58 protein-coding genes and 1 pseudogene (1 of these 59 cut by a window edge) are annotated in these 56920 nt (G+C 68.2%); 2 read left to right on the forward strand and 57 right to left on the reverse strand.

What is annotated here, in order from left to right; genetic code table 11:
* From IPP98_16390 to IPP98_16535, 30 genes and pseudogenes are all read right to left on the reverse strand, one after another.
* On the reverse strand, positions 1 to 191 hold a 191-nt coding region (locus tag IPP98_16390), incomplete at its 3' end, for a hypothetical protein (protein ID MBL0180663.1).
* 5 nt (positions 192 to 196) lie between these two features.
* Positions 197 to 1138, reverse strand: a complete 942-nt coding sequence (locus IPP98_16395) for a hypothetical protein (protein ID MBL0180664.1) — start codon at positions 1136 to 1138, stop codon at positions 197 to 199.
* 85 nt (positions 1139 to 1223) lie between these two features.
* The gene (locus IPP98_16400; protein ID MBL0180665.1) at positions 1224 to 2279 is read right to left on the reverse strand and encodes a PAS domain-containing protein; all 1056 of its coding nucleotides are present in this window, start codon (positions 2277 to 2279) and stop codon (positions 1224 to 1226) included.
* 92 nt (positions 2280 to 2371) lie between these two features.
* Positions 2372 to 3608 (reverse strand): annotated as a pseudogene (fabF, locus tag IPP98_16405) (beta-ketoacyl-ACP synthase II).
* A gap of 1 nt (position 3609) precedes the next feature.
* Positions 3610 to 3849, reverse strand: coding sequence for an acyl carrier protein (locus tag IPP98_16410; protein ID MBL0180666.1), 240 nt, complete (start codon positions 3847 to 3849; stop codon positions 3610 to 3612).
* 37 nt (positions 3850 to 3886) lie between these two features.
* The gene (gene fabG, locus IPP98_16415) at positions 3887 to 4630 is read right to left on the reverse strand and encodes a 3-oxoacyl-[acyl-carrier-protein] reductase (GenBank protein MBL0180667.1); all 744 of its coding nucleotides are present in this window, start codon (positions 4628 to 4630) and stop codon (positions 3887 to 3889) included.
* Positions 4627 to 5511, reverse strand: a complete 885-nt coding sequence (locus IPP98_16420; GenBank protein ID MBL0180668.1) for an ACP S-malonyltransferase — start codon at positions 5509 to 5511, stop codon at positions 4627 to 4629. Before IPP98_16420 ends, fabG begins: the two co-directional genes overlap by 4 nt.
* Before the next feature lie 41 nt (positions 5512 to 5552).
* Positions 5553 to 6545: a ketoacyl-ACP synthase III gene (locus IPP98_16425; protein MBL0180669.1), complete on the reverse strand. Its 993-nt coding sequence runs from the start codon at positions 6543 to 6545 to the stop codon at positions 5553 to 5555.
* Positions 6542 to 7555: a phosphate acyltransferase PlsX gene (plsX, locus tag IPP98_16430; protein ID MBL0180670.1), complete on the reverse strand. Its 1014-nt coding sequence runs from the start codon at positions 7553 to 7555 to the stop codon at positions 6542 to 6544. Before plsX ends, IPP98_16425 begins: the two co-directional genes overlap by 4 nt.
* A gap of 3 nt (positions 7556 to 7558) precedes the next feature.
* Complete coding sequence (gene rpmF / locus IPP98_16435) at positions 7559 to 7741, reverse strand: 50S ribosomal protein L32 (GenBank protein ID MBL0180671.1); 183 nt, start codon at positions 7739 to 7741, stop codon at positions 7559 to 7561.
* 7 nt (positions 7742 to 7748) lie between these two features.
* Positions 7749 to 8216 carry a DUF177 domain-containing protein gene (locus IPP98_16440; GenBank protein ID MBL0180672.1) on the reverse strand — a complete coding sequence of 156 codons (468 nt, stop codon included), beginning with the start codon at positions 8214 to 8216 and terminating at the stop codon, positions 7749 to 7751.
* Between the two features lie 43 nt (positions 8217 to 8259).
* The gene (gene ndk, locus IPP98_16445; GenBank protein ID MBL0180673.1) at positions 8260 to 8694 is read right to left on the reverse strand and encodes a nucleoside-diphosphate kinase; all 435 of its coding nucleotides are present in this window, start codon (positions 8692 to 8694) and stop codon (positions 8260 to 8262) included.
* Between the two features lie 115 nt (positions 8695 to 8809).
* A complete protein-coding gene (gene sucD / locus IPP98_16450) occupies positions 8810 to 9682 on the reverse strand; it encodes a succinate--CoA ligase subunit alpha (GenBank protein ID MBL0180674.1) in 873 nt (290 codons plus the stop codon).
* Positions 9679 to 10818 carry an ADP-forming succinate--CoA ligase subunit beta gene (sucC, locus tag IPP98_16455; GenBank protein MBL0180675.1) on the reverse strand — a complete coding sequence of 380 codons (1140 nt, stop codon included), beginning with the start codon at positions 10816 to 10818 and terminating at the stop codon, positions 9679 to 9681. Before sucC ends, sucD begins: the two co-directional genes overlap by 4 nt.
* 97 nt (positions 10819 to 10915) lie before the next feature.
* Positions 10916 to 13303, reverse strand: coding sequence for a UPF0182 family protein (locus IPP98_16460; GenBank protein MBL0180676.1), 2388 nt, complete (start codon positions 13301 to 13303; stop codon positions 10916 to 10918).
* A gap of 4 nt (positions 13304 to 13307) precedes the next feature.
* The gene (locus tag IPP98_16465) at positions 13308 to 14678 is read right to left on the reverse strand and encodes a phosphomannomutase/phosphoglucomutase (protein ID MBL0180677.1); all 1371 of its coding nucleotides are present in this window, start codon (positions 14676 to 14678) and stop codon (positions 13308 to 13310) included.
* A gap of 11 nt (positions 14679 to 14689) precedes the next feature.
* Positions 14690 to 16195 (reverse strand): NADH-quinone oxidoreductase subunit N, encoded by a 1506-nt coding sequence (locus IPP98_16470; protein MBL0180678.1) that lies wholly within the window; start codon positions 16193 to 16195, stop codon positions 14690 to 14692.
* Positions 16192 to 17757: an NADH-quinone oxidoreductase subunit M gene (locus IPP98_16475; GenBank protein MBL0180679.1), complete on the reverse strand. Its 1566-nt coding sequence runs from the start codon at positions 17755 to 17757 to the stop codon at positions 16192 to 16194. Before IPP98_16475 ends, IPP98_16470 begins: the two co-directional genes overlap by 4 nt.
* A gap of 3 nt (positions 17758 to 17760) precedes the next feature.
* Positions 17761 to 19731: an NADH-quinone oxidoreductase subunit L gene (nuoL, locus tag IPP98_16480; GenBank protein ID MBL0180680.1), complete on the reverse strand. Its 1971-nt coding sequence runs from the start codon at positions 19729 to 19731 to the stop codon at positions 17761 to 17763.
* A gap of 3 nt (positions 19732 to 19734) precedes the next feature.
* Positions 19735 to 20031 carry an NADH-quinone oxidoreductase subunit NuoK gene (nuoK, locus tag IPP98_16485; protein ID MBL0180681.1) on the reverse strand — a complete coding sequence of 99 codons (297 nt, stop codon included), beginning with the start codon at positions 20029 to 20031 and terminating at the stop codon, positions 19735 to 19737.
* Complete coding sequence (locus IPP98_16490) at positions 20031 to 20591, reverse strand: NADH-quinone oxidoreductase subunit J (protein MBL0180682.1); 561 nt, start codon at positions 20589 to 20591, stop codon at positions 20031 to 20033. The genes nuoK and IPP98_16490 overlap by 1 nt, the downstream gene beginning before the upstream one ends.
* A 1-nt stretch (position 20592) precedes the next feature.
* Positions 20593 to 21078, reverse strand: coding sequence for an NADH-quinone oxidoreductase subunit I (locus IPP98_16495; GenBank protein ID MBL0180683.1), 486 nt, complete (start codon positions 21076 to 21078; stop codon positions 20593 to 20595).
* A gap of 20 nt (positions 21079 to 21098) precedes the next feature.
* Entirely contained in the window at positions 21099 to 22340 is a 1242-nt protein-coding gene (gene nuoH / locus IPP98_16500) for an NADH-quinone oxidoreductase subunit NuoH (protein ID MBL0180684.1), read from the reverse strand.
* The gene (locus tag IPP98_16505; protein MBL0180685.1) at positions 22337 to 23896 is read right to left on the reverse strand and encodes a (2Fe-2S)-binding protein; all 1560 of its coding nucleotides are present in this window, start codon (positions 23894 to 23896) and stop codon (positions 22337 to 22339) included. Before IPP98_16505 ends, nuoH begins: the two co-directional genes overlap by 4 nt.
* Positions 23897 to 23900: 4 nt before the next feature.
* A complete protein-coding gene (gene nuoF, locus IPP98_16510; GenBank protein ID MBL0180686.1) occupies positions 23901 to 25208 on the reverse strand; it encodes an NADH-quinone oxidoreductase subunit NuoF in 1308 nt (435 codons plus the stop codon).
* On the reverse strand, positions 25208 to 25708 hold the full coding sequence (locus IPP98_16515) for an NAD(P)H-dependent oxidoreductase subunit E (protein ID MBL0180687.1): 501 nt from the start codon (positions 25706 to 25708) through the stop codon (positions 25208 to 25210). The genes nuoF and IPP98_16515 overlap by 1 nt, the downstream gene beginning before the upstream one ends.
* Complete coding sequence (locus IPP98_16520) at positions 25705 to 26964, reverse strand: NADH-quinone oxidoreductase subunit D (GenBank protein MBL0180688.1); 1260 nt, start codon at positions 26962 to 26964, stop codon at positions 25705 to 25707. The genes IPP98_16515 and IPP98_16520 overlap by 4 nt, the downstream gene beginning before the upstream one ends.
* A 23-nt stretch (positions 26965 to 26987) precedes the next feature.
* The gene (locus tag IPP98_16525) at positions 26988 to 27647 is read right to left on the reverse strand and encodes an NADH-quinone oxidoreductase subunit C (protein ID MBL0180689.1); all 660 of its coding nucleotides are present in this window, start codon (positions 27645 to 27647) and stop codon (positions 26988 to 26990) included.
* Positions 27644 to 28264 (reverse strand): NADH-quinone oxidoreductase subunit NuoB, encoded by a 621-nt coding sequence (nuoB, locus tag IPP98_16530; GenBank protein MBL0180690.1) that lies wholly within the window; start codon positions 28262 to 28264, stop codon positions 27644 to 27646. The genes IPP98_16525 and nuoB overlap by 4 nt, the downstream gene beginning before the upstream one ends.
* Entirely contained in the window at positions 28255 to 28593 is a 339-nt protein-coding gene (locus IPP98_16535; protein ID MBL0180691.1) for an NADH-quinone oxidoreductase subunit A, read from the reverse strand. Before IPP98_16535 ends, nuoB begins: the two co-directional genes overlap by 10 nt.
* A 193-nt stretch (positions 28594 to 28786) precedes the next feature.
* Between IPP98_16535 and IPP98_16540 the strand changes: the two genes are divergently transcribed.
* Positions 28787 to 29347, forward strand: a complete 561-nt coding sequence (locus IPP98_16540) for a dCTP deaminase (protein ID MBL0180692.1) — start codon at positions 28787 to 28789, stop codon at positions 29345 to 29347.
* An 88-nt stretch (positions 29348 to 29435) separates the two neighbouring features.
* Here the strand turns inward: IPP98_16540 and IPP98_16545 are convergent, their stop codons facing one another.
* Both IPP98_16545 and IPP98_16550 read right to left on the reverse strand, forming a co-directional pair.
* Positions 29436 to 30536 (reverse strand): PilT/PilU family type 4a pilus ATPase, encoded by a 1101-nt coding sequence (locus IPP98_16545; GenBank protein MBL0180693.1) that lies wholly within the window; start codon positions 30534 to 30536, stop codon positions 29436 to 29438.
* Between the two features lie 97 nt (positions 30537 to 30633).
* Entirely contained in the window at positions 30634 to 32457 is a 1824-nt protein-coding gene (locus IPP98_16550; GenBank protein ID MBL0180694.1) for a hypothetical protein, read from the reverse strand.
* 142 nt (positions 32458 to 32599) lie between these two features.
* Here IPP98_16550 and IPP98_16555 point away from each other — a divergent pair, with 142 nt between their 5' ends.
* Positions 32600 to 34039, forward strand: a complete 1440-nt coding sequence (locus IPP98_16555) for a TIR domain-containing protein (GenBank protein MBL0180695.1) — start codon at positions 32600 to 32602, stop codon at positions 34037 to 34039.
* Between the two features lie 12 nt (positions 34040 to 34051).
* Here the strand turns inward: IPP98_16555 and IPP98_16560 are convergent, their stop codons facing one another.
* The 25 genes from IPP98_16560 to radA form a co-directional block, all read right to left on the reverse strand.
* Entirely contained in the window at positions 34052 to 36151 is a 2100-nt protein-coding gene (locus IPP98_16560; protein ID MBL0180696.1) for a M20/M25/M40 family metallo-hydrolase, read from the reverse strand.
* 2 nt (positions 36152 to 36153) lie between these two features.
* Complete coding sequence (locus IPP98_16565; GenBank protein MBL0180697.1) at positions 36154 to 37617, reverse strand: hypothetical protein; 1464 nt, start codon at positions 37615 to 37617, stop codon at positions 36154 to 36156.
* Positions 37618 to 37640: 23 nt separating this feature from the next.
* The gene (locus tag IPP98_16570) at positions 37641 to 38897 is read right to left on the reverse strand and encodes a hypothetical protein (GenBank protein ID MBL0180698.1); all 1257 of its coding nucleotides are present in this window, start codon (positions 38895 to 38897) and stop codon (positions 37641 to 37643) included.
* Entirely contained in the window at positions 38894 to 39667 is a 774-nt protein-coding gene (locus IPP98_16575; GenBank protein MBL0180699.1) for a succinate dehydrogenase/fumarate reductase iron-sulfur subunit, read from the reverse strand. Before IPP98_16575 ends, IPP98_16570 begins: the two co-directional genes overlap by 4 nt.
* 5 nt (positions 39668 to 39672) lie before the next feature.
* Entirely contained in the window at positions 39673 to 41586 is a 1914-nt protein-coding gene (locus IPP98_16580; protein ID MBL0180700.1) for a fumarate reductase/succinate dehydrogenase flavoprotein subunit, read from the reverse strand.
* Positions 41587 to 41605: 19 nt separating this feature from the next.
* Positions 41606 to 42262: a succinate dehydrogenase cytochrome b subunit gene (locus IPP98_16585; GenBank protein ID MBL0180701.1), complete on the reverse strand. Its 657-nt coding sequence runs from the start codon at positions 42260 to 42262 to the stop codon at positions 41606 to 41608.
* Positions 42263 to 42269: 7 nt separating this feature from the next.
* The gene (gene mdh / locus IPP98_16590; protein MBL0180702.1) at positions 42270 to 43193 is read right to left on the reverse strand and encodes a malate dehydrogenase; all 924 of its coding nucleotides are present in this window, start codon (positions 43191 to 43193) and stop codon (positions 42270 to 42272) included.
* Between the two features lie 113 nt (positions 43194 to 43306).
* Positions 43307 to 43822 (reverse strand): hypothetical protein, encoded by a 516-nt coding sequence (locus tag IPP98_16595; GenBank protein ID MBL0180703.1) that lies wholly within the window; start codon positions 43820 to 43822, stop codon positions 43307 to 43309.
* A gap of 114 nt (positions 43823 to 43936) precedes the next feature.
* A complete protein-coding gene (locus IPP98_16600) occupies positions 43937 to 44248 on the reverse strand; it encodes a M28 family peptidase (protein ID MBL0180704.1) in 312 nt (103 codons plus the stop codon).
* A gap of 13 nt (positions 44249 to 44261) precedes the next feature.
* Positions 44262 to 45647, reverse strand: coding sequence for a M20/M25/M40 family metallo-hydrolase (locus IPP98_16605; GenBank protein MBL0180705.1), 1386 nt, complete (start codon positions 45645 to 45647; stop codon positions 44262 to 44264).
* 84 nt (positions 45648 to 45731) lie between these two features.
* Positions 45732 to 46763 (reverse strand): GTP 3',8-cyclase MoaA, encoded by a 1032-nt coding sequence (gene moaA / locus IPP98_16610; protein MBL0180706.1) that lies wholly within the window; start codon positions 46761 to 46763, stop codon positions 45732 to 45734.
* Positions 46760 to 47200, reverse strand: a complete 441-nt coding sequence (locus IPP98_16615) for a molybdenum cofactor biosynthesis protein MoaE (GenBank protein ID MBL0180707.1) — start codon at positions 47198 to 47200, stop codon at positions 46760 to 46762. The genes moaA and IPP98_16615 overlap by 4 nt, the downstream gene beginning before the upstream one ends.
* A gap of 3 nt (positions 47201 to 47203) precedes the next feature.
* The gene (locus IPP98_16620) at positions 47204 to 47449 is read right to left on the reverse strand and encodes a MoaD/ThiS family protein (GenBank protein MBL0180708.1); all 246 of its coding nucleotides are present in this window, start codon (positions 47447 to 47449) and stop codon (positions 47204 to 47206) included.
* A complete protein-coding gene (locus IPP98_16625; protein ID MBL0180709.1) occupies positions 47446 to 47781 on the reverse strand; it encodes an integration host factor subunit beta in 336 nt (111 codons plus the stop codon). Before IPP98_16625 ends, IPP98_16620 begins: the two co-directional genes overlap by 4 nt.
* Positions 47782 to 47862: 81 nt before the next feature.
* Positions 47863 to 48996 (reverse strand): glutamine-hydrolyzing carbamoyl-phosphate synthase small subunit, encoded by a 1134-nt coding sequence (gene carA / locus IPP98_16630; protein ID MBL0180710.1) that lies wholly within the window; start codon positions 48994 to 48996, stop codon positions 47863 to 47865.
* The gene (gene secG, locus IPP98_16635) at positions 48996 to 49391 is read right to left on the reverse strand and encodes a preprotein translocase subunit SecG (protein MBL0180711.1); all 396 of its coding nucleotides are present in this window, start codon (positions 49389 to 49391) and stop codon (positions 48996 to 48998) included. Before secG ends, carA begins: the two co-directional genes overlap by 1 nt.
* 64 nt (positions 49392 to 49455) lie before the next feature.
* On the reverse strand, positions 49456 to 50205 hold the full coding sequence (locus tag IPP98_16640) for a triose-phosphate isomerase (protein ID MBL0180712.1): 750 nt from the start codon (positions 50203 to 50205) through the stop codon (positions 49456 to 49458).
* Positions 50205 to 51398 (reverse strand): phosphoglycerate kinase, encoded by a 1194-nt coding sequence (locus IPP98_16645; protein MBL0180713.1) that lies wholly within the window; start codon positions 51396 to 51398, stop codon positions 50205 to 50207. The genes IPP98_16640 and IPP98_16645 overlap by 1 nt, the downstream gene beginning before the upstream one ends.
* Complete coding sequence (gap, locus tag IPP98_16650; GenBank protein MBL0180714.1) at positions 51395 to 52405, reverse strand: type I glyceraldehyde-3-phosphate dehydrogenase; 1011 nt, start codon at positions 52403 to 52405, stop codon at positions 51395 to 51397. The genes IPP98_16645 and gap overlap by 4 nt, the downstream gene beginning before the upstream one ends.
* A complete protein-coding gene (locus IPP98_16655) occupies positions 52402 to 53166 on the reverse strand; it encodes a ComF family protein (protein ID MBL0180715.1) in 765 nt (254 codons plus the stop codon). Before IPP98_16655 ends, gap begins: the two co-directional genes overlap by 4 nt.
* Complete coding sequence (locus IPP98_16660; protein MBL0180716.1) at positions 53150 to 53962, reverse strand: hypothetical protein; 813 nt, start codon at positions 53960 to 53962, stop codon at positions 53150 to 53152. Before IPP98_16660 ends, IPP98_16655 begins: the two co-directional genes overlap by 17 nt.
* The gene (locus tag IPP98_16665) at positions 53959 to 54429 is read right to left on the reverse strand and encodes a low molecular weight protein arginine phosphatase (protein ID MBL0180717.1); all 471 of its coding nucleotides are present in this window, start codon (positions 54427 to 54429) and stop codon (positions 53959 to 53961) included. The genes IPP98_16660 and IPP98_16665 overlap by 4 nt, the downstream gene beginning before the upstream one ends.
* Positions 54426 to 55073, reverse strand: a complete 648-nt coding sequence (locus tag IPP98_16670) for an L-threonylcarbamoyladenylate synthase (GenBank protein MBL0180718.1) — start codon at positions 55071 to 55073, stop codon at positions 54426 to 54428. The genes IPP98_16665 and IPP98_16670 overlap by 4 nt, the downstream gene beginning before the upstream one ends.
* Positions 55070 to 55759, reverse strand: a complete 690-nt coding sequence (ispD, locus tag IPP98_16675; protein MBL0180719.1) for a 2-C-methyl-D-erythritol 4-phosphate cytidylyltransferase — start codon at positions 55757 to 55759, stop codon at positions 55070 to 55072. The genes IPP98_16670 and ispD overlap by 4 nt, the downstream gene beginning before the upstream one ends.
* Positions 55749 to 56920, reverse strand: partial view of a DNA repair protein RadA gene (gene radA / locus IPP98_16680; GenBank protein MBL0180720.1) — the 3' portion only. Its footprint extends 184 nt past the window's final position; the window shows 1172 of its 1356 coding nt (coding positions 185-1356); its start codon lies off the right edge, out of view; its stop codon occupies positions 55749 to 55751. The genes ispD and radA overlap by 11 nt, the downstream gene beginning before the upstream one ends.

The following is a 56920-nucleotide window of genomic DNA, read 5'->3' on the forward strand; positions in this document are numbered from 1 at the left end:
TACCCTCCCAACCACCTCCGCACCTTCGTCACCAACTCTTCCGGCGTGAACGGTTTCGGCAGGAACAGCACGTCACCATACTCAGCGGCCACGGGTTCTTCGCCAGGCCCGACATCGGCAAGCACCTTCATCTGCGGATGCCGCTCGCGAATCCGGCGCGACAGCTCGCCGCCCATTCCCGGCATCACCATGTCGGTCAGCAGCTGTCGATCGTGCCACCATGGCTCGCGTCGAGCGCGAGGGCCTCCGCCCCGCTCGCGGCACTGAGCACGACATACCCGAGCTGCGTCAGCACCCGATCGACGAGCTTTCGCACCTGCGCCTCATCCTCCGCGACCAGGATCGTCGCGCCACCAGCCGCCCGCTTCTCCGCCGCAGCTGCAGTGGCCGCCGACTCGGCTTCCGCCGCCGCCCGCGGGAAGACCAGTCGGAACAGCGCCCCTTCGCCGACCGTCGACTGCACCTCGATCCGTCCGCCCGCCTGCTCCATGATGCCGTAGCAGGTCGCCAGGCCGAGGCCGGTGCCCTGCCCCGCCGGCTTCGTCGTGAAGAACGGCTCGAAGAGGTGCGCGAGCACTTCCGGCGCAATGCCCTGACCGGTATCGCGGAAGGTCAGGTGCACCTCGTCGCGAATGGCCAACGCCTGGATGGTGAGCGTGCCGCCCTCGGGCATCGCATCCCGCGCGTTGACCGCCAAGTTGGTCAGCAACTGATCGCCCTGCGTCGGGTCGATGAGGATGGGGGCCGGGTCCGGAGAGAGGCGAATGCTGAGTGCGACACTGTCGCCCACCAGCTGCCGCAAGCGGCGATTCGCGTCGAGGATCAGCGCGTTGACGTCCACCACGCGCGGCTGGACCACCTGCCGACGCGCGAACGCCAGCAGTTGCGCGGTGAGGTCCGCCGCGCGGGCCGAGGAGCGAACGATCTCCTGCACGTCGGCCAGCGCGTCGGGCTGATCGGCCACGCGCTCCTCGAGCAGGTGGCCGTAGCCGGAGATCGCCGTGATCAGGTTGTTGAAGTCGTGCGCGATCCCGCCGGCCAGTCGGCCGATCGACTCGAGCCGTGCCGCCTCGGTCAGCCGCCGTTCGAGCTTCCGCTGCTCCGTCACGTCGCGGATGATCGTCAGGACGCACCGCATCCCGTCGATGTCAACGAGGGCCGACCGCCAGACGGGTCTCGCGGACCGCGCCATCCGGGACGCACCAGCGCGACGGCGAAATCCGTCAGCGTGCCGTCGCGCGAAATGGCCCGCACCATCGCCTCGCGGTCGGCCGGCGCGTCGGCCAGAGCTTCAGCTCCACGGCCGAGCGCCCGAGGACCTCGTCCCGACTCCGCCCCGTGAGCTCAACAAAGCCCTCGTTGACTTCGAGCAGCACGCCATCGGCGAAGCGCGTGAGCGCGACACCATCGGGCGTCAGTGAAAAGAGTCGCGAGAACTTCTCCTCGCCCCGAAGGCGCTCCGCCTCGGCGCGTGCGTCGCGACGCCCCACCAGGACGAGGGCCAATCCGCCGGCAAGGAGCACGAGGGCCACCAACGCCGTGCGCATCGGGAAGACGCGCTCCTGGATCGTCGTGCCCCAACCGCCAGTGGGCATCGCCAGCAGTTGCCACTGTCGGCCCGAGAACGCGACCGATGCCCGGATGGCCAGGCCATTCGCCCCGACCAGCGTTGAATCGCCGACGATCAGCGCGCCGCGTTCGTCGACGAGCGCACTCCGGATATTGGGAAGATTCTCGAGTCCGGCCTCGACGGCGATCGGCGCCAGTCGCACCACCACGGCCGCCACCGCGATCACCGAGCCGTTCTCGGCACGGGCAGCGAGCCGCCCGACGAGCCCGGTCCCGCCCTGGTACAGCTCGGTGGGCCCGGACACGACGATGCCCGGCTCGGTCAGCGCGCGCCGGAAGTCGGCGACCGTGCCCTCTCGCGAATCCTGCATCACGTTCCGACCGCTCGCCTGTTCGTTGCCGAGCTGCGGCCAGATGTGCGTGATCGTTCCGTCGGGAGCGACAAACTGCACTGCGAGCACGCTGGGCACATCCCGAAGGATGTCCTCCGCGAAGCGGTCGAATTCCTCCGCCCGATCGGGCTTGTCCCAGTGGATTTCGAGGAAGGACGAAAGACCGTGCAACAGCGCCATCCGACCGCGCAATGACGTCTCGAGCGCTGTGGCCGTCGGTACCACTTCGTTGCGCACCGACTCACGCAGCAGTTCGGTGCGCACTCCGGCGTACCAGCGGTCCGCGGACACGGCGATCGCGCCGGTGACGGCGATCACGATCAGCGCCGTCGTCCAGGCCGAGAAACCAGCACCCCCCCGACGGCGTTCACCGCGGGGGGGCAAAGGGGCCGGAGGGGCCGGGGTCACCATCAGAGAGCTCGGACCGCCAACGTCACGTTGTGGCCGCCGAAGCCGAAGGAGTTCGAGAGCGCCACCCGCACGGGCTGGCTCCGCTTCACATTCGGCACGCAATCCAGGTCGCACTCGGGATCGGGATCGTCGTTGTTGATGGTCGGCGGGATCTCCCCCGTGCGAGCCACCAGCAACGACACCACGGCCTCGATCGCGCCGGCCGCGCCCAGCGCGTGTCCGGTCATCGACTTGGTCGAGGCAAAGATGAGCCGCTTCGCCTGGTCGCCGAAGACCGCCTTGACCGCGTTCGTCTCGGCGATGTCGCCCTGCGGCGTCGAGGTGCCGTGGGCGTTGATGTAGTCGACCTCGTCGAGTGCGATGTTCCGCTTTCCAGGCACATCTGCATCGCCTGCATCGCGCCATGACCGTCCGACGGCGGTGAGGTGATGTGATAGGCGTCACCCGACGCGCCGTAGCCGATGACCTCGCCGAGGATCGTCGCGCCGCGGGCCTTGGCGTGCTCGTATTCCTCGAGCACCATCATCCCGGCACCATCGGCGAGGACGAAGCCGTCGCGTCCGCGATCGAACGGGCGTGACGCCTGGCCGGCTCGTCGTTGCGCGTGGAGAGCGCCTTCATGTTGCCAAACGCCGCCACCGTCAGGCCGGTGATCGCGGCCTCGCAGCCGCCCGCCAGCATCACGTCGGAGATGCCACCCTTGATCAACTGCCACGACGTCCCGATGGCGTGGGCGCCCGAGGCGCATGCCGAGACGGTGGCGAAGTTGGGGCCGCGCAGGTTGTAGCGGATGGACGCCAGGCCGGCCGCGATGTCGGGAATGAACATCGGGACGAAGAACGGCGAGACGCGGTCGGGCCCCTTGGTGAGGTAGGCCTCGACGTTGTCGGTGAAGGTCTGCATCCCGCCGATGCCGGCCCCGATGATGCAGCCGGCCTTGGCGGGATTGATGCTGCCCGGCTCCGCGAGTCCGGCCTGCACCATCGCCTGATGGGCGGCGGCCAGGCCGTACTGCGCGAAGAGATCGTAGCGTCGTGCTTCCTTCTTGTCGATGTAGGGGAGCGGATCGAACCCCTTCACCTCGCACGCGAAACGCACCGACGAACGGACGGGATCGAACTTCGTGATCGGCGCCGCGCCGGAGACACCCGCGAGCAGGTTCGTCCAGGACTCGTCCACGGTCAGCCCCACCGGGGTCACCAGGCCGAGTCCCGTCACCACGACGCGGCGCGTCAAATCACTTCCCCAGCTTGTCGTTCAGGTACTTCAGCGCATCCCCCACGGTCCGCAGCTTCTCGGCGTCTTCGTCCGGGATGTCGATGTCGAATTCCTTCTCGAAGGCCATCACCAGCTCGACGGTATCCAGGGAGTCGGCGCCGAGATCCTCCATGAACGAGGCCTCCGGGGAGAGCTTCTCGCGCTCGACACCCAGCTCCTCGACAATGATGTCCTTGACCTTCTCCGCCACGTCACTCATGTGATGCCTCTGTGCGTTGTGTGAACGATGAACCAGCTCAGCCGATCATGCCGCCGTCGACCACCAGGACCTGCCCGGTGATGTAGGCACCCATCTCCGACGCGAGGAACGCGACGGTTCCTGCGATGTCCGCCGGGGCGCCGAGGCGACCCAACGGGATGGACTCCAATAATGCCGCCCGGGCCGTCTCCGGCAAGGAGGCCGTCATGTCCGTCTCGATGAACCCCGGGGCGATGCAGTTCACCAGGACGCCCCGGGCCGCATACTCCTTCGCGACCGACTTCGAAAAGCCGATCAGCCCCGCCTTGCTGGCCGCATAATTGGCCTGCCCGGCGTTGCCGGTGATACCGACGACGGAGGTGATGTTGACGATCCGCCCGAAGCGGCGCTTCATCATCCCTTTGATCACCGCCTGCGTGGCCACGAAGGCCCCCGTCAGGTTGGCGGCGAGCACCTCATCCCAGTCGGCCTGGCCGAGCCGGATGAGGAGGTTGTCGCGAGTCAGGCCGGCGTTGTTGACCAGGATGTCGATCGGGCCGAGCTCCGCCTCACAGGCGGCGATGGCGGCCCGGATCGAATCGGGCTGGGTAACGTCGCAGGCGAAGCCCCGGGCACGAGGGCCGATCGCCGCCGCGACCTCGGTCGCGTTCGCCGCCGACCGACCGACCACAGCCACTTGCGCGCCAGCGGCGTGCAGCGTCTCCGCGATCGCACGGCCGATGCCGCGCGTGCTGCCGGTCACGAACGCAATGCGCCCGGTGAGATCAAGCGGAAGGCTCATGAGGCGAGGAAGGTCTCGAGGTCGGCAGCGGTCCCGAGCGGCGTACAGGACGCCTCGGGGACGATGCGCTTGAGGAGGCCGGTGAGCACACTGCCCGGGCCGATCTCGAGCCAGCGTGCGTCGGGATACTCCCGCGCGATCCGCTGCATCGAGGCGACCCAGCGCACCGGGGCGGTCAACTGATCACCGAGCAGCCGGATGGCGTCGTCGCGATCGTCCACCAGCTCGGCCGTGGCGTTGGCGCAGACCGGGAAGGCGGGCGTCCGGAAGGGAGCCACATCGAGCGCATCGCGGAGGCCACGCACGGCGCTCTCCATCAGCGGCGAGTGAAACGCCCCGCTGACCTTGAGCGTCAACACGCGCTTGGCCCCGGCGGCCTTGCAGGCCTCGCCGCCACGCTCAACGGCTGCGGGGTCGCCGGAGATGACCGTCTGGTCCGGGGCATTCTGGTTCGCGGCGACGACCACACCATCGCCCGCCGCCGTGGCCTCGACGCAGCAGCGCTCGACGATGGCCGTGTCGAGCCCGAGCACCGCGGCCATCGCCCCCGGACGCGCCCGCCCCGCCTCGTACATCAGCGCGCCACGACGGCGCACCAGCACGGCCGCATCGGTCGCTTCGAGGGCACCGGCAGCGACCCAGGCACTGTACTCGCCGAGCGAGTGTCCGGCCGCAGCAGCGACGGGACCGAGCTTGCCGCTGAGGACCGCCAGCACCGCCGCAGAATGGGCGAGAATCGCCGGCTGCGCGTTGTGGGTCAGCGTGAGGTCGGCCTCAGGCCCATCCCACATCAACGCGCTCAGCGGGGTCGAGAGTTCGTCGTCGATTCGCTGCAGGACATCGCGGGCGGCCGGAAAGGCGTCGGCGAGGTCCCGCGTCATGCCGACCTTCTGCGATCCCTGCCCGGGGAACAGGAGGACGGTTACCACCGCACCACCACGCTGCCCCAGGTGAAGCCCGCGCCGAACGCGACGAGCATCACGACCATCCCCGGCTTGAGCCGGCCCTCGAGCACGGCCTGCGTCACCGCGAGCGGAATCGAGGCCGATGAGGTGTTGCCGTAGCGGTCAAGATTGACGAACACCTTCTCCATCGGGATGCCAGCATGCTTGGCAGTCGCCTCGATGATGCGGAGGTTCGCCTGATGCGGAATCAGGAGGTCGATGTCGTCCGCGCTCATCCCGGCCTGGCGGATCGCCTCGTCGGTGGAGCGGCTCATCGCCAGCACTGCGGCCTTGAAGACCTCGCGGCCGGCCATCTTGATCAGGTGACGCTTTTCGCGCACCAGCTCTTCCGTCAGCGGATCGGCGGCGCCGCCACCGGGGATATGCAGCAGCTCGGCGAGCTTGCCATCGGCGCCCAGGTAGGCCGAGAGAATGCCGCGTTCCCCACCCTGCACGCGCTGCACGATCCCCGCGCCGGCGCCATCCCCGAAGAGGATGGCCGTGCCGCGGTCTTCCGGGTCGACGATGCTGGACAACTTCTCGGCGCCGACCACGAGGATCGTGTCGCCGTGGCCGGTCGCCATCAGGCCCTCGGCGATGGTCAGCCCGTAGACCCACCCCGGGCATGCCGCCACGACATCCACCGCCCAGCAGCCTTCGATGCCAAGCGCCGCCTGCAAGTCACAGGCGGCCGACGGCAGGCGATGATCCGGAGAGACCGTCGCGAAGACGATCCCGTCGAGATCCGCCGCCGTGAGACCCGCCATGGCGAGCGCCTGCTGGGCGGCAACCAGGGAGTAACTGGTCAGCGTCTCGAAGCGCTCGGCGATGTGACGCTGCTTGATGCCGGTGCGCTCGGTGATCCAGGCGTCGGAGGTGTCGAGCGTCTTCTCGAGGTCGGCGTTGGTCACGATCCGGCTCGGGGCGGCGGAGCCAACGCCGATGATCGCCGCGATGGGGCGAGTGATCATCCGGCCACCGGGGCATCGCGCATCGACAGCTCCGTAGCGATGTGATCACTCAGACCGACCCGCACCGAGTTGACGGCGTAGCGGATGGCGTTCTTGATGGCAATCGGGGTCGAGGAGCCGTGGCAGACGATCTGGACGCCCTTCACACCGAGGAGCGGCGCACCGCCGACCTCGGAGTAGTCCAGAAAGCGCATCAGCGGCGCCATCTCGGGCGACTTCAGCAGCCCGGGGCTCTCCGCCTTGAGCACGCGGCCGAGCACCTTCCCCATCGACTCGTAGAACTTGAGCAGGATGTTGCCGACGAAGCCGTCGCAGACGACGACATCGATGCGGCCATGCGTCGGGTGGCCGACGACGACGTCGCGACCCTCGATGTTCCCGATGTAATTGAGGCGCGGATGGGCCTTGAGGGCGGCATGCGCCTCGCGGACCACAGCGTTCCCCTTCTCGTCTTCCTCGCCGACATTCAGCAGGCCGACCTTCGGCTCAGGCCGTCCCATGACGTCCCGCGCATAGATCGACCCGAGGTAGGCGAAGTTGAGGAGTTCCTTGGCGGTGCAGTCGACGTTCGCACCGGCGTCCAGGACGAGCACATAGCCGTCGGGCGCCGGGAAGGACGAGGCGACGGTCGCGCGATCGACACCGTCATGGAGGCCGAGGAGGATGGTGCCACCGGCGAGCAGGGCGCCGGTGTTGCCGGCCGAGACGAAGGCATCGGCAGCACCGTCCCGGTGCAGGCCGAGGCCGATCACCAGTGACGAATTGGGCTTCTTGCGCACGGCCGACAGCGGCTTCTCGGCCATGCCCACGACCTCGGCGGCCGGGACCACCGTGAGGCGGCTCCGGTCGAGATCGGGATAGCGCGCCAATTCTGCCTCGACCGCGTCGGGCTGGCCGACGAGGAGCAGGGAGAATTCCGGCGGCAACTCGCGGAGGGCAAGCGCCGCGCCGGCCACTTCCGTAGCCGGCGCATGGTCGCCCCCCATCGCGTCGAGCGCGACGCGAATCACGGCCTAGTTGTCCTCGACCTCAACGCGCTTCTTGCCCGCGTAGTACCCGCAGGACGGGCAGACCCGGTGCGAGAGCTTGGGCGCGCTGCAACGCGAACAGGGCTGCGTCGCCATGCCGGCACCGGTGTGGTGCCCACGGCGCAAGCGCTTGCGCGACTTCGAGAGTTTCCGCTTCGGAACGGCCATCGGTGCCTCAGTTGGTCGTGCCAGCCGTGCACGCGCACGGACCGGCGTTCAAATCTGCCCCACAGGTGAGACAGAGTCCTGCACACTCCGGGCGGCAGAGCGGAAAGGGCTGCACCCGCAACACCAGCTCCTCACGCACCGCCTGCCCCAGATCCACCTCGCTCGACGAGACCGCCAGTGGATAGACACTGGGATCTTCAAGCAGCTCTTCGTTGGCCGAGAAGACCACCTCGACCGCTTCGTCGAGCAGCTGCACGAGCGGCTCCAGGCAGCGGCGGCATTCTCCTGCCACGTGCGCCGTCAGATGTCCGTGCCAGAGCACGTCATCGCCAGCCGTCCCCTGCAGCCACCCCCCAACCTCCACCGGACCCACGAGGTCGAGGGTCAACCCCTCGAACAACGGATGGTCCGCCGGGACCGTCGCCGCCGTGGCGACCGGTCCGTCCTGCAATTGGCGAAGATCGAACGAAAGCATAGCCCTCAAAGCTAGCAGACGAGACGCCCTTCGGTCAACCCGGTCAGACCACTCCGAGGAGAGCTAACTCACGCTCGGGAAAGAAGAAAGCAATCTCGCGGGCGGCGTTCTCGTCGCTGTCGGAGCCGTGGACCGCGTTCTTCCCCTTCGACTCGGCGAACAGCTTCCGGATGGTGCCTGCGGCCGCCTCGGCCGGATCGGTCGCCCCGATCGCCGTCCGCCACGCCAGGACCGCGTCCGGTGCCTCAAGCGCCATCGCGACCACGGGACCCGAGCTCATGAACTCGACCAGCTCGCCATAGAAGCCACGCTCCCGGTGGACCGCGTAGAACGCCTCAGCCTCGACCCGGGTCAGGCGGAGCATCCGCATCGCCTTGATGGCGAATCCGGACTTTTCCACATGGGCCAGGATCGCGCCAGCATTGCCAGCGGCCACGGCGTCGGGCTTGAGCATGGCGAAAGTAAGCTTTCCAGCCATTCGTTGAACTCCCAAAAAGTGAGTCGTTGGTCGTTGGTCGTTAGTCATTAGAGGAAACCACTCCTAACGACTAACGACTAACGCCTAATGACTTTAAGTGCTTTGACCTAAGAGACTACTTGAGCTTCCCTTTCAGCAGCCCCACCACATCGACCGGCCGCCGCATGATCCCCATGCCGGCGGACTCGAACGCCGCGAACTTCTCTTCGGCGGTGCCGCTCGCCCCGGAGATGATCGCACCGGCATGACCCATCCGGCGGCCCGGAGGCGCGGTCGCCCCCGCCACGAAGCCGACGACCGGCTTCTTGACGTTGGCCTTGATGTAGTCCGCGGCTTCCTGCTCCGCCGTCCCGCCGATCTCGCCCATCATCACGATGGCCTCGGTCTTCGGGTCGGCATTGAAGGCGGCCAGGACGTCGATGAAGTTGGTCCCGACGATCGGGTCGCCGCCGATCCCGACGCAGGTGCTCTGGCCGAGGCCGGCCTTGGTCAGGTGGTGGACGATCTCGTAGGTCAGCGTGCCGGAGCGCGAGACCAGGCCGATCGGGCCCGGGGTGCAGATCGAGCCGGGGATGATGCCGACCTTGGCCTCACCCGGGGTGATCATGCCGGGGCAGTTCGGGCCGATGAGGCGAATGTTCCGCTCGGCCAGGTACGGCATGACCGTGGTCATGTCGAGCACCGGGACCCCTTCAGTGATGCAGACGACGACCGGGATCCCGGCGTCGGCCGCTTCCATCATCGCGCCGGCCGCCATCGCGGGCGGGACGTAGATCACCGAGCAGTTCGCGCCCGTTGCCTTCACGGCCTCGGCAACGGTGTTGAACACCGGCACCTTGTTCTCGAAGGTCTGGCCGCCCTTCCCCGGCGTGACGCCGGCGACGACGTTGGTGCCGTACTCGAGCATCTGCCGAGCGTGGAACGACCCTTCACGGCCCGTGATGCCCTGCACCACCAGGCGCGTGTCCTTGTTGATCCAGATGCTCACGCGGCCTCCTTGGCAAGCGCCACGGCCTTCGAGACCGCCGCGTCCATGTCATTCATCGCCACCATCCCGACGCTCTCGAGGATCTTGAAGGCCTCGGCCTCGTTGGTCCCGGTGAGCCGGATGACGATCGGCACCTTCACCTCGAACTGCTTGGTCGCGGCCACGATCCCGTTGGCCACGTCGTCGGTGCGCGTGATGCCGCCGAAGATGTTGAACAGGATGACCTTCACGCTCGGATCGGAGGTGATGATCTTCAGGGCGTTGACGACCTTCTCCGGATTCGACGAGCCGCCGATGTCCAGGAAGTTGGCCGGTTCGCCGCCGTAGTACTTGACCAGGTCCATCGTCGCCATCGCGAGCCCCGCGCCATTCACCACGCAGCCGACGTTGCCGTCGAGCTTGATGAAGGTCAGGTTGGCCCGGCGGGCCTGCACTTCGCTCGGCTCCTCGGCCGACTCGTCGCGGAGCACCGCGAGGTCGGGGCGACGATCAAGTTCGTTGTCATCGATGATGATCTTCGCGTCGAGCGCGAGCACCTTGCCGTCCGGCGTCGTCACCAGCGGGTTGATCTCCGCCAGCGAGCAGCCGTTCGCCATGAACACCTGGTACAGCTGGGTCATGATCTTCGTGGCAGCCTTGACGTGATTCCAGTCGCGGTAGAGCGCCAATGCCAACTGCAGCGCCTGATGCGGCAGCAGCCCGTAGCGCGGATCGACCGCAAGCTTGGTGATCTTCTCAGGGGTCTTGGCGGCGACTTCCTCGATGTCGACGCCACCGGCGTCCGACACCATGAAGACCGGCTTCTGCGAGGCGCGGTCGAGGATGAGGCCGACGTAGCTCTCGGTCGCGATCTCGGCGGCCGGGACCACCAGGACCTTGTTGACCACGAGGCCCTTGATCGTCATGCCGAGGATCTGCGAGGCGCACTCAAGCGCCTCGGCCGGATTGCGCGCGAGCTTGACGCCGCCCGCCTTGCCGCGGCCGCCGACATGGACCTGCGCCTTGACGACCACCGTGCCACCCAAACGCCGGGCGATCGCCTCGGCCTCGGTCGGCGTGGAAGCGACGTCGCCGTCGAACATGGGAATCCCGGCGACCTTGAGGAGGTCGCGGGCCTGATATTCATGAAGGTTCACGTACACCTCGGGAGTGTGTCTCGAGCCTCAACCACGAAAAATCCGAGCAAAGCCCCCGAAAATAGCCGCGCGGGGGCCGCATCGCCACTTCGCCGTGCTACTTCGGCGGCTCCGGCGCCAGCACCTTGCGCAGCGCCTCGAACGCCCGGCCAAAGGCGGTCAGGTCGCCCCGTGCGAGCGCGGAATCGGCGCGCGCCATCCATTCCCGGGCCTTGAGCCAACGCTCCGCCTCGGCGACGGCGGATTCGGGGGGCTTTGGCGCGCCCGGATCGCCCAGGAGCTCGGCCCACGCCGACTCCGGGTCGCGAGCGGCAGTCGCCCGCTCCCCGACGGAGGCCGCCACGGCGAGGGCGGTGACCCTTCCGAACCGGTTGACCGCGATGATCGGCTGCCAGGCCATCAGCCCCCTGGGCCCCGGGTACCAGCGTACCGTCCCGGGGATGATCGAGTCACGGGCGGCCCGGGCCGAGTCCCGCCACCGGGAAAGGATCGGCAACCGATTCCAGCGACGCTCGGCTTCTCGGGCGTTCTCCGCGCCCGGCCCTTCCTGCCGACCGACCTCGAGCCGCATGATGCCATTCCGTCGCGACGCCGTCAGGATGGTCGCCAGCGCCTGCCGGGCCGGGTCCTCCATGGCGCTCTGCCACCCCGGGCCGTCCGTCGACGACCAGACCGGCACGGGCGACTCTGGCGGTCCATCGACCTCGCGCCGCCCGGGCCGCTTCCCGAAGTGCCACGCCGGCCCCTCGAGGATGCGAAGCTGCGCTTCCATGAGCAGTCGCGGATAGCGCAATTCCGCGATGATGGGCTGAGGCAGCGGGCTCGTCTCGACCAGCGGTCCGAGGATGCGGGCCCACGCCTTGGCGAGCGCATCGGCCGCTGGGTCGAGATAGACCCGTACCGCCCCCGACTCCGGCTCCATGAGGGCAATGAACCCGGGCTTGACCCCAGCCACCGCGCGCCCTCCCCAACGACCATGGGTCGCGAGGGGATACTCGCTCAGGGGGATGACGCCCTGCACCACCCAGACGGCGCGGCCCTCCACGATCAGCATCTCGCCCGGGAGCCACGAGACCATCGGCATCAGCGCCGCCGCGCGATCACTCGGGTCGAGCAGCCAATCGACTCGTCCCGAGGGTGATGGTCGCAGCAGGCCGCCCGCCTGACGCCCCCAGGCGAGCATGATGCGTCGGAAGACGCCGCTGGTCGAGACGCCGCTGGCCGTGGCCTGCCACTCGGGCGCGCCAGGCCGGACCCGCACTCGATCCAGTGCGATGCGCGTGACAATGCTGCTGCTGTCCTGAAGCGGAGCGCGCGCATCGCGCACCGTGAGCGCCTCGAACACGGGGCCGCGTGTGCGTCTCGCAATCGCCAGGTGCCACACCGCGGACAGGGTGTCGCCGTGCCGATCGCTCCCGGGGGTCACGGCCAGCAGGGTCGCACCCTGGCCATCGACCACCTGCCGCAGCGTGGTCTGGTCCCACCGTCCGGTCACCGGTGGCAGCGTGTCCGTGGCGACGGAAGCGGCGACGGCATTGATTCCCCACGCATCCGCGGTGGCGTTTCGGATATCCGCATCGGCGGTCGGCACCGGTGCGGTCGGTTCACTCATCGCCGGCACCACCCATCGTTCGACGACCATGGCCGTGCCGAGCACGATCCACCCGGCGAGGAGCAAGGAGGTGCGACCGCGGAGCGCCCACGTGGCCGACATGACCGCCACCGCGATGGCCGCCCCCATCAGCGCCTGCGAGGCGAGCTCGCGCACGCTCAGCACCACCATCGGCAGCGGCTCCTGCATGGCGGCCACGGCGAGCCAAGGGTGCAGCATCGCACCCACACCGACGGCGATCGCCAACACCGTGATCAATGCGCCGAGATGATATCGGCTGTGTGGGTGCACGACGAGCTGCCCGCCCTGTCGACGGATGCCGCCCGTGATGGTATAGAGCAACGTGATCATCGCCAGCGCGAGGACCACCAGCGTGACGAAATAGTCGTAGCCGATCTGCCACACCGGGAGCTGTGCGACGAAGACGCCAAGGTCGGCGCCGGAGGTCGGCTCGAGCCGCCCGAAGCGGAGTCCCTGCCACGCCAAGGCGATGGGGGCGCGCCAAGTGCGCGCCCCAGTGCCCGTCATCCCGCCGAGCAGCACTCCCATGCCCACGGCCCACAGCGTGAGCGCGCGGGGGGAGATCGCAACCGGGATCTCTTCCTGCCCGACGCGCTGCGCCAAGGTGACCGACGCGATCCCGCGCACCACCCAGAGGGCGTGCGCGATGAACCACGCCGAGGCCACGGCGATGGCGCCGAGCTCGAGCATCCAGCCCAAAAGCATCCACTCGGAGACGGCCTGGGCGGCCGCCGGAGAGATCGCGGCCGCCCACCAGCGGGCCGTAAGCAGGACCGCGAGGAGTCGGCCCAGGATGAGCACCACCACCACTGCCCCGCCCACGGCGAGGAGCCGCCGTGCGCGCGGCGTCATGCGCCTAGGCCCCGATGCCCCGCGTGGCGAGCCAGGCCGTCATCTCGGCGTGGTGCGCGTCGCGTGCCGCAGCCGACGTCCCCTCGAATCGGAGCACCAGGATCGGCTGCGTATTGGATGCGCGGAGGAGCCCCCAGCCGTCGGGGTACCGGATCCGCACGCCATCGATGGTGACCACGGGATAGCGCGCTGCGAAGTGGTCGGCGGCCGCCTCGACAATCGCGAACTTCGTCTCGTCGCTGCAATCGACCCGGAGCTCGGGGGTGGCGAACGTCTCCGGCAGGTCGGCCAAGAGCGCCGCAAGGCCGCCTGGCCCGTGGGAGACGATTTCGCAGAGCCGAGCGGCGGCAAAGAGGGCGTCATCGAATCCGAGCCAATCCCCGCCGAAGAAGATGTGACCGCTCATCTCGCCGGCAAGCGGCGCCGCCTCTTCCTTCATCTTCGCCTTGATCAGCGAGTGCCCGGTCTTCCACATGACCGGCCGTGCACCGGCCGCCGTCAGGGCCGCCGGCAGGGACTCGGAGCACTTCACGTCGAAGATCACCGGCACGCCCGGCCCGAACCGCCGCACGGCATCGCGGCCGTAGAGGACCAGCAACTGATCGCCCCAGATGGGACGGGCCGATTCATCGACCGCGCCGATGCGATCACCATCGCCGTCGAAGGCGATGCCGAGCTCGGCACCGTGCGCGCGCACCGCCTCCTGCAGGTCGACGAGATTCTCGAGGACCGTCGGATCGGGATGATGATTCGGAAAGGTCCCGTCGCTCTCCGCGAAGAGCGGGACCACATCGACACCGAGTGCCTGCAACGTGGAGATGGCGATCAACGCCGCCGCGCCATTGCCGCAGTCGACCACGGCCTTCACCGGGCGCGCCAGGCTGTGCCGCGACACGATCGCCTCGCGATAGCGGCCAAGGATCGAGGCGTCGCTCGCGTGGCGCCCGACTCCGGTGGCGTACTGCTCGACGGCGATTCGCTCCCAAAGCTGCTGGATCGCCTCGCCGTGCATCGAGCCACCGGTGATCACCATCTTGAAGCCGTTGAACTCCGGCGGATTGTGCGAGCCAGTGACCTGGACGCCCCCATCCGTCGCGAGCGCCTGCACCGCGAAGTAGAGCGCCGGCGTCGGCAGCGTGCCGACATCGATCGCGGTACCGCCGGCGGCCACGATTCCTTCACGAACCGCCGCCGCGAGCGCATCGCCAGAGGGGCGGTTGTCGCGACCCACCACCAGCACCGGCGGACGGCCGAAGCGTTCGGTCACCACTGACGCGAAACCGCGCCCGAGGTGGTGGGCCAGCTCCGGCGTCAGCTGATCGCCGACGGTGCCCCGGACGTCGTATTCACGAAAGACCGTGCGCGGAAAGAGCATGGTGTGCTCCCTCAGCGCGTCATGATGGGCGTGGCGATGGCGCGCAACTGGCCGGCCGTCTGCCCCGCGAAGTCCAGCACCGGCTGCGGCCAGACGCCGAGCACCACGATCGCGGCGATGCACACCGCGACCGCCACCTTGGCCGGCAACGGGAAGCGGATGCTCTGGTGGGCCTGCCGGGTCCGCGTGGGCTTCAGCGTCATCGAGAGGACCACCGGGAGATAGTAGCCGATCGAGATGCCGCTGCCGAGCATGGCGACGACCGGGAGCAGCACCTCACCCTGACGCAGCGTGGCAGAGATCAGGAACCACTTGCCGATGAAGCCGAAGGTCCCCGGAAAGCCGAGCAGTGAGAGCATGCAGAGCGACAGGCCGAGCGAGGCAAAGGGCCGCACGGCGTAGAGCCCTTCGAGGTCGGTCAACTGCACCGTGCGGGCGCCGGCGCGCTCGATCGAGGCGAGGATGCCGAAGGCGGCCACCGTCGTGATCGAGTACGCGATCAGGTAGACCATGACCGATGCGGTGCCTTCGTTGCTGTTGGCATAGAGCGCGAGGAAGAGGTAGCCGGCGTGCGCAATCGCGCTGTACGCCAGCATCCGCTTCAGCGACGTCTGCGCCAGGGCGACCAGGTTGCCGATGAGGATGGTGACGATCGCCAGCCCGGCGAGAATCGGTCGCCACAGCTCGACGTAGGCCGGAAACGCCTCGGCCAGGAGGCGCGCCAGGGCAAGAAAGGCCGCAGCCTTGACGCCGCTGGCCATGAACGAAGTCACCGGCGTCGGCGCCCCCTCGTACACATCGGGTGCCCAGGCGTGGAATGGCACGGCCGCCACCTTGAACGCGAAGCCGACAAGCAGGAGGCCCATCCCGAACTTCGCCATCAGCGTCGGCGGCGTGCTGGCCAACTGCGCGCCGATGAGCGCGAAGTTGAACTGGCCGGTCGCGCCGTAGGTGAGCGCGATCCCGTACAGCAGGAAGCCGGAGGCAAAGGAGCCGATCAGGAAGTACTTGAGCGCCGCCTCGGCGGAGGCGCGCCGGGTCCGGTCGTACCCGGCCAGCACGTACACCGAGATCGACATCACTTCGAGGCCGAGGAACAGCACCGTCATGTCGACCGCGCCGGCGAGCAGCATCATGCCGACCGTCGCGAGCATCAGCAGGACATAGTACTCCGGCGCGAGGATGCCCTGCCGCTCGAGCCAACGGAGCGACATGATGGTGACGGCGAAGCCGATGCCCAGGAGCAGCGCGTCGCTGGCGAAGCGGAAGCCGTCGAGCGCGACCATCATCGCCAGGCCGTCGGGGTGCGCCCCGATCGCCGCCAGGTAAGCGGTGCCGGCACCGGCCAAGAGGTAGCCGCCGAGGGAGAGGACGCCGACGAGTCGCATGTCCTGTGCGGTGCGATGGCGCCAGCCGACGACAAGCAGCACCACGAGCGACCACGCCGTGAGCAGCAGCTCCGGGAGCAGGGCGAGTGTGGCCCCGGCCGGCGTCGACAGATCGATCGGGGTGTTCATCGGACACCTCCCGGGCGGATGCCAACCGGCCCAGGGAGCGGTGCGGGCGGCAGCGAGGGCTCGATCATTTCCACGTAGCGCTTGACCGCGCTCTCGGTCCGCCGAAGCAGCGGGCCCGGATAGAGTCCGATCCAGACCATGGCCGCGATGAGCGGCGTCAGTACGGCGATCTCACGGATGTTGAGATCGCCGATCCCCTCGTTCGCCGGATTGGTGAAGCGATTGAAGAAGACGCGCTGGGTGGCCCAGAGCATGTAGGCCGCCGAGAAGACCACGGCGGTCGTCGCAACCCCCACCAGCACGGGGTACCGGCCAAACGAGCCGATCAGCACCAGGAATTCACCGACGAAGCCGTTCAGCCCGGGCAATCCGATCGAGGAGAACGCGGTGATCACGAAGGCGAGCGACATCAGCGGCGCCACCCGCGCGAGACCGCCGAACTCGGAGATCATCCGGGTGTGCCGTCGTTCGTAGAGCATGCCGATGATGAAGAAGAGCGCGCCGGTGGAGATGCCGTGCGAGACCATGACCATCATGGCCCCCTGAACGCTCTCGACCGTGCTCCCCCAGATCCCCAGCATGACGAAGCCCAGGTGGGAGACGGAGGAATAGGCGACCAGCCGCTTCAGATCGGGTTGGACCATCGCCACGAGGGCGGCGTACACGATGCCGACGACCGCGAGCGTCGTCATCACCATCCCGGTGGTCTTCGAGAGGGCGAAGGCCGGGACGAATGGAATCGCGAACCGCAGGAAGCCGTAGGTCCCCATCTTGAGCAGGATCACGGCGAGGTCGACCGAGCCGGCGGTTGGCGCCTCGGTGTGCGCATCCGGCAGCCAGGTGTGGAACGGGAAGAGCGGCACCTTGACCGCGAAGGCCAGGGCGAAGGCGACGAACAGCCAGCCGCCCCACGGTGCCATCACGTCGGCATGTTCGAGGAGGTGCGCATAGGCAAACGAGTACGTGCCCGTCGCCTTCCCAACCTGGAAGACCATCCACAGGATCGCCACCAGCATGAGCAGCGACCCGACGAAGGTGTAGATGACGAACTTGGTCGCCGCGTAGAGCCGGTTCGAGCTGCCCCAGATGCCGATCATGAAATACATCGGGATCAGCAGCAGTTCCCAGAAGGTGTAGAAGAGGAAGAGGTCGAGCGAGACGAAGACGCCGAGCATCCCCGCCTTCATCGCGAGGAGCAAGGCATAGAAGCCGCGTTGCTTCTGGTCGATGCTCCGCCAGCTGCCCCAGACGACCAGCGGCATCATCACGACGGAGAGCAGCACCATCAGCACGGAGATGCCGTCGATGCCGACGCGGTAGCCAATGCCGTAGCCGGAGAGCCATGGCACGTCGGTGACGAACTGCATCCCCCCATTGGCGGGATCGAAGGCCCACCAGAGGCCGATGCCGAGGAAGAACTCCAGCAGGGCGACGGTGAGCGCGATCCAGCGCGCCGCCTTGACCGGAAAGAGCAGGACGAGGGGCATCCCGATCAGCGGGAGCACCAGCAGCACGTGCAGGATCCAGCGATCGTAGCCGATGCCAGCGAGGAAGGCGGCCATCGGTCAGCCCACCAGGGTGCGGAGGATGATGACCACCCCGGCCGCGAAGAGGGTGACGTACAGGGCGGTCTGCCCGTTCTGCAATCGCGAGCCGAGCCAGCCGAGACCCTGCGCCAGTCGCGCCGTCCCGCCGACCCCCATTCGATCGACGAGGAACTGGTCGAAGCCCTTCCAGAGCACCGTGCGGGAGAACCACACCGTGGGACCGACGAAGAGCTTGGCGTACAGTTCGTCGATGAAGTACTTGCCGTTGAGCAGGCGCCAGAGCCCCCGTTCAGCCGGCTGCGCCGCGGGGAGCGGAATCGCCTGGCCCAGCGTGATCCGCACCCCGAGGGCGAGCCCGGTCAACGCGATCAGCACGGCGCCGCCGATCAGGTACAACTCCGTGTTGCCATGCGGCAGGACGAGGGGATCCATGAGCTGGGTCGCGCCTTCGGTGACCGGCTCGAGCCAATGCTCCAGCGCCGCGGACCCGCCCACAAAGCTCGGCAGGTTGAGCATTCCGCCCGCGACGCTCAGCACGCCGAGGACGGCGAGCGGCACGGTCATGATCGCCGGCGCCTCGTGCAGATGCGCCTCGACGCCGTCGCCGCTGCGGAACTTGCCGAGGAAGGTCATCGCGATCAGGCGCGCCATGTAGAACGCCGTCATCAGCGCTGCCGCGAGGCCAAGGAGCCACGAGACGAAGTAGACCGGGTTGTGCTCCCCGCGCACGAAGGCGGCGGTGAGAATCTCGTCCTTCGAGAAGAAGCCGGAGAGCGGTGGCACGCCGGCGATCGCCAGCGTCGCCAGCGTCATCAACAGGAAGGTCCACGGCATCGCCTTCCGGAGGCCGCCCATGTTGCGCATGTCCTGGGCGTCGCCGTGCGCATGGGCGTGATGCTGTGCCGAATGCATCGTGTGGATCACGCTGCCGGCGCCGAGGAAGAGCAGCGCCTTGAAGAAGGCGTGCGTCACCAGGTGGAAGATGCCGGCCGAGAAGGCACCGGTCCCCACCCCGAGGAACATGTAGCCGAGCTGCGAGACGGTCGAGTAGGCCAGGACCTTCTTGATGTCGTATTGGCGGAGGCCGATGGTCGCGGCGAAGAACGCCGTCAGCGCACCTGTGATCGCCACCACCTCCAGCGCCACCGGGGCCAGCGCGAAGATCACCCCCGTGCGGACCACCAGGAAGACACCGGCGGTGACCATCGTCGCCGCGTGGATGAGGGCGGAGACCGGCGTCGGGCCGGCCATGGCGTCGGGCAGCCAGACGAAGAGCGGGATCTGCGCCGACTTGCCGGTGCAGCCCAGGAAGAGGAAGAGGGCGATCGTCGTGGCGATGGTGCCGGCGTACGGGAGCACCGCCGGCGCCCGCAGCGCGAGCTGGGCGTAGTCGAGCGTCCCGACGTACCACCAGAGCATGAACATCGCGATGAGCACGCCGAAGTCGCCGATCCGGTTGGCCAGAAAGGCCTTCTTCCCGGCATCCGCATTGGCGTCGATGTCGAACCAGAAGCCGATCAGCAGGTACGAGCAGAGCCCGACACCCTCCCAGCCGATGAAGGAGACCGGCAGCGAGGCACCGAGCACCAGCACCAGCATGAAGGCGACGAAGAGATTCAGGTACGCGAAGTAGCGCGCGTAGCCCGGATCGTCGTGCATGTAGCCGACGGAGAAGAGATGGATCAGCGAGCCGACCCCGGTGATCACGAGCAGGAGGACCACCGAGAGGCGATCCACCTGGAGCGCCAGGTCGATGCTCAGCGCATCGGAGACCGGCATCCATTGCCAGAGCATCACCTTGACCGGTTCCCCGGCACCCGCGGCCGACTCGCGGAAGACCGCCAGCGCGACCGCAAAGGCGCCGAGCAGCACGCCGACACCGATGAGCGAGACCACTCCCTTCGCCTGCGGCCGCTTGAACGCGATGACGCCGTTGGCGACGGCGCCGAGCAACGGCAGGAGGATGGCGAGCCAGATGTATGGCGTCACGCCTCAGCCCTTGAGCAAGTTGAACTGCCGGAGATCGACCGACTGCACATGTCGGAAGATCGCGAGAATGATGGCCAGGCCGACGGCCGCCTCGGCCGCCGCCACCGTCATCACGAAGAAGACCATGATCTGGCCGCTGGTGCCGTGCACCTGCGCCAATGCCACCAGCGCCAGGTTCACGGCGTTGAGCATCAACTCGACGCACATGAAGACGACGATGGCGTTGCGGCGCATCAGCACGCCCACCACGCCGAGTGCGAACAGGACGGCCGAGAGTGCGAGGGAAGGACCGAGCAGCATCAGAGCCTCTTCTTCGCGAGGACGACGGCGCCGATGACGGCCGCCAGCAACAGCACCGAGGTGATCTCGAACGGAATCAGGTACCCCTGGAAGAGCGGCTCCGCGATCCGGCCGACCACCCCGCGCGGATCCGGCATCGCCTGGGCCGCGGAGGGGAAGACGTAGGCGGGGACCGCCATCGAATCGGGCATCGTGGAGAACTCGCGCGCCAGCCGTTCCGGCGAGTAGGCCCTGAGTCGAACGAGTTCGGCACCCATGAACGACGCGATCCCGCCGGCCACCAGCCAGGCCGGCCACCGCTTCCACTCGCGCGGGACCGGCTCGATGTTGAGCAGCATGATCACGAAGAGGAAGAGCACCATCACCGCGCCGGCGTAGACCAGCACCTGGATCGCCGCGATGAATTCCGCGTTCAGCAGGACGTAGATCCCCGCGAGCGCAAACATCGTCGAGACCAGCCAGAGTGCCGACGCGACCGCGTTGGTCCGCGTGATGCAGAGGAGGGCCGATGCCACGGCCCAGGAGGCGAAGATCCAGAAGACGAGCGTGACGGCGTTCATCTCACTCGCCTCGCGGATCGGAGGGATCCCACAGCGACGAGACGGGATGGACCTGCGCCGAGAGCCGCTCCAGATCGTAGACGAAGCGGTCGCGCGAATATTCGGCGTTCTCGTAGTGCACGCCGACATGGATCGCCTCTTCGGGGCAGACTTCCTGGCAGTAGCCGCAGAAGACGCACCGGAACTCGTCGATCTCGTAGATCAGCGGGTAGCGGTTCCCTGCCTCATCCTCGCCCGGCACCAGCTTGATGCAGTTGGCCGGACAGATCTGCGGGCAGAGGCCGCAGGCGACGCACTTGGATCGCCCCTGCTCATCGGTGAGCATCCGGTGGGTCCCGCGCCACCGCGTGGCGAGGCGCCAGTCGTCCGTGCTCTTCTGTTCGGGGTACTGCATGGTGAAGCGCGGCTGGAACATGTGCTTGAACGTCAGCACCATCCCCTTGAGCGTGGCCCGCAGGTACGAGACCTCGCGGTCCGGCCGATGCATCACCTTCACGCCGATGGCCATTACTCCTCCCCGGTGGTGCGCGCGGCCAGTCGGACCGGCCGCATCGGGGTGCTCACACCCCGCACGACCCGGCCACGATCCAGCACGAAGATCAACAGCCACCCCAGGACCACGTTCAACCCGAGCAACCCGAACGCCTGCGCCCGCGGCGTGGTCCAGCCGAGCCCGCGGTCCAGGCCCCAGATCGCCCCGGCCGTCACCAGGATGTAGGCGAGCGCCAGCGGCAGCAGGACCTTCCAGCCCAGCGACATCAGCTGGTCGTAGCGGAAGCGCGGCAGCGTCCAGCGGATCCACATCACGAAGAAGATCCAGAAGAACATCTTGCCGAAGAAGAAGAGATGGGTCACCAGCGTCTGGGCGAGGCCGCCCTGCTGGTCCCAGGTCGTGAACGGGATGTCCCAGCCGCCGAAGAAGAGCGTGGTCAGCATCGCCGAAATCGTCACGATGTGGGCGAACTCGGCGATCATGAACATCGAGAACTTCATCGCCGAGTACTCGGTGTGGTACCCGGTCACCAGCTCCGACTCGGCCTCGGGCAGGTCGAACGGCAGGCGGTTGGTCTCGGCGAAGCCGGCGATGAGGAAGACGAAGAACGAGATGAAGAGCGGGCCGACGAACCAGAGTCCCGCCTGCTGCTTGGCGATGATCTCGCTGAAGGAGACGTTGCCGGTCAGCAGCAGCAGCGGAATGAGCGAGAGCCCCATCGCGACTTCGTAGGAGATCATCTGCGCCGACGCGCGCAAGCCGCCAAGGAGCGAGTACTTGCTGTTCGACGACCAGCCGGCCAGCGCCACGCCGTAGACGCCGAGAGAGGAGATGGCGAGTACGAAGAGGAAACCCACCGGCAGGTCGGCGATCGAGATCGTCATCGGACCGTCGAAGGTGGCACGGCCGATCAGCGGCAGGGTGATGTCGAAGTGGAGCGGCAACGGCGCGGCCAGCGGAATCACCGCCAACAGCATCAGTGCCGGAATGAAGGAGAAGGCCGGCGCCAACATGAAGAGCGCCCCGCTGGCGCCCGCCGGACGGGTCTCTTCCTTGATGAAGTTCTTGAGGCCGTCGGCCGCGGGCTGCAGGATGCCGAAGGGCCCCACCCGGTTCGGGCCCGGCCGGTTCTGCATCCACCCTGCCACCTTCCGCTCCATCAACGTCATCAGCGCGACGCCCACCAGCAACACCGTGAAGATGACGAGCAACCTGATGACGGAAACCAGCAGGAATCCCTTCATGTCGGGACTCATGCCGTCACCCCCGCGCCCGTGACCACGCGGCCGGTGAGGCCCAGGTCGCGGTGCGTCATCCCGGCGAAGGGTGCCAGCGCGCCGAACGCATCGGACGCGGTGGCCGGGGCTTCGCGCTCAGGCGCGTTGAGCGCCCAGGCCTCCCAGCAGACACGCCACGCCGGCCAGGCCATCCCGGGTGCCGGACGCGCCGGGAGGAAGCGCTGGGCACGACCATCGCGATTCACGTAGACACCCTGCTCCTCGACCATCGCGGTGATCGGCAGGACCAGCGCGGCAGGGCCCAGGCGTGGGTCGGCCACGGTGGCGAGGTGCACGACTGCGCCACCCGACGCGACCGACGCCGCCTCGGCGTCATCCAGTTCAACATCCAGCACGACCACCAGCGCCGCACTGGTTGCCGCCGCCACCGCTCCGGCGAAGTCACGACCGATGCCGAGCAGTTCGGCACCGCCAAGATTGGCGGCGCGTTCGGCGCGGAGCGCCAGATTCGGAATGGTCCCGATCGGCGCTTCAGGGCCGAGGGGCACCTTCATGGCGGCGGTGACCCGGTGCCCGCCCAGCAACTGAAGCGCCGCCCCCAACGATTCCACCGACGCGCGGCCACCGGCGAGCAGCACCACGGGCCCTTCGACGTTCCGCACCAGCGCGGCGAGTCCTTCCAGGGCACTCGGCCAGTCGGTGGCGTGGTGGCGGGTGCCGTCGTGCGCCATCGGCGCCTCGACCCGATCCCCACGGTTCATCCAGCGATAGTCCCTGCGGCCGGTGTCACAGATGAAGTGGCGATTGACCTCGAGATTGGCGCGGGGGCGCAAGCGCACCACCGCGTCGTCACGGGTGTCGACCATGATGTTGCATCCCTGCGTGCAGCCGGGGCAGATCGACGCCGTCTTGTCGAGGTCCCAGGCGCGGGCCTTGTGCAGAAAGTCCTTCGAGACGAGCGAGCCGACCGGGCAGAGGTCGACCACGTTGCCGGCCCAATCATGATCGAGCAGCGCGCTCGGATCGATGCCGATATAGGCCCGGTCGCCCCGCTCGGAGACGTTCAGCACCTTCTCGCCGGCGACGTTGCTCATGAAGCGGACGCAACGGGTGCAGAGGATGCAGCGGTTGGCGACGTAGAGGATGTCGGGACCGAAATCCTCGACCGGATTGTAGCGCTTCGGGTAGTCACCATAGCGCGAGGCGGCCTGCCCTTCCTGGAAGACGAAGTCCTGCAGCTCGCACTCACCTGCCTGGTCGCAGACCGGGCAATCGAGCGGGTGGTTGATCAGCAGGAACTCCAACACTCCCTCGCGCGCCTTCTTCGCCGCCGGTGAGTGGACGTGGATCACCTGGCCATCGGCGATCGGCGTCACGCAGGACGGCACCAGCTTCGGGAACTTCTCGATCTCGACCAGGCACATCCGACAGACGGCCGGCGACGGCAGCGAGGGATGGTAGCAGTAGTGCGGGACCAGGACGCCGGCCTGCTTGGCAGCCTCGATGATGGAGGTGCCCTTGGGCACCGTCACCTGCACGCCTTCGATCGTGACCGACACCATCTCGATGGTCATCGGGTCAGACCTCCGCGAGCGACGGCGCGTGCGCGCCAGTGATGTAGGCCTCGAATTCGTGGCGGAACTTGCGAATCCCGCTGACCACCGGTGTCGCGCAGGAATCGCTCAAGACGCAGATGGTCTTCCCCGTCATGTTGTCAGCCAGGTCCATGAGCAGGTCGAGGTCGGACATCTTCCCCTCGCCGCGCAGGATCCGTTCAAGAATGCGCGTGGTCCACGCCGTCCCCTCACGACAGTTGGTGCACTGGGCACAGCTCTCGTGGGCGTAGAAGCGGGCCAGCCGCATGATCTGGTAGACCATGTCGGTCGAGTCGTCCATCACGATCATCCCGCCGGAGCCGAGGAGCGAGCCCTTCGCCGCGATCCCCTCATAGTCGGTGGCACACTCGGCCACCTCGTCGGGTGTCATGATCGGCACCGACGACCCGCCGGGAATCACCGCCTTGAGCGTGCGTCCCGGCAGCATGCCGCCGCAGCAGTCGAAGATCAGTTCCTGCATCGGGAGGCCAAGGGTGATCTCGTAGGTCCCGGGCCGCTGCACGTGTCCGCACACCGATATCAGCTTGGTGCCGGTGCTCTTCGGCGAGGAAAGCGAGAGCGAGGCATACCAGGCGCCGCCGCGGGTCAGGATGTGCGGCACCGCGGCGAGCGTCTCGACGTTGTTGATGGTCGTCGGCAGGCCGAAGAGGCCCGCGACTGCCGGGAAGGGCGGCTTGATGCGCGGATTGCCGCGGCGCCCCTCGATGGCGTTCATCAGCGCCGTCTCCTCGCCGCAGATGTAGGCGCCAGCCCCGCGATGGACGATGACCTCGAGCCGCTTCCCCGAGCCGAAGGCATTGGCGCCCAGGGCGCCGGCGGCATAGGCCTCGTCGACCGCGGCCTGCAGGATGTGATACGGTTCGGTGTACTCGCCGCGGATGAAGATGTAGGCCGTCTCGGCGCGGATGGCGAGCGCCCCGATCGCGCAGCCCTCGATCAACGCATGCGGCGTCCACCGCAGGATCTCGCGATCCTTGAAGGTGCCCGGCTCCGATTCATCGGCGTTGCAGCAGAGGTAGTGCACCTTGCCGTCGTCCTTCGGCATGAACGACCACTTCAGGCCGGTCGGGAAGCCGGCCCCGCCCCGCCCGCGCAACCCCGACGCCTTCACCTGGTCGACGATGGCCTCGGGGGTCATCGTCAGCGCCTGCTGGAGCGCGACGTACCCGCCGCGCGCCACCCAGCCGGCGTAGGTGCGCGCCTCACGATCCCCGAAATGGGTCGAGAGCAGCGGCGTTTCCTTCGGATGGATCGGATGGGGATAGCCCATCAGGGATACCTGGCGAGGAGGGCCGGAATGCTCTCGCGCGTCACCGACTCGATGAAGTCGTCGTTGATCAAGACCGGCGTGTTGAAGGCGCAGGCACCAAGGCATTCCGCCTCGGCCACGGTGAAGCGTCCATCCGGCGACGTGGCGCCAAGTTCGCCGCAGCCCGTGTGTTCGAGGAACGCCTCGAGGACGCCCTCCGCGCCGCAGATGTTGCACGGCGACGTGGTGCAGACCTGGATGAAGTACTTCCCCACCGGGTGCAGGTGGTACATGGTGTAGAACGAGACGACGCCGCGGATGTAGGCCGGCGTGATCCCGAGTTCTCCGGCGATCTCGTGGATCGCTTCCGGGGCGACCCACCCCCGCGCCTCCTGGACCATCCAGAGCGAGGGTAGCAACAGGGCCTGGCGATTGGGATACTTGGTCGCGAGCGCCTCGAGGCGGGCCTTGGTCTCGCCGGTGAACACTGGCTGATACGGCTCGGTGGAGTGGCCGGTCATCGGTCAATCTCTCCCATCACGATGTCCACGCTGGCGTTGATCGCGATGACGTCGGACAGCAGCGCTCCTTCGCAGAGGCGCGGCAGGACGGCAAGGTTGAGGAACGAGGGCGGACGGATGCGCCACCGCACCGGCTTCGCGGTGCCGTCGGAAACGAAGTAGTAGCCCAGCTCACCCTTGGGGTTCTCGGCGCCGAAGTAGACCTCGCCAGCCGGCACCTTGATTCCTTCCATCACCTGCTTGAAGTGGAAGATCATCGCTTCCATGTCGCCCATCGCGCGCGACTTTGGCGGCAGGATGACGCGCGGATCGGCGACGTTCACCGGGCCGGGCTGGATCCGGTCAAGGGCCTGTTCGAGGATGCGCGTCGACTGGAACATTTCCTCGAGGCGGACGCGATAGCGGTCGTAGATGTCGCCGTACTGGCCGATCGGCACGTCAAAGTCGAACTCGTCGTAGCCGAGGTACGGGCGGTCCTTGCGGACATCGTAGTCGACGCCGCTTGCCCGCAGCATCGGGCCGGAGAGCGAGTAGTTGATTGCCTCTTCCGGGCCGAGGACGCCGACGCCCTGCGTCCGCCCGCACCAGATGCCGTTGTTGGTGAACATCGTGTCCACCTCGCGCAGCACCGACGGGAAGTTGCGGACGAACTCGCGCAATCCCGCTTCCCACCCATCCGGCACATCGGCCAGCATCCCGCCGACGCGCGACACGGAGGTCGTGAGCCGGGCGCCGGTCCACGCTTCCTGGAGGTTGTAGATCAGCTCGCGCTGCTGGAACATCCAGAGGAATGGCGTGAAGGCGCCGAGATCGATGCCGGTGGTGCCGAGCCAGACGAGGTGCGAGATGATCCGGCTCATCTCGCAGGCGATCACGCGCAGGTACCGGCAGCGCTCGGTGATCTCGATCCCCATCATCGCCTCGACCGCCATCGCGAGGGCGACGTTGTTGGCCATCGGGGCGAGATAGTCGGTGCGGTCGGTGAGCGGGATGATCTGGTTGTACTGCCGGTACTCCCCGAGCTTCTCGAAGCCGGAGTGGAGGTAGCCGACGTGCGGGATCACCCGCTTGACCGTCTCGCCTTCGAGTTCGACCACAAGCCGAAGCACGCCGTGTGTCGCCGGGTGTTGCGGGCCGATGTTGACCAGCATGTGTTCGGCGCCGAAGTCGTCGGAGACGGACTCGCTCGGGCGGCGGGCCACGCCGAGGGGGATGTTGCGGACCTTGCCGTCGGCGCCGATCGTCGGCGTGCTCATCGAGAGCTCGAGCGTGCGGCGACTCACGACGCCCCCTCCTTGGTCCGGGTCAGCAGACGCGCCTGCATGTCGGCCGGGAGTTCCTGGTAGGCGTCGGCAATGGACAGCTCTTCCATCGAGTAGTGGGCCTCGGGATTCGCGGCGAGCGCCTGCAGCGTCTGTTCGGCCCGCGACCGGTGGCCGCGGAGCGGGAAGGACTTCCGGAGTGGATGCCCCTCGGAGTAGGTCTCCCACATCAGGATGCGGCGGAGATCGCCGTGGCCGGCGAAGACGACGCCGAACATGTCCCACGCCTCACGCTCCAGCCACTCGGCGCCCTTCCAGAGATCCGTCACCGTGGCGACCTCGAGGCGAGCGGTCGGGTCGAGGGCGATCTTGACGCGGAGATCGACACGACGCGCCAGCGACCGCAACTGATAGACGACCTCGAGCGGCCGTTCAGGATCGCGGTATTCGACGGCGGTGATATCGGTGAGGTAGTCGAACGCCTGGGCGGGATCCTGCTGGAGCCATTCCAGGATGTCGTGGGCACGGGCCGCGGCGACCTGGACCACCTGCTGGCCCGAGTGGAGGGCGGTCCGTTCGATCGCGGTCCCCCAGCGCTCGCGAAGCGCAGCCACCGTCGCGGCGGCTCCCAGGGCGGCGCGTTCCGCCGGGGTGCCGGCGGGGTCGCCTGCGCTCATCCCGACCTCGTCTGGCTGACCGAATTGCCGAACGGCTCCGAGACCTCGTTGATCTCGTCGGGGCGGCGGAAGAGGCCGTCGGCCTGGACCAGGTGCTCCACGCGGAGCATCGGGTCGACCATCGACTCCTGCTTGATCTTCTTCTGGAGCATCAGGATGCCGTACAGCAGCCCTTCCGGTCGCGGTGGGCAGCCGGGAACGTAGACGTCGACCGGAATGATCGTGTCGATCCCCTGCACCATCGCGTAGGTGTCGAAGATGCCGCCAGTCGAGGCGCAGGCGCCCATCGAGATGGCCCACTTCGGCTGGGGCATCTGGTCCCAGATCCGGCGAATGACGGGCGCCAGCTTGAACGGGAGGCGTCCGGCGCAGATCAGGACATCGGCCTGCCGAGGGGAGAAGCTCTGGCGCTCCATCCCGAAGCGGGAGATGTCGTAGCGCGAGGCGGCGGTGGCCATGTACTCGATCGCGCAGCAGGCCGTGCCAAACGGCATCGGCCAGAGCGAGTTGGAGCGGGCCCAGTTGGCGAGGAAGTCGAGGCGGGTCGTGACCCAGTTGGGCGAGGTCAACTCCAGCGACTCATCGCTGCCCATCGGCGGCGGCAGGGTCAATCCCATTGCAGCGCTCCCCGCTTCCAGATGTAGACATAGCCGACCGCCAGGATGAGCACGAAGGTCAGCATTTCGATGAAGAGCACCCCGCCCAGCTCCCGGAACTGCTGAAACGCCACGGCCCACGGCACCATGAACACGGTCTCGATGTCGAAGACGATGAACAGCATGGCGATCAGGTAGAACTTGACCGAGAAGCGCTCGCGGGCATCGCCGAGGACGGGCATCCCGGATTCGTAGGCAGCGAGCTTGACGGCGGTGGGACGGGACGAGGAGAGGAAGTGCGAGAGGCCAATGATCAGGGCGGCGTTGGCCGCCACGAAGAGGAGCAGCATGAGAATCGGGATGTACGGCTGCAGCACGCCTTGCCCCCTCTCGTGAAATGTTTCACAATCCCGACCAAAATACCGCCCTTGGGGGACGATTTCAACCAGAGGGAGGCGGTGCATTGGCGGACTGGCACCCATATATTCCCCGCCGTTGAACCGCGCTCCCCTCCAGTCCCCACCCCCACCTCGGCAGGCGCTGATGTCCATCAAGTCGGACCGCTGGATCCGCCGCATGGCGACCGAACACGGCATGATCGAGCCCTTCACGGACGGGCAGGTCCGCGCCGGCGGCATCTCCTACGGCGTCTCGTCCTACGGCTACGACATGCGCGTTGCCAACGAGTTCAAGATCTTCACCAATGCCCTCTCGGCCATTGTCGACCCGAAGCACTTCGACGAGAAGAGCTTCGTGGAGTTCACCGGCGACGTCTGCGTCGTGCCGCCGAACTCCTTCGCGCTGGCCCGATCGGTGGAGTATTTCCGGATTCCGCGGAACGTGCTGACCATTTGCGTCGGCAAGTCGACCTACGCCCGATGCGGCATCATCACCAACGTGACGCCCTTCGAGCCGGAGTGGGAAGGCCACGTCACGCTGGAGATCAGCAACACGACGCCGCTCCCCGCCCGCGTCTACGCCAACGAGGGGATCTGCCAGGTGCTCTTCTTCGAGGCGGACGCGGACGATGTCTGCGAGACGAGCTACGCGGACAAGAAGGGGAAGTATCAGGCACAGCGTGGGGTGACGTTGCCGAGACTGTAGGCGAACGGCGAACAGCGAACAGCGGGGTGTCCGGGGAATGCTTCCCGAGACACCCCGCTCTTCATTTCCGCCGTTCGCCGTTCGCTATCTACTGGAACTGCAAATTCCGCTCGAAATCCGCCGGACTCGTCGCCGCCGCCTTGGCGACCTCCAGCGAGATCTGCTGCGCGGAGTACAGCTCCGTGAGGTGCTGATCGAAGGTCTGCATGCCGTACTGCGTGCGGCCGGCCGCGATGTGGTCCCGGATCTCGCTGGTCATCTGCGAATTGGCGATGCAGTCGGCGATCGTCGGCGTGTTGCGCATCACCTCGGCCGCCACCACGCGCCCCTGGCCATCCGCCCGCGGCAGGAGCCGCTGCGAAATCACCGCCCGGAGCGACTCCGCCAGGCGGAGGCGGACGGCGGTCTGTTCATTCGGGTCGAAGACGGAGACCAGGCGCGCAATGGTGCGCTGGGCATCCGTCGTGTGCACGGTACTGAAGACGAGGTGCCCCGTCTCGGCGGCCTTGAGGGCGATGTCAATCGTGGCGCGGTCGCGCATTTCGCCGACGAGGATCACATCGGGATCCTGCCGGAGCGCGGCGCGCAGCGCCATCTCGAACGACTGGGTGTCGGAGCCGATCTCGCGCTGGATGACGTTGCTGCGGTCATCGCGGTGCAGGAACTCGATCGGGTCCTCGATCGTGACGATCTTGCCGGCTCGCCGGTGGTTCACGTACGCGATCATCGAGGCGAGCGTCGTCGACTTGCCGCTGCCCGTCGTCCCGGTCAGAAGCACGAGTCCGCGTTCTTCCATCGCGATGTCTGCGAGCACCGTCGGGAGACCGAGTTGCTCGAAGTCGGGGATCTGGTCGGCAATGGCACGGAGCACCGCGGAGACCGAGCCGCGCTGACTGCAGAGATTGACGCGGAACCGACCAACACCCTGGACCGAGTAGGAGCAATCGACATCCTGCAGCTGGTCGAGGACCGCATCCACCGTCTCGGCGGTGGCCTTGCGGGCATTCAGCAGGATGTGGCCGGCCAGCTGCCGCGTCTCGACCGAGGTGAGCGGCGGAACGCCAGCCACCGGCGCGATCGCCCCGCGTAGACGCATCCGGTACGGACCGCCCGCACAGATGTGCACGTCGGACGCACCCAGCTCGTGCGCCTTGCGGAGGATGAGGTTGAAGGTCTCGATCAGGGACATGCGGCTTCCGGGCACGGGGGGCTTCAGACGATTCCAGCCCTCCTGACCAGCACAGCCCGTGCCGGACCCCAACTGTCGAGCTTCTTGACGATCGGGCTCAGGCCTGCAGCCGGCGGCTCTCCGCCACCGTCCGCCAAATCCCCAATTCTCCCTCCATGACTCGGCTCACCTCGGCCGCCACCGCGCCAACCTCGAGCAATTCGATCGGCTGGACCCAGCGCATCCGGTCGGCCAGCCGCCCAAGCTGTGGCGCAATGCCTCCGGAGCGCAGGACGGTTCCCTCGAAGTCCGCCGTACCGAGGAAGCCGTGGATACCGGCCGCCAGCGCCGGCAGGGTGACCGCTGCCGCGTGGAGCGACGGGTTGATGATCTCCTCGGCCTCAAGGATCCGCGGGGCCGACCAACCCAGCAGATCCGCCGTGACGAAGCCGACCATTCCTGAGAGCCGAGCCAACGCGAGGAGCACCGCGAGCACCACGAATCGCTCGGCCCAGGCCTCCAGCGGATGATGGATCTTGGCCGATCGCGTGGCGACCGCCTCATGAAAACGCTGCTGTGGCAGCAGCTCGGCGTCGAGGAACCAGTCCCGCGTAGCGGCGGTATGCGCAGCGTCAAGCGTCCCGCCGATCAGCCCGGCGTCCCGTGCGACGGCGCGGAGGTACCAGGCCACCCACCCCTCCCGATCGGCCCCATGCTGCGTTGCGGCGCGAACCGCCTCCGGCACCCGCACCAGCGGTGTGGTCCGGGCCAGCGGCCACAGCATCGCCAGATGGCGAATTCGCTCGGCAAGCGAGCGGAACTGCAGCCAGCGATCCTGCGAACGTGCCTGCCGCCCTCGCCGAACGAAGTAGAGCACCACGAGCAGCAACAGCACCTCGCCTGCCTCCGGGACAGGGCCCAGGGCCTCGAACTCTGCCGCCCCGATCCCCGCCGCCATGACGGCGAAGACCGTGAGCAGAAAGATCGCCGTGAATGACTGCCGGAACGCGGCGCCATACCAGACGGCCGCCGTGTCGGCCCAGCCGTGGGCGTCGGCAAACCTCGCGGTGACCTCCACGCGCCGCTCACTGGGGAGCGCGGTCCAGGCCCGGCGCCATTCCTCGCCGCATGCCTCACCAGGCTGATCGGGAATGGCCCCGCCAGCGGGTGCCTTCGTCCCGGCCGCGAAGTGCACGAGGCGGTCGTACAGTCGCGAGCGTGGTCGGCGCGGGAAGTCGCCAGTCAGGAATTGCCCGAGAATGGGATCGGGGGTGGGGGCGGCGAGCAGGGCCGTGAGCATGGCAGGGAGCCGAGTCAGTCCGTGCGCCCGCCCTTCGTCCGACTCGCGGAGCTCCTCCAGCCACGGCGCGCTGGGCATCAGGGGATCGATGCGGATGATCGGGACCGCGTCGCGTCGGGCGTGCTGGACCACCTCGGCGGTGCCGCCGACGCCACGGGCCCGCGCCCCATCCCACACCGCGATCAAGAGATCCGCCTGCTCCACCAGGACCTTCGCCAGTGGCACGTACGCATCGTACCGCCCGGCCACGCCGTCGAGCACCGTGACCGTCGCACACCCCTCCAGCGCGGCGCGCAGCGCCTCCTGCGTGGCGGCGTGATGCCCCTCGACCGGAAAGGGCAGGACGGCATGCACCGCCCAGGATGCTTCGGCGTGTGCCGCATCGACGGCATCGCGATCCGTGCCGTCGGCCATCCCGGTCAGCAGCGTCAGCCGCGGTCCGTCCGACCGATAGTGCCGCACATCCGTCGTGGCCGCGACGGCGCTTTCTCGCACCTGCCGGAGGAGTCGCCCCAGGGTCCCGCGGAGCAGGCCGCGGTCCACCCCTTCGAGCCGCTCGGCCCGGTGGCCGACCACGCCGACTCGAATGGCGACGCGGGGCCGGAGGTCGGCGCGGACGGGCTGGGGGGTGGCAGCGGGCATGGGGGCAGGGTCGGAGGGTGGTTGATGCGCTGGAGCCTTCCCCAGATCTAACCGCCGCGAGGCCGCCCCGGAAGGCGCGCTGCCGGTTGCGGGCCTGCCCGGTGGGAGCGATGTTCTTGCTCTCCTCCCTCCCCCGCGGTCCATGGCCCACGACGTCTTCATTTCCTACTCCAGCACCGACCAGCCGGCGGCGCTCGCCGTGTTGCACGGACTCGAGAGTGCCGGCATCCGCTGCTGGATCGCGCCACGCGACATTCCCGCGGGCGCAATCTGGGCCAAGTCGATCATGGAGGGGATCAGCGGCTGCCGCGTCCTGGTGGTGGTGTTCTCCACCAACGCGAACCGTTCCGAGCACGTGATCAACGAGGTGGACGCCGCGGTCCGCAAGGGCGCGATCATCATTCCATTCCGCATCGAGGATGTGATGCCGGATGGCGCGATGGAATACCACCTGCGCACGCGTCACTGGCTCGACGCACTCACGCCGGACCTGCAGCGCCACACGGAATTGCTGGCCGAGAAGATCCAGCCGCTGCTCGCCGCACCGGGTGGCACGGGACCCACGCCGACGGCGCCGCCCCGTCCGATCCCCGAAGGGCTGCCGAAGCGGCGGGTGAAGAAGGGGCCGCCGCGCCAGTGGCGTCGGTATCGCACGCCGGCCGCGCTCCTCGGCATCGTCCTGCTTGGCGGGGGATGGTATGCCACCCGCGCCCGGCCCAAGGAGGGCGTGCAGTTCGAAGTGAGGGAAGTGTCGAGCAGTGGCGGCACCGCGCTCTCCGTCCGCGTCACCGGGGCCGCGATGCGTTTCTTCGAAGGCCCGCGCGAAACCCCGACGTTGACCACCCGCGCGTACGCCGACTCCTTCGCGATCGGCCGGGCACGCTACCTCTATCCCGAACTCAAGCTGACCTACGACGCCCCGGGACGAGACTTCACGATCCCGTTCTCGTGCACCGTGACACGTGATGGCGGCACGGTGATCACCACGATCGCCATTGTGGCGAAGTTGCAGGCTGCATGGACCGAGAGCTACCACACCAACGGATACGGCCGTGACACGCCCGGCTGGTGGCAGCTCGGGCGGCACGAAGTGCGGTGCTACTATGGCGAGGAGTTGATCTTCCGCAACTGGTTCCGCATCGTGGCGTCCGGTGATGCTGCGGCATCGCCTGCCGCCAATGGACCGGTCGCCACCGCCGAACCCTTGGCGAGCATCCATGCGCGGGTGCGACGGATCACGCTCTTCCCCTCCGGTCGTCAATTGCCGCCAGAGGCCTCGCAGAGTCCGACCACAACCTTCGAGTCCGCACAGACCACCTACATCGGCGCCAAGGTGCTGCTCAACCACGACGCACCGGGCCGTCGGCTGCAGGCGGCCCTCACCTGCCGCTTTCTCCGCGACGGTACCACGGAACTGGGCCGGGCCACGCTCCGCTACGACATTCAGCCAACGTGGACCTCGACCTGGGCGGCGATCCCGTTCGGCCGCGAAACGGCGGGCGGCTGGCCGGCGGGGCAATATCTGATCGCCTGTGACGACGGACAGCGCACCCTCGCCCAGCAGCGGTTCACGCTGCGCTGAGGGTCAAGCGGTTCAGCGCCGTGGCGGCAGCGCGGCGCGGGCCGCATCGACGGCCTTTGCTGCGTTCTGAATCCGCTCGGCCAGTTCCTTCGACTCGGCGGCAGCGCGCGCCGAGTCGTGGTCTCGCAGCGCCTCGACCACGCCGGGGAACTGGACATTGGCATAGCCGTTGTCGCGATCGGACGCGAAGATCAGGTTCTTCAACAGCGGCCGCCCCACCAATCCACTCGGCCGTGCCAGCAGCGGCTCCACGTGCCGAAGCAGACGATTGGCCTCCGCAAGGGTCCCCAGGTCCGGGTTGGTCGCCAAGAGGGCGTCACGCGCCGAGGTGAACCGTGCACCGGCCGCCTCGAGTTCGCGCGCAGCCGCCGCGACGCCATCCAGTTCGCCACCAATGGTGGCCGCCCCTGGCTCACGACGCGTGCGCTCGACCAGCGTGATGAGATACGCCCCGAGCATGCCGTGATCGAGCGGGACCACGGCCGCATTCGCCAGCCGGGACAGGATCACCGAAGAGAGCTGTCCCGCCGCCACATGACTCAGATATCCCGGATCGCCGAACCGCTCCATCCAGGTGTAGCTGTCATAGGCGCTGTGATAGACACCGCCGGGGCCGCCGAAGCCGAACTCGATCGACGGCAGGCCGAGCATGTTGTAGAAGCCGGCAAAGTCCGATCCGCCGCCGAGATCACCGACGGGCGGGAGCGGCCGCTGCGTCGTGACCGTGCGCTGCGCCCAGTCACGGTAGACCGAGCCGGTATCCCCGGGCTGACGGATCCCCTGCGTCGCATCGCGGAGGAACGCCGCCAGCGAGGCCGTCCCGCCGGCACCGAACGAACGGCCGGACGCGGCCACATCCTGATTCAGGTAGGCGACCGCATTGGCCGACAGGGTGTCGCGCATCAACTCGACCCACTCGGTCGACCCGACCAACCCCCACTCCTCGGCATCCCATGTGGCGAAGACGATCGTCCGCAGCGGACGGTGGCCCGCCTTGAGTGCGGCGCCCCACGCCTCGGCCGCCTCGAGAATCGAGACGACTCCGGAGACGTTGTCGGCCGCACCCGGTCCCCAGGCATCGCGATGCCCGCCCACGATGACCATCTCGTCGGGAAACTGCGACCCGCGGATCACGCCGAACGTGTTGACGATGGTCTTGTAGGCGCGCTCGCCACGCTCGGGCCAGAGCGCGACACGCGCCTGCACCTTGTCGTCGCCGACGTGATAACGGAACGCCAGGCCACCTTGCCAGCCGGCGGGCACCGAGAGCCCACGCATCTCGCCGAGCAGCTGGCCGGCGTTGCCATAGGAAATGGGAACCACCGGAATCTTCGGCAACCCGAGGGTCTCCAGGGCAGCGCGCTTCGCATCGACCGTGGACGGCCACCCCGGCGTCGTCGGGTCGCCGAAGCCGTTGTAGATCGAGCCGCGCTGCACACCCGTCGCGGGCCGCATCGGGCCCTCGGGGTACACGTCGCCCTGCGTGAAGCCGTCATCGAGGGGATCACTGTAGATCAGCAGCCCGATGGCACCGCGCGCTTCGGCCTCGCGCGCCTTGATGCCACGAAACGACCGCCCATAGCGCGCGATGGCGATGCGACCCTTCACCGATACACCGAGTGAATCAAGCGTGGCATAATCGGCGGGAAGGCCATAATTCACGTACACCAGCGGTGCGCGCACATCACCGGCGCCGGCGTTGCCATTCATCGCGGGCCACCGCTGCAGTCCGGTGGTCGGATCGCCCGCAATCGCCGGTTCGCTGAGGTCGAGGCGACGACGCGTCGGGGTGAGCCGTTCGACCACCGTCGAGTCGTGGTACGGGAGATAGACGCGGAACGGCACGCGCATCGTGTCCAGTCCGTACGATGCCATCGTCGTGAGGACGTAGTCCGCGGTGGCGCGCTGCGCTGGCGTGCCCGCGATGTGGGGCCGCGCCGCCAGCGTCCGCGCATGGGTGCGCGCGGTGGCCACGTCGGGAACCCCGAGCAGCCGCGCCTCGAGCGCCGCTTCGCGTGCTGCGCCGAGGGGCGTGAAGCCGGTGATGGCACCCTGCGCCGTGGCGATCGTCGGTGCGGCCAGCAGGGCGAGTCCAGCGAGGAGGCGCTTCATGATCATGGTGCGATCGTCCCGGTGATGTCGTAGATCCGAAGTTCCGGGGTATTGGTGCCCCCGGGATTCTTGGCGGTGAAGACATAGGTGCGGCCATTGATCACCGCGATCTCGCCGGTGTGCAACCCCTCGGCCACGACGATCGAGCCACGCAACACCGGGGCACGCGGATCGGCGAGCGAGTACACGTACAGACCGGCACCTGCCCCTCCCTCGACGGTCGCCACGAGCGCCACGCTGCCCGGCGTGACGGCGACATCACTCACCGTCGTGGCATTCGGAATCGGAATTTCGAGGATCGGCGCCGGGGTGGGGCCGCCCACGTCCCAGATGCGGATGCTGTTGCCCCGCACGCCGCGATTGCCCCAACCGCCCGTGTAGGCCGTCGTCCCGGTGATCCAGAGGTCGGAAACATACTGCGTGGGCACGTTGTTGCCGCCGCCGAGGGTGGCGAGCGTCAACGGGTCAAGCACCCAGAGGCCGCTGAGCATGTCCGTGGCGTACAGGCGGCCACCAGCGAGCATCACGCCCCAGATGTAGGTGTTGTTGCTGCCACCGGGCTGCACCTGCGCCACGATCCGGCTCGACATGTCGCCCGTGAGGGTGCCGGACACATCCACCGCGATGACACCCCCATTGTAGTACGCGGCATAGAGAATCTGCCGCGCCTCGTCCATCCAGAAATTGTGCGTCCCGGCCCCAGGCACGTGAATGAAACCGACCTCGACCGGAGCGGCGAGGTTGCTGACGTCCACGATGTGGATGTCGCCCGACGATGCCACGCCGACGGTGCCCGGGCCTTCCTGGCCGATGAACAGGTACTTCTTCTGATTGGTGACCGGGTTGTGGAACCACCAGGCGTTGTGCACCTGCGCGCCGCCCGCCACCCCGTTGGCGCTGGTGATCAACCGCGAGACAAGCTCCGGGTTGTTGGGCGTGCCACCGCGGACGCCGTTGCCGACATCGTAGATGTAGACGCCGGCATTCCAGGCACAGACGAACGCCAGCCCGTCGCGCACGAAGGTATCGTGATGCCCGTACGTTGCCGGCACGCCGACCGACGCCACCAGGACCGGCGTCCGATTCACGACGGCACTCGTCGCGGTCGCGGAAAAGACGATTTCCGGGGTGCCCTGCGTCACCGTGGCGCGTGCCGAGTTGGTGCCGGCGTTGGCGCCCAGCGTGAGCACGGCCGTCGCCTCGCCGAGCGCATTGGTGACCCCTTCACCCGGCGTGATGTTTCCCCCGCCAAGGATCGGGTTCCAGCGCACTCGCCGTCCGGCGACGGGCACGCCCATCTCGTCCTTGACGAGGATCTTGAACGGCTGCAGCGCCGTGCTGACAGAGGCCGACTGATTGTCGCCGGCCACCATGGTCACGAAGACCTGGGGCTCGGAGGCGACGGGGGCCGTCCCGCAACCGGCGACGACCAGCATGAGCAAGGCGAGTCGGGGGGCTCGAAGCATCGGGACCTTCTGCGGGAGGTGAGTCAGGGAATGTGGTGCTGATGGTCCGGATCGGTGGCGAGGACGCCGTAGCGACCCATGCGGTGGTGACGCATTCCCCACCCGACGACCACACCGATTGAAAGCTGCCGCACGGAGGTCCCGCCATACAGGCGGACGGGGTCGAAGATGCCGGCGTCGAGCTTTTCCACGTCGCCGAACGTCGCCTCGATGAATGGCGTCGCCCGGAACGGGAGCGCGGGGTCGCGGAGTTCGCGCGCCACGCGGACCGTGTGCAGCGTCCAGCGTCCGATGCCGAGAATGCTGTTCTCAAGATGCGGTCGGAGCGACCGGAACGGATCGAGGAGGCGCTCCTCCTCCGGCCGATCCGTCGCCTCGAAGCGATACCCTGCTGACCAGGGACCACGGCGGATGCTCCCCTCGGCCAGCACTGACAGGAAGACGAAGGTCCCCTCCAGTTCGCTGGTACGAGCCCACTCGGCCATCAGGTAGCGCGTGCCCCAGCTCGGGGCATCCTGCCACCGCAGCGAAGCCGACGCCTTCTCGGCCCGACCGCCAGCTGCAGGCCGATGCTCCGGGGAAAGTATCGACGCCACCGATCCCTGGAGTTCGAGTCCCGTCAGGGGGCGCACCGTGACCCGCAGCGCTCGTGAATCGCCGAAGCGCCACTGCCCGTCAGGGAGTCGCAACAGCGGCCACTGTGACGGATGCTCAGGCTCATCGCCGTTGAAGAGCGCCCCCTCGACCGTCACCGGGCCATGATCGACCTGGCCGATGACGACGGCGCGCTCGAGTACCTGTGACAGGTGGTGGTTCACCGGGTAGCGGAGGAACGGCCGCACCATCGGATCGTCGGTGCCGAACGGGACGAAGCCCTTCCCCGCCACCAACCCGAGCCGGGTGCCGCGCCGTGCCGTCCCCAGCAGGTCTGGCGTCCCGAGGAGCAGTTCATGGACCGTGGTGTGCGGATGTCGCCGGTCGACGAAGCCCTCACCCCAACCGCCAGGGGTCAACTCGCCGCCCGGGATGGTGATGCTCTCGAAGTTCAGGGTGAGTGTCCCCTGCAGCCGTCCGCCGGCGGCGCTGAGCAGCGCCATCGCCACCGGCTGGACCAGGCGCACCTCGGTGAGCGAGCCGCCACTGGGAATGGGGTCGACCGACGTCGCCACGCCGACCCCTTGGGCCATCGGCGTAAGCCGGACGCTCGACTGGGCGGAGAGCGCGTTTGCGCCCCCGCCCAGTGCGGTCACCACGACCAGCGCCAGCCTGCGCCAGCTCACATCACGCCTGAGGCTGCGTGCGCTCCGGCCCGCTCACCAAGGGAGGCGCGCAGGTATTCGCGATTGAGGAAGGCGATGTTCTCGATCGAGATCTCCTTCGGGCAGGCGGCTTCGCACTCGCCGAAGTTGGTGCAGCCCCCGAAGCCCTCCTCGTCCATCGCGTTCACCATTGCCAGCACCCGACGCTCGCGCTCCGGCTGGCCCTGCGGCAGCAGTCCGAGGTGAGTCACCTTCGCCGAGGTGAAGAGCATCGCCGAGGCATTGGGGCAGGCCGCGACGCAGGCACCGCAGCCGATGCAGGCGGCAGCATCCATCGCGCGGTCGGAGTCCTCCTTCGCGATCGGGATCGCATTGCCGTCGGGCGGCGCGCCGGTCGGCACCGAGACGAAGCCGCCAGCCTGGATGATCCGATCGAACGGCGAGCGATCGACGACGAGGTCGCGCAGCACCGGGAAGGCCTTGGCGCGCCACGGCTCGATCGCGATCACGTCGCCGTCCTTGAAGCTCCGCATGTGGAGCTGGCAGGTGGTGACGCCACGCTTCGGACCATGCGGCGCCCCGTTGATCACCAGCGAGCACATGCCGCAGATCCCCTCGCGACAATCATGGTCGAACGCGATCGGCTCCTCGCCGCGGCCCTGCAACTCCTCGTTGACGACGTCGAGCATCTCGAGGAATGACATGTGCTCGTTGGCCGTTGCCGCGTAGGTCTTGAAGGCCCCGGTCGCCCCGGGGCCGGCCTGGCGCCATACCTTGAGGGTCAGCTTCATGTCGCTCACTTGTAGCTCCGCGTCGCGAGCTTGACGAATTCGAAGTTCAGCTCTTCCTGGTGGCGGAGCGGGGCCTTCCCCGCTCCCTGATATTCCCACACGGCGGCGTGCGCAAAGTGCTCGTCGTCGCGCAGCGCCTCGCCGTCCTCGGTCTGATACTCGGTCCGGAAGTGTCCGCCGCACGATTCTTCCCGTTCCAGCGCGTCGCGACACATCAGCTCGGCAAACTCCATGTAGTCCGCCACGCGCCCCGCCTGCTCGAGCGCCTGGTTCAGCGCCGCGCCGGAGCCGAGCACTTTCAGGTTGCTCCAGAACTCGGCCCGCAGCTCCGGAATGCGCTTGAGCGCCTCCTGCAGCCCGGCCTTGTCGCGCGCCATGCCACACTTCTCCCACATCAGGTGCCCGAGCTCGCGATGGAAGGAATCCACCGTCCGAGTGCCCTTGATGTCGAGGAAGCGCTGCGTCGCGGCGCGCACTTCCGCCTCCGCGGCCTTGAACGCCTCGTGCGAGGTGTCGATCGGGGCGAGCTTCGTGCCGGCGAGATAGTCGCCGATCGTGTAGGGCAGCACGAAGTAGCCGTCGGCGAGCCCCTGCATCAGCGCGGAGGCGCCGAGGCGATTCGCGCCGTGGTCGGAGAAGTTGGCCTCGCCAATCACGTGCAGTCCCGGCAGCGTGCTCATCAGGTTGTAGTCGACCCAGAGCCCGCCCATGGTGTAGTGCACCGCCGGGTAGATCCGCATCGGCACCTGATACGGGTTCTCGCCGGTGATCTGCTGGTACATGTCGAAGAGGTTGCCGTACCGCTCGCGAATCGTTGCCTCGCCGAGTCGCGCGATCGCGGCCGAGAAATCGAGATAGACGCCGCGCCCACCGGGCCCGACGCCCCGGCCGTCGTCGCAGGCTTCCTTGGCGGCGCGGGACGAGATGTCGCGCGGTGCCAGGTTGCCGTAGCTCGGGTACTTCCGCTCGAGGTAGTAGTCGCGCTCGGCCTCGGGGATCTGCCCCGGGGCCCGCGTGTCGCCCTGCTTGAGCGGCACCCAGACGCGACCGTCGTTCCGGAGCGACTCCGACATCAGCGTGAGCTTCGACTGGTAGTCGCCGCTCACCGGAATGCAGGTCGGATGAATCTGCGTGAAGCACGGGTTCGCAAAGCCGGCACCGCGCTTGTAGGCGCGGTACGCCGCCGTCACGTTGGCGCCCTTGGCGTTGGTCGAGAGGTAGAAGACGTTGCCATACCCGCCGGTGCCGAGCACCACGGCGTGCGCGGCGTGCGAGGAGACCTCGCCGCTGACCAGATCGCGCACCACGATGCCGCGCGCCTTCCCGTCGACGACCACGACATCGAGCATCTCGTGGCGGCTGTACATCTTGACCGCGCCGAGGCCGATCTGCCGCTCGAGCGCCTGATAGGCGCCGATGAGGAGCTGCTGGCCGGTCTGGCCACGGGCGTAGAACGTCCGAGAGACCTGCGCGCCGCCGAAGGAACGGTTCGCGAGCATGCCGCCGTAATCGCGCGCGAAGGGAACACCCTGCGCCACGCACTGGTCGATGATGTTGACCGACACCTCGGCCAGGCGATAGACGTTGGCCTCGCGGGCGCGGAAGTCGCCGCCCTTGATGGTGTCTTTGAAGAGCCGCTCGACCGAGTCGCCGTCGTTCTGGTAGTTCTTGGCGGCGTTGATGCCGCCCTGGGCCGCGATCGAGTGGGCCCGGCGCGGCGAGTCCTGGAAGCAGAAGCAGGAGACCTGGTAGCCGAGCTCGGCCAACGAGGCCGCCGCCGAGGCCCCGGCGAGGCCGGAGCCGACGACGATGACGTGGAACTTCCGCTTGTTGGCCGGCGACACGAGCCGCACGTCGGCGCGATGGCGATCCCACTTCGCGTCGAGCGGTCCGGCCGGGATCTTGGCGTCGAAATTCATGACTGTGCTACCCCGGTTGTCAGCGCAGGAGCCCGAAGAGGGCGGCAAGCGGAATGGAGAGGAAGCCGCCGGCCACCAGCAGCGTGAGCCCGACCGCGATCGTGGTGCGGGTCCGATTCCAGGCCGGGTGATTGAGCCCGAGGGTCTGGAAGACCGACCAGATACCATGCCAGAAGTGGGCGCCGATGGCGACCATCGTCACGGCATAGAACGCCGCCGTCCATTGCACCTGCATGCCGCGGATCAGATTCCGCCCGACCTGGCCGGGATAGAAATCCGGATGCAGTGTCCCGGTGGTGAAATGGAGGATGTGAAAGACGATGAAGACCAGGATCAGGACCCCGCCCCAGCGCATCGTCCGGGCGGCATAGGTCGACACCTGCCGTTCCGACTGGCTGTAGGCCTGCGGCCGGGCCCGTCGCGCCATCTGGGTCAGCTGGTAGGCGGCGAGGATGTGGATGCCGACCATAGCGAGGAGTCCGGCACGCGCCACCCAGAGCAGTGCCCCGAAGGAGCGCAGCCACTCGGCGTAGTGGTCCAGCTTCGCCGGGTCGACGAAGATCAGGACATTCGACGCCATGTGGGACACCAGAAATCCCACCAGCACCAGCCCGCTCACCGCCATGGCGACCTTCTTGCCGATCGCCGTCTGCCAGAGTGCCTCGAGTCGATTCATCCGGCGCTCAGACGATCGCCTGGATCGACCGCACCGATTCGGCCGAGGCATGCAGCGCCGTCCGCTCGTCGTCGGTCAGCGTGATCGCGATGATCCGCTCAAGCCCGCCGCGACCGAGGACGCACGGCACGCCGCAGTAGACGTCGGTGAGGCCGAATTCGCCCTGCAGCCACGCCGAGCATGGCAGGACCCGCTTCTTGTCGAGGACGATCGCCTCGACCATCTGGACTGCCGCCGCACTCGGCGCATAGTAGGCCGAGCCGGTCTTCAGGTGCGCCACGATTTCTGCTCCACCGTTCCGCGCGCGCAGGACGATGGGGTCGAGGACCTCGGGCGTGAGCAACTGGGTGACCGGGATCCCGGAGACGGTCGTGTACGACACGAGCGGCACCATGGTGTCGCCGTGGCCGCCGAGGACCATCGCCTGGATGTCCTCGACCGACACGCCCATCGCCTCGGAGAGGAACATCCGGTAACGCGCCGTGTCGAGGACGCCGGCCATGCCGATCACCCGCTCGCGCGGGAAGCCGGTCGCCTGGCGCATCACGTAGCACATCGCGTCGAGGGGATTGGAGACGACGATCACGATCGCGTTGGGTGCGACCTGCTTGATCTGTTCGCCGACGGAGCGGACGATGCCGGCATTGGTCTTGACGAGGTCGTCGCGGCTCATGCCCGGCTTGCGGGCGATGCCGGCGGTGACGACGAAGAGTTCGGAGCCGGCGGCGAGGGTGTAGTCGTTGGCGCCGACGACCCGCGCATCAAAGCCCTCGACCGGGCCCGATTGCCACTGGTCGAGGGCCTTGCCCTGCGGGATCCCCTCCGCCACGTCCACCATCACCACCGTCCGCGCGAGATGCTTCTCGGCGATTCGCTGCGCTGCAGTGGCGCCGACGTTGCCGGCACCGACCACCGTGATCTTCTCGAACATGGGCCTTCCCGACCAGAGTGTCCTGACCGCGGCGCGGACGTCGTATCCGCTCGGCTGGTCAGCCTCGGAAACGTAATCGGCCGGGACACTCCCCCCCAACCGGGGGTGGTCGGCTAGCGCCGCCTGGCGCGACTGCGCGGCCGCTCGGTCGGCGGTGCGGCCACACTGGCGGCCGTCCCGTCGCCGATCCGCTTCGAGGCAAAGGCGAGGAGCGCCTTCGTGGCACCGGCCAGGTCGCCGGGCACCTTCCCCGCCAGTCGCGGCAACCGGTAGATCCGTTCCGGGTACTTCTCGCGGATCTTCTCCGGCAACGCGAGGCCGGCGTCGCCGAGCACCAGCACGCTGTTGGCCCGGAAGGGCGCTTCGGCCGCGTCGCGCTCGGCATCGGCCGAGAAGTAGAGGCAGCGTTCCCGGCTCATGGCATCGCGGAAGGCCCGCCACCCGGGATGAAGCCACCAGTCGAGCGCCTCCCAGTCCTTCGGGCCGGCGGCGCGGAACTCCGCGGCGTCGGCGGCGAATGTCAGTGGCCCGATCAGGTGGAGGGAGGCGTCGGCGGCACCGCACTCGCGCGCCACCGCGCCGGTGACTTCCGCGGGGACGGCTTCGAGCAGGGCAATGTGGAGCGGCATGCTGGGCCCGGGCTGCGGGAAATGAAGGGTGGAACTGCTGAAGAGAACGCGAAACCCGGCCGTCCCGCAACCATCGCGCGACGACCGGGTGTCGAGTGGCCCAGCCTCAGGCACCTACTGCTGGCAGCGCGCCTTGGGGTTGAACGGCCCTTCCTTGTCGAGCTTCACGCGATGATCGAGGTTCGCCGCGCGGAGGACCAGGTCGAAGCTGAGCTTCGCCACATCGGTCATGTGGCCGTAGTTGATGTACTGCGGTTCATCGGTCACCTGGTGGTAATCCGAGTGGCCGCCGGTCGTGAAGAAGACGACCGGGATGCCGTACTTGGCGTAGCTCCAGTGGTCGCTGCGGCAGTAGATGTTCTGCGGGTGGCCGTCCGCATCGATCTCGTAGTCGAAGGTGAAGCCATGCTTCCCTTCCTTGTTCACCGTCTCGACGAGGTCACCGTACTCCTTCGAGAGCCGGCGCGAGCCGACCAGCTGCAGGTAGCCCGGCGCCGCCGTAGATCAGGCCGCCGGCCTTCGTGCTGCCCGTGACGTCCGAGGCGAAGCCGCGACCGACCATGTCCATGTTGACCGCCGCGACGATCGAATCGCGCGGAACGGTCGGATGGTCGACGAAGTACCCCGACCCGATCATCCCCGACTCTTCGCCGGTCTGCCAGATGAAGATCACCGAGCGCTTCGGCTTGATGGTCCCCTTGGCGAACGCCTCGGCCACCTCGAGCACCGTGACGCTGCCCGAGCCGTCATCGTCGGCGCCGTTGTAGATCGAGTCGGCGCGCGACTCTGTCCGGATCCGGCGTGCAGCGGCGATCTTGCCGTTCACCATCGCCCACTTCACCGGATCCTTCAGCGCATCCGGCGAGGGACGGCTGTCCGCGCCCTGAATCAGGAAGACCTCGGCGAAGGCCTTGAGCGAGTCGTGGTCGGCCGGACGGTTGTTGTACCCGACGTGGTCATTGTGCGCTCCGATGAGCACGTACTGCGACTTGAGCTTCGGATCGGTGCCCGGCAGAATCGCCACGACGTTGCGGGTCGGGACCGGCGCAGCCGTGAAGTTGATGTTCGCCGCCAGGACACCACCCTCGGCGCCCTTGGTCACCTGCTCGATCGGCTTGCCGAACAGCAGTTCGGCGACGCGCGGCGTGATGGTCAGCTGGAGCGGAGACGTCTCGGCCACCGGAGCACCAACCAACGTGTTCGGCGTCGCGGTCACCGTCGCGTTGACGCGAGCCGGCGGCAACATCGCCGGGCCCACCAGCACCAACGCGGCGGCACCGGAGTAGAGCGCCGGCGAGATCGGCCCGCGACCCGCGGCACCGCTCGCGAGTGGGGTGGTGACCACGACGACCTTCCCCTTGATCTGCTCGGGCATGACCGAGTCCCCGCGCATGCCGCCATAGATCGCGGTACCCGACCGATTGCCGATCTGGGTCCCGGTGAAGTCCTTGCCGATCACCAACGCCGTCCCGCCGGCCGAGGCAGTGCTGGCCGGATCGATCGAGCGGCCGTACGTCGTCAGGTTCTGGAAGAAGGTGCCGTTGTCGCCGCCCGGGCGAAGGCCGAGCCGGCGGACCTCACGCTCGATGTAGGAGGTCGCGCGGATGTTGTCCTCGGTGCCGAAACGGCGGCCCATCATCGAGTCGTCGGCGTAGATGTAGAGCCGTGTCATCAGGTCGCCGGCGGTGATCGCCGCGGTCGTCATCGGACCCTTGTACTTGAGCGGGAGCGCCTGCTGGGCTGAGGCAGGGGTGGCGGCGAGGGCGACGAGCGCCGTCAACAGCAACGCCTGGCTGGAACGGGAGGGAATCGACAAGAGCATCACCACGAGTGAAGGGGAACCAGAGACGCGCCACCACCCGGCGGCGCCAACAACGAGAGCACTACGCATCACCACGCCAGAAGTTGCTCAGCCGCCTCGGACGTGCATTTCCTTGCGCGGATCGGCCCGGAGACCTTCCAGCGGCACCAGAATGCCTCGGTCCTTGACCGCCGTTCGTTCCTCGGCCCCGCGGTCCCGACGTGCTGCCCAGGCCGCCCGGACGATGTCGCGAATCGCGACGTCGTCGCGCCCGTCCCGCAGCGGGGCGCGCAAATCGATTCCGCTTGCCGCGTAGAGGCACCGATAGAGCGTCCCGTCGGCTGTCAGCCGTGCCCGATCACAATCCCGACAGAAGGGTGCCGTCGTCGAGGAGATGACCCCCACCACCGTGCCGTCGGCGAAGCGGAATCGCTCCGCGGGCGCCCGGGGATCGTCGTGTCGCGGCTCGGCGATCACGGCCCCGAAGGCCTCGGCCAATCGCGTCAGGATTTCCTCGCGGGCGACCACCTGCGCCGAGTCCCAGTCGGTCGCGCCGCCGACATCCATGTACTCGATGAAGCGCGGCTCCAGGCCAGCGCGCGTCGCGAAGCGCGCCAAGTCGACGAGCTCGTCCTCGTTGAAGCCACGCACCACCACCGTGTTGAGCTTGATGCCCGAGAATCCTGCGCGGAGTGCGGCGGAGATCCCTTCGAGGGCATCGCCGTGATGCGTGCTCTTGGCGAATGCCGCCATCCGATCGGCGCGCAAGGTGTCAAGGGAGATGGTCACGCGATGCAGCCCCGCGGCCTTCAGCGCCTCCGCCTGCTGGGCCAGCAGCAGGCCGTTGGTCGTGAGGGCCACCTCCCTGATGCCAGGCACCCCCACCAGCGTCGCGACGAGTTGGGGCAGGTCGCGCCGGAGCAGCGGCTCGCCACCGGTGAGTCGCAGCTTGGATACGCCGAGTGACGCGAAGGCCGTTGCGAGCCTGGTGATCTCCTCGAAGGTCAGGAGCGACGCCCGCGGCAACCAGGTGTACTCCTCCTCGGGCATGCAGTAGCGGCACCGCAGGTTGCAGCGATCGGTCACCGAGATCCGCAGCGATCCGAGCGGGCGGCCGAATTGGTCCAGCACGCCACTCATGGGGTCTCTCCGGTCGGCATCGTTCCCGCGGGGGCGGTCGGGTCGACCCATGCCTCGCTGCCGTCGAGATAGCGCTCCCGCTTCCAGATGGGCACCTGCGCCTTGACGGCCTCGATGACCCACCGGCAGGCCTCGAAGGCCGCCTCGCGGTGCGCAGAGGCAGCCACGACGATCACGGCGGCCTCGCCGACGGTCAGTCCCCCCAGGCGGTGCGCCAAGGCCAGGCGGACCTTCCAGCGCCCCTCGGCCTCGGCGACGATCCTCGCGCACTGCCCCTCGGCCATCGCCCCGTAGGCGCTGTACTCCAGCCCCAGGACCCCCCGACCGGCGTGATGGTCGCGGACCAGGCCGACGAAGGTCGCCAGCGCGCCGCGGTCGGGAGAAGCGACCGAGGCCACCAGGGCCGCGAGATCGAGGGGATCATGTTGCAGGTGCACGGGTTAGCCTCCCGCGAGCGGCGGGAGCAGGGCCAGTTCGGCGTCGGCGGGGAGGCGATCGCCGGGGGCGGCCTGCGCCTGGGCGACGGCGACGAACGGCTGGGGAGGAAGCGACGCGCCCCCCGGCAAAGCGCGGAGGGCAGCAATCAGATCGGCAACGGTGGCACCATCGGGAAGCTCCACCGACACCGACTCAGCGCCGAACAGTTCGGCGTACCGCGCGAACAACAACACCGACCGATGCGTCACTCGTCGTCGTCCATCTCCGACCCGTCGTCGATGTATTCCTCGTGTGCCACGAGTGCCCGCAACTCCTTGCTGGGCTTGAACACCGGCACGGGACGCGCGGCCACTTCCACCGGATCACCGGTGCGCGGATTGCGCGCCATGCGCGTCTTGCGACGTCGGATCTTGAAGGTCCCGAAGCCGCGGACTTCGATGTTGTGTTGGTCGCGCATCGCCAACTTCACGGCATCCAGGAAGGCGTCCACCACGCGGGCGCAATCCTTCTTGGAGATCATCGGCCCGGACGTCCGGGCGATGGCGGCAGTGACTTGTTCGACGAGATCGGCTTTGGTCATCTGAGCCCCTCGGGGAGACACCGTGAGGGCCGTCCACAGGCCCCCTTCGGGCCGATATGTACGACCCTTAAGCGTTGTCTGTCAAGAGGTTGCGCCCTTTTCGGCTCGCCGGACCCGGATCGCCTCAAGGAACTCCCCGAAGTGGGGGAAGGCATCATGGGGCCCCGGAGCCGCTTCCGGGTGGTACTGGACCGCGAAGACGGGGAGCCGAGTGTGCTTCAGCCCCTCCACGGTTCCGTCGTTCAGGTTCAGGTGGGTCACCGTCAGTTCCGGGGCCCCGGGAATGCCGGATTCCGTGCCCTGAACCGCGAATCCGTGGTTCTGCGTGGTGATCAACACCTTTCCCGTCGCCAATTCCTTGACCGGGTGATTCCCGCCCCGGTGGCCATACGGCAGCTTGGCCGTGGCGCCGCCAAAGGCGAGCCCGACCAGTTGGTGCCCAAGGCAGATCCCGAAGGTCGGGACGCCCGCCTCGGCCACCGTTCGAATCGTCTCGCGAGCATAGCCGACGGCGGCCGGATCGCCGGGACCGTTCGAAAGGAAGAGTCCATCTGGGGCCTTGGCCAGGATCTCGGCGGCGGTCGTCTCGGCCGGCACGACCTCGACGCGGAGCCCGGTCGACTCGAGCATCCGGACGATGTTGCGCTTCATCCCGAAGTCGATCGCCACCACCGACGGTCCACTGCCCTGCACATACGACTCGCTGACCGTCGCTCGCGAGGCGAGGTCGAGTCCGCTCATCGACGGCGAGGCCGCGAGTTCGGCCCGCAGTGCATCGGTCGGCTCGCTGCCTTCGGCGATGACGCCACGCATCGCGCCGCGTTCGCGGATGTGGCGCGTGAGCCGACGCGTGTCGACGCCGGTGATGATCGGGACGCCGGCGGCGGCAAGCCACTCCGGGAGCGACGTGACCGCCTGCCAATTCGAGTAGTGCTCGGCGAGTTCACGCACGACCACCCCGCTCACCTGCGGGTGCGCGGATTCGTCGTCGGTTGCCGTGATGCCGTAGTTGCCGATCATCGGCGCCGTCATCACGACGATCTGGCCGAGATAGCTGGGATCGGTGAAGGTTTCCTGATAGCCGGTGAGGTTGGTGGTGAAGACGACTTCACCGAACCCCTTGGCGATCGGGCCAACCAGTTGGCCGGCGAACCAGCTGCCGTCCTCCAACAAAACGAAGGCGGGACGAAGAGTCCCGCCTGCGTTGTTCGCCATCACGGCTGCTTGGTCCCGGCGGGCGCCGGCGCTGGCGTCGTCCCGGGAGCGGGAGCGGGCGCCGCCGTGACCGGCGGTGGAGCGGTGGTGCCCTCGAGCGGCGAGGTCGGCACGGGCGCCTGCTGGGCCCCCTGCTGCAGCCTCTGCTGCACCTCGCTGGCCGCAGTGGCCCGGCCCGGCGCGACGGCCGAGAGGAGCAGCGCGAGGCCCATGAAGGCGCCGCCGGTGATCCAGGTGGCCTTGGTCAGGATCGTGGTGGCCTGACGGCCGCCGATCGCCTGCACGCCACCGCCGCCGAGCGAGGCGAGCCCGCCGCCTTGGCCGGCCTGCATCAGAACGACCGCCGCGAGGATCAGGGCGTCGAGAATCATCAACGTCAGCAGAAAACCGAACATCCGAAAGTCCTGTGGTTTGAGCCTAGCCCCCCAAGATAGCGGCCCGACGGACCGGGCTCAACCTCTAAGGGGCCACGGTGGAGCAAATCCCCGCCCAGCCATCGGGGTCGAGGGAGGCACCACCCACCAACACGCCATCGAGCTCGGGCTGGGCCAGGAGGGCGGCTGCGTTGCCCGCGTTGACTGACCCCCCGTAAAGCACGCGGGTGGCTCGGGGGAGGCCCAACCCCTCCAGCACCCCGCGAATCGCGGCGTGGACCGTGTTGGCGTCTTCCGGGGTTGCGTTCTTGCCGGTGCCGATCGCCCAGACCGGCTCGTAGGCGATCACCAGGTCGGCGGTCGGTGCCACCCCGGCGAGCGCGGCCTGGAGCTGCCTGGCGCAGACGGCCTCGGTCTCCCCGGCCTCGCGCTGCGCGAGCGTCTCGCCGACGCAGAGCATTGCCTGCAGGCCACCGCCGAGCACGGCGGCGACCTTCTTGGCCGTGTCGGCGTCGGTCTCCCCGAAGACGTGCCGCCGTTCGCTGTGGCCGATCAATACTGCCGCAGCGCCGGCCGCTCGTACCAACGGGACGCTGACCGCCCCGGTGAAGGCGCCCTTCGGCTCCCAGTGCACGTCCTGCGCACCGGCCACAATGTGATCGTGCCCGCGGATGGCGCCCGCCACCGCTTCGAGTGACACGGCCGGCGGGAAGAACGCCAGCGTGCGGCCGGCGCGTGGGGCGTCGAGCGAGAGGAACCGCTCGAGGTAGAGCCGGGCCTCGCCAGGCGCGACCTGCATCTTCCAGTTGGCGGCGAACAGCACCGGGCGCGCCATCAGGCGTCGTCCAGCGCTTCGACACCCGGCAGCGGCTTCCCTTCCAGGAACTCCAGCGATGCACCGCCACCGGTCGAGACGTGCGTGACCTGTGACTCGAGCCCTGCGGCGACAATCGCCGCGGCCGAGTCGCCACCGCCGACGATGGTGATCGCGCCCGATGCCGTGGCCGACGCCAGCGCGCGTGCCACGCCCATCGTGCCGGCGTCGAACGGCGGCATCTCGAACACACCCATCGGGCCGTTCCAGATGACGGTGCGCGCACCGGCGATGATCGCCGAGAACTGCATCACACTGGAGGCGTCGATGTCGTACATCGCCCAGCCCGCCGGAATGCCGTCGCGCGGCACGCCGCGCGTCACCGCATGCGGCTCGAGCCGCTCGGCGATCCGCGCCCCGGTCGGCAGGACCAGCTTGCTGCCGGCCTTGGCAATCAGCTCCTTCGCCATGTCGACGCGATCGAGCTCGACCAGCGAGTTGCCGACCTCGAGTCCCATCGCCTTGAAGAAGGTGCACGCCATCGCACCGCCGACCAGGATGTGATCAACCTTCGGAAGCAGCGCCTCGATGAGGTCGATCTTTCCCGAGATCTTGGCGCCACCGAGAATGGCGACGAACGGTCGAACCGGTTTGTTGACGGCCTCACCAAGAAACGTGAGTTCCTTCTCCATGAGGAAGCCCGACACCGCCGGCTTGAGCAGATGCGCGATCGCCGCGGTGCTGCTGTGGGCACGATGCGCCGAGCCGAACGCGTCGTTGACATACATGGTGCCGAGCGCGGCGAAGCGTTGTGCCAACGCCTCGTCGTTCTTCTCCTCGCCCGGGTAGAAGCGGGTGTTCTCGGCCAACGCGACACCGCCGCGCGGCATGTGCCGCACCGTCGCGGCGGCGTCATCGCTGGTCGGATCGGGCAGGAACGTCACCGGAAAGCCCAGCGCCACTTCGAGGGCGCGGGCGACCGGGCGGAGCGAATACTTCGGATCGGGGCCACCCTTGGGGCGGCCCAGGTGCGAGAGCAGGACCACTCGCGCGCCCTTGTCGCGGAGGTAGCGGATCGTGGGCAACGACGCCCGGATCCGGGTATCGTCGCCGACCACGCCATCGGTGATCGGGACATTGAGATCCACCCGAACCACGACACGTTGCCCGTCGAGGTGCACCCCCTCGAGCGAGGCGAGGGTCCGCTTGCTCACAGCTGCGCGCCGATGTGACGGATCATGTCGACACACCGCGCCGAATAGCCCATCTCGTTGTCGTACCACGACGAGATGTGAATCATCGTCCCCTCGAGCACGGCGGTCGAGAGCGCATCGACGGTGCTCGAGGCCCGGTCGCCGACGTAGTCCACCGAGACCAGCGGCTCGTCGCTGACGAAGAGGACGCCCTTGAGCGCGCCACCCGCGGCGGCACGGAAGGCCGCGTTGACCTCCTCCACCGTGGTGGTCTTCTCGACCGTGCAGACCAGCTCGACGAGCGAGACGTCGGCGGTCGGGACGCGCAGCGCGACGCCGTCGATCTTCCCCTTCACCTCGGGGATCACGAGCGACGTCGCCTTCGCGGCGCCGGTGCTGGTCGGGATGATCGACATCGCGGCCGCGCGGGCGCGACGCAAGTCCTTGTGCGGCAGGTCGAGGATGTTCTGGTCGTTGGTGTAGCTGTGCACCGTGGTCATGTAGCCACGGACCCAGCCGAAGTTGTCGCGGATGACCTTCACCACCGGCACGAGGCAGTTCGTGGTGCACGACGCGTTCGAGATGACGTGGTGCTTGGTCGGATCGTAGTCGAGGTGGTTCACGCCGTAGACGAAGGTCTTGTCCTCGCCCTTCGCCGGCGCCGAGATGATCACCTTCTTCGCGCCGCCCTGGATGTGCAGCGCCGCCTTGTCGCGATCGGTGAAGTGGCCGGTCGACTCGAGCACGATGTCGACGCCGAGTTCACCCCACGGAAGCTTCGCCGGGTCGCGTTCGGAGAAGACACGCACCAGGTCGCCGCCGACATTGAGCCCGCCCTCGACCGCGGTCACGTCGCCGGGAAAGCGACCGTGGACGGAGTCGTACTTGAGGAGGTGCGCCAGCGTCTTCGTGTCCGTCAGATCGTTCACGGCGACGAAGTCGATGTCGGAGACGCCGGCCGCCTTCGCCGCGCGAACCACGTTGCGGCCGATGCGGCCGAAACCGTTGATGCCAACACGGATGCTCATACGGGCTCCTCACTCCAGCGAGAGTGGGTCAAGGGTCTCAATCGGGCAGCGGCACCCACCAAGGGTGGTTCGGCGCGCGCAAAGGTGATCGCTTCCACCTGGGGGGCTCCGGCCTCGAGCAACGCCCCAGCAGCGGAAACTAATGTCGCCCCGGTGGTGAAGACATCATCCACGAGAATGACGCCCCGGGCGCTCGGAATGGCACCGAACGCCTCGGCGAGGTTGGCGAGCCGGGCCTCCGGGGTCAGCCGGGTTTGCGTCGGCGTCTCTCGGCAGCGGACCAGTCGCTCAGGGCAGACCGGCCGCCCAGACCGCCGCCCCAGCGCCAAGGCCAGGACTTCAGCCTGGTTGTAGCCGCGCTTCCGCCGCCTTCCAGCCGCCAGCGGAATCGGCACCAGGTCCGCGTCGGGGCGCCCGACCAGCAGCGGCGCCATCCGGACCGCAAAGGCGTCGGCCAGCCGCCACCAGCCGAGGTACTTGAAGCGGTGCACGAGGGGGCGGAGCCGGTCGTCGAGGAAGACAGCCGACTGCACCGGACCGATCCCCGCCGGCCATTGGGGGCAGAGTCGACAGGCCAGGCCAAGTGGGGACGGTTCGCCGCAGATGGCGCAGCGCGGGTCGGGGAGGGCGCGCCACTGCACTCGGCAGCCGGCGCAGACAAGCGGCTCGTCCGGCTCGACCACCCGCTGCTGGCAGACGAGGCATTCCGACGGGAGGAGCCAGCGCTCCGCCCGTCGGGCCATCTCAGCCCAGGCGACCATCGAGGGCAGCCTGCAGGATGGCCATCGGAGCGGTGAGGCCGGGGAACCAGAGCCGCCAGGAGGCGGCACCCTGCACCAGCAGGATGTGGCGACCGTCATCCGGGCGGAGTCCCCGCGCGCGACACGCCTCGACCCACCGGGTCGGGCCGCGCTCGAGGTACGTCAGGTCGAGCGCCACGCGCAGCGCCGGACCCTGTGACGGATCGATCGGCATGCCATCGCCACCGGCCAAGCCGAGTGGCGTCGCGTTGATGACGACCTCGCACTCCTCGGCCGCGGCCGCCGCCACGCCCACGGAGGCACACCACGTCAGAAACGCCTCGGCGCGACCCGGGGCGCGCGAGCGCACCGCGATGCGGGCACCGCGCTCGCGTGCGGCCCCCACGACCGCGCGGGCGCTGCCGCCCGTCCCGAGCAGATGCCACGCCGTAGCCGGCGCTTCGAGCCGATCGAGCGCCGAGAGAATGCCATCGACATCGCTGTTGCCGAGCATGGTGCCACCGTCGGCCCCGCGGCCGAACACATTCGCGACACCCAGCGCGTGCACCCGATCGTCGCGCACACCCGGCAGATCGGCCGCCGCGTTCTTGTGCGGAATGGTGATGTTCCCGCCGCCACCGTTGGCGACCATGGCGTCGACCAGCGTCGGGAGCTGCGCCGCGCCGCACGGCATCGCGACGTACACCGCATCCAGCCCGGCCGCGAGAAAGCCGGCGTTCTGCATCCGTGGAGAGAGCGAGTGCGAGACAGGGTCCCCGAGCAAGGCGAAGAGGCGCGTGCTGGCGGTGACCCTCACGACCGGAGCTCGCGCGCCAGCCGTGCGCTCACGGAGCCCATCAACTCGTCGAGGACGTCGGCCGTGTAGCGGTAGTCCTCGACCTCTCCGCCCACGGGATCGGCGACGTCGGGTGGAAAGTCATCGCGGCGTCCGGCGTAGTCGACCACCGTGTGCGTCTTCCCCGCTCCACCCATCGCGAGCACCGAGGTCGCGTGGCTCCGTCCCATCGTGAGGATGAGGTCAGCCTGCCGCACCAGGTCGATCGTCAGCGCGGTCGCACGATGGGCCGAGAGATCGAGGCCACGCTCCAGCGCCACCAGATAGGACCCTTCCGACGCCGGCGTCCCGCTCCACGCGTTGGTCCCTGCCGAGGTGACCGTGACATCAGCAGTGGTGGGATTCGCTGCCAGGTGCGCGCGCAGCAACACCTCGCCCAGCGGCGAACGACAGGTGTTGCCGGTGCAGACGACGAGGATGCGCTTCATGGCGCCAGCCGCCCCACGCGTCTGCGCAGTTCCGCCAGCGGAATCGCGCCGGCACGGACCAGCGCGGGCACCGAGGTGGTGCAGTCCACCAATGTCGAGGGCGGCACGTTGCCGAGGACGCCGCCATCGAGCACCATCAATTCCTTGCGGGCCATCGCCTCGGGAAAGAGCGACGCGATCGCCCCGGGGCCCGGCGCCGTCGGTCCCCCGGGGAGGTTGGCCGACGTCGAGGTCAGCGGGCGGCCACACGCCGCAATCAGTCGCGCAATGTCCGTGTGCGACGTCCAGCGCACCGCGATCCCGCCGCCACCGCCGCGCAGTCGATCCGGGAGCCGCCCCTCGCCGCCGCTGAGTACCAGTGTCAATGGCCCGGGCCAGAACTCCTGGGCCATCGCCTTGGCGCTCGGCGTGAGGACGAGGCCGCATTGATTGAGCATCTCGATGCCACTCACCAACAGGAGGAAGGGCTTGCGCGCGGGGCGGCCCTTGAGGGCGGCGAGTCGGTCGAGTGCCGCATCGGTCGGCGCGCAGCCCAGGCCATACACGGTCTCGGTCGGGTAGGCGAGCAAGCCATCGGCGGCGAGGTGCGTTCGGACCTTGGGGATGGCACTGGCGACATCCGCCGGCGTCAGGAACGGAATCATCCGCCCTCCGCGGCATACCATTCGGCCAACGCCAGGTCGTCGCGCGTCGTGATCTTGAGATTGCGGGCCGTCCCCGGGAGAATCTCGACCACGGCACCCAGCAATTCAGCGAGCATCGCGTCATCGGTGGCCACCATGTCGCCCGCCATCTCGGCGGCGTGCGCGCGCTCCAGCATCGCGCGCGGAAAGGCCTGCGGGGTCTGGGCACGCCACAACCCTTCGCGCGGCACGGTCCCCAACACGCGCCCGAAGTCATCGGCGCGCTTGAGCGTGTCCGAGACCGGCAGCGCCGGTAGCGCCACATGCCCAACGCGTGCGGCCTGAATGCCGCCGTCGATGGCAGCGCGCGGGGGAAAGGGCCGCGCGCCATCATGCACCAGCACGACGCTGCATTCGGCAGGCACCGCGGCCAGCCCGTTCCGCACCGACGCGGCGCGGTCCGCACCGCCCGCGACGAGTTTGAGCGCATCACCGACCAAGCCGCCAAGCCAGGGCGGCGGCGTCTCGGCGTCTGCCGGCGGTAGCACGACCACCACCGTGGCGACCTCGGGATGACTGACGAACGGTCGGAGTGCGTGCAACAGGACGGGGTGGCCGGCGAGCGTGAGGTACTGCTTCGGCACCTCGCCGCCCATCCGCGCCCCGCGACCGGCGGCGACGACGATCACCCCGACGTCACGACCCAATGGTGCGCACCAATTGATCGACATGGTCGAGGCCGCGGTGCTTGATGCCGGGGACAGCGGCAGTGGCACGCGATGAGCCGAAGGCCTGCGTGAAGCCGAGCCGGGCGGCCTCCGCGAGCCGGCGATCAAGCCCGCCGATCGGACGGATCTCGCCCCCGAGGCCAAGCTCTCCCAGGTAGAGCGCGTTGGCTGGCGTCGGGCGGTCGCGCATCGAGGAAAGCAGCGCGGCCGCGACGGCGAGGTCGGCGCCTGGCTCGGTGAGCCGCACGCCGGCGGTCACCTGCACGAAGACGTCGAGCGTCGCGAACGACGCATTGCCGCGCCGCTCGAGGATCGCGAGGATCACCGCGAGCCGCTTCGGGTCGAGGCCGGTGGCCACGCGCTGTGGCGTGCCGTAGCCCGAGGGTGCCGCAAGTGCCTGCACCTCGACCAGCACCGGCCGGGTGCCTTCCATCAACGCGGTCACGGCGCTCCCCGCGGTCCCCTCGGCCCGCGCGGCCAGGAAGACCGCCGACGGATTCTGCACCGCAACCAGTCCCTGCGACGTCATCGAAAAGACGCCGAGCTCATCGACTGAGCCGAACCGATTCTTCGTGGCGCGAAGGAGGCGATAGTCGAGCGTCGACTCGCCCTCGAAGTAGAGCACGGTGTCGACGATGTGCTCCAGCGTCTTGGGGCCGGCAATCGCGCCGCCCTTCGTCACGTGGCCGACCACGATCACCGCGACGCCACTCTCCTTGGCGAAGCGCATCAGGAGCCCGGCGCACTCGCGCACCTGGCCGACGTTGCCAGGAGCGCTTTCGAGCGCGTCGGTGTAGACGGTCTGGATGGAGTCGAGAATCAGCACCGCCGCGTCGATCGCGCGCGCGGCCTGCAGCACCCCTTCGAGACGGGTCTCGCCGAGGACCTGCACGTCGCCGCTCGCCTCGCCGAGGCGGTCGGCACGGAGGCGGAGCTGTTCGGCCGATTCCTCGCCGCTGGCGTACAGGACGGTGCGGCCGCTCGCCTCGAGACGTGCCGCCGCCTGCATCAGCAGCGTCGACTTGCCGATGCCGGGTTCGCCGCCGATCAGCGTCATCGAGCCCGGCACGATGCCGCCCCCGAGCACGAAGTCGAGTTCCGGCAGTCCGGTGCCCCAGCGTTCAAGCCGGGCCTCGGTGA

It is taken from the genome of Gemmatimonadota bacterium (genome assembly GCA_016720805.1).
GTDB lineage: Bacteria > Gemmatimonadota > Gemmatimonadetes > Gemmatimonadales > GWC2-71-9 > Palsa-1233.

Coding starts and splice junctions, on each gene's coding strand:
- IPP98_16665 (MBL0180717.1), bottom strand. CDS start 54,429: ATGAAGCGCATCCTCGTCGTCTGCACCGGCAACACCTGTCGTTCGCCG.
- IPP98_16545 (MBL0180693.1), bottom strand. CDS start 30,536: ATGTCCCTGATCGAGACCTTCAACCTCATCCTCCGCAAGGCGCACGAG.
- IPP98_16595 (MBL0180703.1), bottom strand. CDS start 43,822: ATGCCGCTCCACATTGCCCTGCTCGAAGCCGTCCCCGCGGAAGTCACC.
- IPP98_16670 (MBL0180718.1), bottom strand. CDS start 55,073: ATGATTCCGTTCCTGACGCCGGCGGATGTCGCCAGTGCCATCCCCAAG.
- IPP98_16560 (MBL0180696.1), bottom strand. CDS start 36,151: ATGAAGCGCCTCCTCGCTGGACTCGCCCTGCTGGCCGCACCGACGATC.
- IPP98_16535 (MBL0180691.1), bottom strand. CDS start 28,593: ATGCTGCTCCTCTTCGTGGCGGCCAACGCCGCCCTGATCATTGGCCTC.
- fabG (MBL0180667.1), bottom strand. CDS start 4,630: ATGAGCCTTCCGCTTGATCTCACCGGGCGCATTGCGTTCGTGACCGGC.
- mdh (MBL0180702.1), bottom strand. CDS start 43,193: ATGTTCGAGAAGATCACGGTGGTCGGTGCCGGCAACGTCGGCGCCACT.
- IPP98_16585 (MBL0180701.1), bottom strand. CDS start 42,262: ATGAATCGACTCGAGGCACTCTGGCAGACGGCGATCGGCAAGAAGGTC.
- IPP98_16495 (MBL0180683.1), bottom strand. CDS start 21,078: ATGCATCGGCCGGACCGCGAGGTCTCGTACCTGCGGGCCACGCTCAAG.
- IPP98_16515 (MBL0180687.1), bottom strand. CDS start 25,708: ATGACCGGCCACTCCACCGAGCCGTATCAGCCAGTGTTCACCGGCGAG.
- IPP98_16420 (MBL0180668.1), bottom strand. CDS start 5,511: ATGACGCGGGACCTCGCCGACGCCTTTCCGGCCGCCCGCGATGTCCTG.
- moaA (MBL0180706.1), bottom strand. CDS start 46,763: ATGAGTGGCGTGCTGGACCAATTCGGCCGCCCGCTCGGATCGCTGCGG.
- IPP98_16640 (MBL0180712.1), bottom strand. CDS start 50,205: ATGGCGCGCCCGGTGCTGTTCGCCGCCAACTGGAAGATGCAGGTCGCG.
- nuoF (MBL0180686.1), bottom strand. CDS start 25,208: ATGGGCTATCCCCATCCGATCCATCCGAAGGAAACGCCGCTGCTCTCG.
- IPP98_16470 (MBL0180678.1), bottom strand. CDS start 16,195: ATGAACACCCCGATCGATCTGTCGACGCCGGCCGGGGCCACACTCGCC.
- IPP98_16520 (MBL0180688.1), bottom strand. CDS start 26,964: ATGAGCACGCCGACGATCGGCGCCGACGGCAAGGTCCGCAACATCCCC.
- IPP98_16425 (MBL0180669.1), bottom strand. CDS start 6,545: ATGATCACTCGCCCCATCGCGGCGATCATCGGCGTTGGCTCCGCCGCC.
- nuoH (MBL0180684.1), bottom strand. CDS start 22,340: ATGAGTCCCGACATGAAGGGATTCCTGCTGGTTTCCGTCATCAGGTTG.
- nuoB (MBL0180690.1), bottom strand. CDS start 28,264: ATGGGATTGACCCTGCCGCCGCCGATGGGCAGCGATGAGTCGCTGGAG.
- IPP98_16395 (MBL0180664.1), bottom strand. CDS start 1,138: ATGCGGTGCGTCCTGACGATCATCCGCGACGTGACGGAGCAGCGGAAG.
- IPP98_16410 (MBL0180666.1), bottom strand. CDS start 3,849: ATGAGTGACGTGGCGGAGAAGGTCAAGGACATCATTGTCGAGGAGCTG.
- gap (MBL0180714.1), bottom strand. CDS start 52,405: ATGAGCATCCGTGTTGGCATCAACGGTTTCGGCCGCATCGGCCGCAAC.
- IPP98_16550 (MBL0180694.1), bottom strand. CDS start 32,457: ATGCCCGCTGCCACCCCCCAGCCCGTCCGCGCCGACCTCCGGCCCCGC.
- IPP98_16505 (MBL0180685.1), bottom strand. CDS start 23,896: ATGACCATCGAGATGGTGTCGGTCACGATCGAAGGCGTGCAGGTGACG.
- IPP98_16580 (MBL0180700.1), bottom strand. CDS start 41,586: ATGAATTTCGACGCCAAGATCCCGGCCGGACCGCTCGACGCGAAGTGG.
- rpmF (MBL0180671.1), bottom strand. CDS start 7,741: ATGGCCGTTCCGAAGCGGAAACTCTCGAAGTCGCGCAAGCGCTTGCGC.
- IPP98_16490 (MBL0180682.1), bottom strand. CDS start 20,591: ATGAACGCCGTCACGCTCGTCTTCTGGATCTTCGCCTCCTGGGCCGTG.
- IPP98_16540 (MBL0180692.1), top strand. CDS start 28,787: ATGTCCATCAAGTCGGACCGCTGGATCCGCCGCATGGCGACCGAACAC.
- IPP98_16460 (MBL0180676.1), bottom strand. CDS start 13,303: ATGACGCCGCGCGCACGGCGGCTCCTCGCCGTGGGCGGGGCAGTGGTG.
- IPP98_16575 (MBL0180699.1), bottom strand. CDS start 39,667: ATGAAGCTGACCCTCAAGGTATGGCGCCAGGCCGGCCCCGGGGCGACC.
- IPP98_16655 (MBL0180715.1), bottom strand. CDS start 53,166: ATGGTCGCCTGGGCTGAGATGGCCCGACGGGCGGAGCGCTGGCTCCTC.
- carA (MBL0180710.1), bottom strand. CDS start 48,996: ATGGCGAACAACGCAGGCGGGACTCTTCGTCCCGCCTTCGTTTTGTTG.
- ndk (MBL0180673.1), bottom strand. CDS start 8,694: ATGGCTGGAAAGCTTACTTTCGCCATGCTCAAGCCCGACGCCGTGGCC.
- IPP98_16625 (MBL0180709.1), bottom strand. CDS start 47,781: ATGACCAAAGCCGATCTCGTCGAACAAGTCACTGCCGCCATCGCCCGG.
- nuoK (MBL0180681.1), bottom strand. CDS start 20,031: ATGCTGCTCGGTCCTTCCCTCGCACTCTCGGCCGTCCTGTTCGCACTC.
- IPP98_16465 (MBL0180677.1), bottom strand. CDS start 14,678: ATGCTCTTTCCGCGCACGGTCTTTCGTGAATACGACGTCCGGGGCACC.
- IPP98_16565 (MBL0180697.1), bottom strand. CDS start 37,617: ATGCTTCGAGCCCCCCGACTCGCCTTGCTCATGCTGGTCGTCGCCGGT.
- IPP98_16555 (MBL0180695.1), top strand. CDS start 32,600: ATGGCCCACGACGTCTTCATTTCCTACTCCAGCACCGACCAGCCGGCG.
- IPP98_16440 (MBL0180672.1), bottom strand. CDS start 8,216: ATGCTTTCGTTCGATCTTCGCCAATTGCAGGACGGACCGGTCGCCACG.
- IPP98_16475 (MBL0180679.1), bottom strand. CDS start 17,757: ATGGCCGCCTTCCTCGCTGGCATCGGCTACGATCGCTGGATCCTGCAC.
- secG (MBL0180711.1), bottom strand. CDS start 49,391: ATGTTCGGTTTTCTGCTGACGTTGATGATTCTCGACGCCCTGATCCTC.
- IPP98_16525 (MBL0180689.1), bottom strand. CDS start 27,647: ATGAGCGCAGGCGACCCCGCCGGCACCCCGGCGGAACGCGCCGCCCTG.